Raw genomic sequence first — 56,711 nt, forward strand, 5'->3', positions numbered from 1 at the left:
ATCCCCGAGGACGACCCGCGCAACCCCGGCGTCATCGCCGACAACGTGGGCGACAACGTGGGTGACGTGGCCGGCAGGGCGCGGCCCTTCATCACGACGAGCTCGCCGTTCTCCGTGACGAGGGTGAAGGTGCGGGAGTTGAGCTGGCCCAGGAGGAAGACGACGCCGCCGCCCAGGCCGAGGATGACGAGGAAGACGAGCAGGCGGGTGAAGGTGCGACGCGCCCGGTAGCCGAAACCCTGGGGTGAATTCGTGGTCATGTCGCCTGCCCTCCGGTCGGACGGGCACTTCGCCCGTACTTGTAAGAGCCCTGAAATTGGGACCTCTCTTCCCCAGACGCTACAATTCCCGCCCCCCGGGAACACATTGCAATCTACCTTTCGTCGGATGGGGCCCAGCGAGCTGCTGCCCCGCTACATCTTCGCGGAGAGCCTGTTCGCGCGCCGTCGCGTGCTCGAGGTCGATGCCGTGGCCTCCACGGGGGGCGAGAGCGCGCGCTTTCTCGTGGAGCGGGGGGCGCGCACGGTGGTGGCGTGCGACGCGGACGTGGCGGCGGTGGAGGCGGCGCAGAAGGCCCATGCGCACCCGCAGCTGAGGTTCCGCGCCAACATCTACGACGACCTGGAGCCGGCGAGCTTCGACCTGGTGATGGTGACGGACCTGGCGCCGTACGTGCGCGCGCCGGAGCTGCTGGCGGAGCTGGCGCGGCTGGTGGCGCGGCAGGGCTTCCTGGTGGGCGGCCTGCGCAACCTCGCGGGCCTCGCGCTGCCGCAGTTGATGGACCCGGACGAGGACGTGCCGCCCATGTACGGGCAGCTGCTCGACGCGCTGTCGGCGCACTTCCCGCATGTGGAGGTGGCCACGCAGTCGCCGGTGCTGGGCTACCAGCTCGCGTTCGAGCGCGGGGACGGGTTGCAGGTGGACGGCTCGCTCGTGCGGCACAGCGAGGCAGCGTACTTCGTGGTGATGGCGGGGATGGATCCGGCGCGGGTGGTGGACCCCACATGGGTGCAGCTGCCGCCGGAGCCGCTGGCCTTCACGCGCGGGAAGCTGGATGAGGTCGCCGCCCGGGCGAAGACGTGGGAGGAGCGGGCGGGACGGCTGAAGGACGCGGTGTCCAAGCTGCGCGCGGAGGTGGGCGACCGGGAGGCGGAGGTCGTCGCGCTGAAGCCAGCGCTCGAGGGGGCGCGGCAGGACATCGCGCGGCTGACGGCACAGCTGGAGCAGGCGCGGGGCACGGTGGAGTCCGCGCGCGAGCGGGACGACCTGAGCAGCCGGCTGCGGCGGCGTGAACTGGAGTTGCAGGTCGCGACGGAGCGCATCGCGGACGCGGACCGGCGGCTGACGGCGCAGCGGTTGGAGGTGGAGGCCGCGCAGCGCGCGCAGGCGGACGCCGGGGTGCAGGCGCTGGCGGCGCAGGAGGCGCTGCGGCTGGAGCGGGCGCGGCGCGACGAGACGGCGACGTCGTTGGAGGAGTCTCGCGAGCGGCTGACGCAGGCCTACACCGAGCTGCGCACGCTCCAGGACGAGCTGGGGACGCTGCGCATCGACCGGGAGCGGGACCGGCTGGCGGCGGAGCGCGCGCTGGATGGGGCCGAGGACCGGCGCCGGCAGGCCGAGGCGGCGCGCGAGCGGGAGCTGCGGATCGCGGAGCAGTACTCGGGTGCCCTGGCGGCGGTGGAGCACCTGAAGGCGGAGCTGGCCCGGGCGCAGGACACGGCGCGCTCCGCGGGCGACGCGGTGCCGGTGAAGGAAGCGGAGCTGGCGCGCGCGCGCCGGGAACTCGCCGAGGCCCAGCAGCGGATGCACTCCGCCGAAGGGGCGCGCAAGGATGCGGAAGCGCGGCTCACGGAGCGCGAGGCCGGACTGCGGGGGCTGGAGACGGAGCTGGCCGCGGGGCGCGAGTCGGAAGCCCGGTTGCGGCAGGAACTGGAAGGACGGATCCAGGGCGAGGCGGCGGCCCGGGCGCTGGCGGCGCGGTTGGAGGAGGCGCTCCATTCCGCGGGGCAGCGGCTGGAGGTGCTGGAGGCGGAGCAGAAGCGGGTCGAGTCCGCGCAGCAGGCGGCGGGGCAGCGCCTGGCCGCGGCGGAGACAGAGCGCGTCCGGGTGGAGGCCGCGCTCGTGCAGGCCATCGACGCGGAGCGGGGTCAGGCGCAGGCCCGGTTGGAGGAGGCGCTGGCGGAGGCCCGTGCCGAGGCCAACGAGCGGGTGACGAACGCGCTGGCCGCGGCGCACTCCGACGCGGATTCACGGCAGGAGCGCGCGCTGGCGGAGGCGCGCGAGCAGGAGGAGGCGCGGCTCGCGCAGGCACTGGCGGACGCGGAGGCCGAGCGGACGCAATCCGTTGAGCGGATCCGCGCGGAGGAAGAAGCGCGGCTCGCGCAGGCACTGGCGGACGCGGAGGCCGAGCGGACGCAAGCCGTTGCGCGGATCCGGGCGGAGGAAGAAGCGCGGCTCGCGCGTGCCCTTGAGGATGCGGAGGCCGAGCGTCAGCGGGTGCTTGCTGAGGCGGAAGCGCGGCATGCGCTGGCGTTGGCGGAAGCCGAGGCGCAGCGCACGCGGGTTCGTAGCGAGACCGAGGCCGAACGGGATGAAGCGCTCGCGCGGGCACTGGCTGACGCGGAGGCTCGGCGGGCGCAGGCGCTCATGGAGGCTCGCGCGGAAGCCGACGCGGAAGTGGCCCGTGTCCGCGTGGAGACGGAGGCGTTGCTGGCCTCGCGGCTCGAGGACGCTGAATCGCGTGCGGCCCGTGCTCTTGAGGAAACGGAGGCTCGTGCAGCGCAGGCCCGTGCGGAGGCGGAGGCCCGTGCGGCCCAGTCGCTTGCGGACGTGGAGGCTCGTGCGGCTCAGGCCCTTGTGGATGCGGAGGCTCGTGCAGCGCAGGCCCGTGCGGAGGTGGAGGCGCGTGCGGCCCAGGAACTCGCGGACGCTCGTGCGGTGGCGGAGGCCCAGCGGGTCCGTGAGCTTGAGGACGCGGCGGCACTGGCGGCCCGTGCTCTCGTGGAGGCCGAAGTCCGTGCGGCTCAGGCTCTTGCGGACGTGCGCGCGGAGGCGGAGGCCCGGGTGGCCCAGGTCCTCGCGGATGCTCGGGCCGAGTCGAGTGGCCAGACGGAGCAGGTGCTCGCGAGCGTTCGTGCCGAGGCCGCGGCACGGCTTGCCCAGGGGCTCCAGGACGCTCGTGACGAAGCGGATGCGCGTCTTGCGCAGGCCCATGAGGAAGCGGAGACCCTTCGACAGTCCCTCTCCGAAGCCCGCGATGCGCTGGCCCGTGAGGTGTGGGAACACGGTGCCCGGCTCGCGGAGTCGAACCAGGCCCATGAAGAGGCCGTGCGTCAGAACGCACAGCTGGAGGCCTCCCTCCAGTCCCTGCGCCAGGAACTGACCGACGCGGAAGCCCTGACGACGCTCGTCCAGGACGACCTGACGCGGGAGCAGCAGGCGCGGGCCGCTGCCCAGGCCGGGCTCCAGGCCACGCAGGCGAAGCTGGACGCCGTCGAACAGTCGCTCGCCACCGAACTCGAAGCCCTCGCGGCGGAGCGCGGCCAGCGGCAGGCGGTGGAGACGGCGCTGGGCTCCGCGCAGGAAGAGCTGCGTTCAGCTCAGGAGGCCCTGGCGCGGATCCAGGAGTCGCTGCTCTCCGAACAGGAGCGCGGCGCACGGTGGGAAGCGGCGCTGGCCGACACGCAGGCCCAGTTGATCTCGGAGCGTGAGCAGCAGGCCCGCGCGCAGGCGGCCCTCGCGAACGTGCAGGAGTCGCTGGACGCCGAGCGTGCCCTGCGCACCCGGCTGGAGGGTTCGGCGTCCTCGTGGACCGAGGCGCAGAGCGCGCTGGAGGCGGACCGGCTCCGGTTGGATACCGCGCTGGGCGTCGCTCGCACGGTCCTGGAGGAGGAGCGCTCGCAACGCGTCCGCCTGGAAGAGTCGCTCGCGCGGCTCAAGGAAGACTCCGCGGCGGCGCTCGATGAAGAGCGGTCGCTGCGGACGAAGGCAGGGGAGGCGCTCGCCTCGGCCCAGGCCGCGCTCGACGAAGAGCGCGACCTGCGCGCCCGTGCCGAAACCACGCTCACCTCGACGAGCGACGCCCGGGCCCTGCTCGAAGCGGAGCTGACGACGGACCGCGCAGCGAGGCTGTCCACCGAGGCCGCGTTCGAGCACACGCGTCAGACCTTGATGGAGGTCCAGACCGCCTTCACCGAAGCGCAGCGCGCGAATGAAGCCGCGTCGCTGACGCACGCTGCGGCACTGGCGACCGCTGAGGAAGAAGCGCGGGTGCGCGCCCTGGAGGTGGTGGAACTCCGCGCCACGTTGACGGAAGCGAAGCAGGCGCAGGAGTCGCAGGACCTGGCGCTTCGGGAGCTGCGCGCGGAACTCACCGAGGCGCGAAGGTCCGAAGTGGAGGCCCTGTCCTCGTTGGACGAGGCCCGCACGCAGGCGGCACAGGAGCGCGTCGCTGCCCAGGCCCGTGACGAAGCCCTTCGCGCGAGCCTGGATCAACAGCAGGCACAGCTCGCTTCCGAAACCGCGCGTCGCGCCGAACTGGAAGCGACGCTCACGGACGCCGAGTCCCGTTACACGGCCGAGGCCGCACGCCTCTCCGTGATGCAGCAGGCCCTCGCGGACGCCGAAGCCCGACGTGCCTCCGAAATCGCGCGGCTGGCCTCACTGGAACAGGCGCTCGCGGAGGCCGAAGCCCGACAGGCCGCGGAGTCCCTGCGCCGCGCCGAACTGGAAGCGTCGTTGCAGGAGGCCGAAGGCCGCCGTGCCTCCGAGACCGCGCGCCTCGCCGCGTTGGAGCAATCGCTCGCGGAGGCCGAGGCCCGCCAGTCCGCCGAGACCGCGCGCCACGCCGAACTCGAAGCGTCGTTGAAGGACGCCGAAGCCCGGATGGCCTCCGAAGCCGCGCGCCTCTCCACGTTGGAGCAGGCGCTGTCGGCGGCGGAGAAGCGCTACGCCTCCGAGACCGCGCGCCGCGCCGAACTGGAAGCCTCGTTGACGGAGGTGGAGTTCCGACTCGCCGCCGAGACCGCGAACCTGGAGGCGCTGGAGGGCTCGCTCGCGCAGGCGGAGGCCCGGCTCGCGGAGGGCACCGGTTCCCTGGACGCCGCGCGCGAGGCCGAGGCACGGGCCGCACGTCTCACGGAGATCCTGGCCGCGCGCGAGCAGGAGTTGCGCGAGGCCGGTGCGCTGCGGGTCTCCATGGAAGCGCAGCGGGAGGGCGCGCTCTCCCGTGCCGAAGGTCAGCAGCAGGAGCTGGAAGAGATCCGCGAACAGCTCGCGCTGAAGGAGCAGGAGCTGACGACCCTCCGCGCGGACACGGTCCGACTGGGCGCCGCGCACCAGGAGATGATGCGCCTGGGCTCCGAGCTGCAACGCGCGCACGCCGCGCTGCATGAGCGGGGACAGCAGGTCGGCCGGCTGGAGGCGGAGCTGGTGGACGCCAGCGACCGGCTCGCCGCCACGCGCGAACATGCGGAGCTCCTCGTGGTGCAGTTGGAGACCGCGCGGCGCTTCGCGGGCAAGGCCACGAACCTGGAGTCCTCGCTCGAAGCCCTGCGCTCCGAACTGGACACCGCACGCGCCGACGCAGCCCGACTCACCGAGTCCGCCCGAGCCGAGAACGAGCGCGCAGCCGCACTGGAGCAGCAGCTCGCGCAATCCGCCGCCGAGCGCGAAGCCTCGCTCGCCGAGGTCACGGCCCAGGCCCGCGCGGCGCAGGAAGCCCTGGAGTCGCGGCTCGCGGAAACCCTCGCGCTCGCGAGCACCGAGAAGGCGGAGCTGGAGGTCCGCCTCGCGGAGGTCACCGCGCAGGCCGATACAGAGAAGGCGGAGCTCGAAGTCCGGCTCGCCGAGGCCCTCGCGAACGCCGGCACGGACAAGGCGGAGCTGGAAGTGCGCCTCTCCGAAATCACGGCGCAGGCCGACACGGAGAAGGCCGCCATCGAGGCCCGCCTCGAAGAGGTCACCACCCGCGCGGACAGGGAGCGGGCCGACCTGGAAGCCCGGCTCGCGGACCTCGCCGCACAGGCGGAGGCCGGAAGGTCCGCGAACGACGTCCGGCTCGCCGAAGCCCTGGCGCGCGCCGCGACGGAGCAGGCCGACCTGGAAGCCCGCCTGTCGCAGTCCACCGAACAGGCTCGCGAAGCCCTCGCGGCGCTGGAGGCCCGGCTCGCCGCCTCGCTCGCGGAGGCCCGGACCCAACAGGCCGCGCTGGAGTCCCGCGTGGCCTCCCTGTCCCAGACCGCCGCCGACGCCGAGGCCCACGCGCGCCGCGCGGACTCCGAACGCGAACGCCTCCAGTCCGACCTGACCGTCGCCCGCGCCGCCCGCGTCCGGTTGGAGGGCCGCGCCACCACGCTGGAGACCGCGGCCGCGGACGCCGCCCGCCTGCTGGACGCCGAGCGTGCCGAACGCGACCAGCTCGCCGCGCGCATCCGCGACCAGCAGGCCCGGCTCGAAACGCTGCAGACGGAGCGCGAGACGCTGGTCCAGGCCCTGGAGGAGGCGAAGGCGTCCACCGCCCAGCCCCCCGAGGACGTGCTGGAGATGGCCGCCGAGATGGAGGTCCTCCAGGCGCACGTCGAGACCATGCAGGACCAGCTCGCCGCCCAGGAGGCGGAGCTGGCCGAACTGCGCCGCGCCAGCACCCCCGCCGCCCCCAGCGCCTCGCGCCGGGTCATGCCCGCCCTGGACGTTCCGCCCCCGTCCAAGAAGGTCGGCGAGCGCGAATAAAAGGGGCCGTCTAGACTTATCCCCGTGGACGCAAGCGAGCGCATCTTCAAGTACCACGGTCTGGGCAACGACTTCGTCGTCCTGGACCGTCGCGGCACGGGCGTGGACATCGACGCGGAGCAGTCGCGCTGGCTGTGTGACAGGCGCCGGGGCATCGGTGGCGACGGGGTGCTGGCCCTCCTGCCTTCAACCCGCGGTGTCGCGCGCATGGTCGTCCACAACTCCGACGGCAGCGTCGCGGAGATGTGCGGCAACGGCCTGCGCTGTGCGGTGAAGTACCTGGTGGATCACTCCAGCGACCACCCCGCGACCATCGACGTGGAGACGGGCGCGGGCGTGCTCTCCTGCAAGCCCGGCTACGGCGACGGCGGTGTGGTGGGCGTGGACATCTCCATGGGCGCGGCGCGGCTGGTGGCGGCGAACCTGCCTTCGGGGACGACGGGGCAGCCCTTCGTGGATGCGCCAGTGCCCGGCCACGCGGACCTGCACGGCACCGCCGTCAACATGGGCAACCCGCACCTGGTCCTCCTGGACCAGCCCCTGGAGGCCGCCGAGCGCCTGGGCCCCGTCCTGGAGCGCCACCCGGCCTTCCCGGACCGCACCAACGTGGAATTCGTGCGCGTGGATGAGGACGGCCTCACCGTCGTCGTCTGGGAGCGGGGCTGTGGCCTCACCCAGGCGTGCGGCACGGGCGCGTGCGCCTCCGCGGTGGCGGCGGTGCTGGGCAAGCGGTTGCCAGCGAATGCCTGGCTGCGCGTCACGCTGCCGGGCGGCGACCTGCGCATCCGCGTTCCGGACGACCTGTCCGACATCCGACTCCGCGGTCCGGTGGCCTTCGTCTTCGAAGGCGTTGTAGCCCTTCCAAGGGCCCGATAACCTTCGGGATTCCTCCCTCCTTCCCCCGAGTGCCGTGGCTGGTTCCATCCTCGTCGTCGACGACGACCTGTTCTTCCGACAGCTCGCCATCGATCTGCTGTCGCGCCGTGGTCACCGGGTGGTGGCCGCGGAGAACGCCACTCGCGCCCTGGAAGAGGTGGCCCGGGCGACGTTCGACCTGGTCCTCACCGACGTGGTGATGCCCGGCGTGGACGGCTTCGCCCTCACGGCCCGCCTGCGCGAGCGGGACCCGGAGCAGGAGGTCATCCTCGTCAGCCAGCGCACCGACGTGCAGGGCTCGGAGGTCGCGCTGCGCCTGGGCGTGGCGGACTGCCTCACCAAGCCCATTGAAGAGGCGGACCTGCTGCTCGCGGTGGACCGCGCCATGGAGCGCGCCCAGCTGCGCCACGAGCGCTCACGGCTCCAGGACGAGAACCTGGAGTTCGCCCGCTTCCACAACCTCCAGCAGCGCTGCCTGGAGCTGTTGTCCCATCCCGATTTGGAGTGGCTCCAGGAGCGCGTCATCTCCGACCTGGGCGCGGTGTGCGACGCGCAGAGCGCCGCGCTGTGGGTGGTGGACGACCGGGGAGACCTGGGGCTGCGCTCGTACCGGGGCCTGCTCGACAAGCAGTTCCTGCCGGAGAAGATGAGCCCGGAGGGGCCGCTGTCGCTCCGCCTGCGTGAAGCCCTGCCGTGGCTCGCGCGCGACGAGCGCTCCACGGTGCTCTACGTGCCGCTGGTGGCTGCGGGCGAGGTGATGGGGCTCGCGCAGTTGTCGGATCCGCTCACCGGCGACTTCCGCTCGGAGCACACGCGCGACGCGAAGGTGCTGGCGGACTTCGCCGCGGTGGGCGTGAAGAACGGCCGCAAGCTGCTCGCGCTCCAGCGCCTGGGCCTGCGCGACCGCGACACCGCCGCGTACAACCTCAGCTACTTCACCGACTACGCCTCCAAGGAGATCTACAAGGCGCGGCGGTACGGGCGCACGTTCTCGCTGCTCACCTTCAGCATCGACAACCTGCCGCTCGTGCGCGTGCGGCTGGGCGCGTCCGAGGCGAAGAAGGCGGTGCGCGGCATCATCAAGGCGCTCAGCAAGATCATCCGCGACTCGGACGTCATCGCGAAGGCGAGCGACCAGGAGTTCTACCTCCTGTTGCCGGAGACGGACTTCTTCGGCGCGATGATGTTCGTGCGCCGCGCCGTGGCGGCGGTGCGTGACGAGCCGGAGGTGCAGGACGTGGAGCAGCGCCTGCCCCTGGCGCTCGTGGGCGGCGCCAGCACCTTCCCCAAGGACGGGGAGGACTTCGACGAGCTGGTACACCGCTGCCGCCGCCGCATGGACGAGCGCCGCGCGTCGCTCCAGCGCCGGCTGATGCTGGACGGGCTGCCGTTCTGGGACGAGGTGGACCTGCTGCTGGGCACGCCCAACAGCCCGCGCCTGCCCACGGACGACCGGGCCGAACCCAGCCGCCGGGGCAAGGTGGCGGACGTGCTCTTCGACGAGCTCCAGGTGGAGATCGCCCGGGAGCTGGTGCGCGACCCGGGCTCGCGCGGGCTGCTCTACGTGGGCGGGCCGGAGATCCGCGCGGACCTGCCGCTGGCCATTGGCCTGGAGCAGGCGCCGCCGGACCTGTCCTCGCGCATCTACCTGCTGGGCCGGCGCGTGGACCTGGAGTCGCACGCGGCGCTCACGCCGGTGTTCCTGGAAGGGGACGAACGGGTGGCGCGGCACGAGTTCATCCTCTGGCTGTCGGAGAGCGCGTCGTACGCGCTCATCCAGCGGCGCGGGCGTGGCGCGACGTGGGGGTTCCACACCTCGGACACCGCGGTGGTGGACGGGCTCATCTCCAAGCTGCAGGCCGAATACGACCTGCAGCCCTACTGACGAAGCGGAAGTGCGACCGTGGCCCAGGTGCGGAAGATCCTCATCGCCGACCCCGACCTCGACTCGGTGCGCGCCCTGTCGCGTGCCCTGCGCACGAAGGGCTACCAGGTGCACTACGCACCGGACGGCTCGCGCGCGCTGGAGGTCGCGGTGCTGCGGCACCCGGACCTGACCCTCTTCGACGAGGCGTGCCGGCTGCTGGACGCGCGCACCTTCGTGCAGATCCTGCGCACCAACCCGCGCACCGAGGACATCCCGGTGGTCCTCACCACGTCCAGCCTGGACACGGACCGGGCGCGGGGCCCCCGGGACGGCATGCTGCGCAAGCCCTTCAACCTGGATGAGGTGCTCAGCCGCATCGAGCACATCTTCCGGCGCAACGAAGCGGCCAAGGACCTCAAGAGCGAGCAGCAGGAGATTGAAGGGTCGCTCAGCCAGCTCAGCATCCCGGACCTGATGCAGATCCTCGGGATGAACAAGCGCAACGGCAAGCTGTCGCTGGAGCGCGGTGCCGAGCGCGGGGAGATCATCGTCTCCGACGGCCGCACGGTGAATGCGCGGTTGGGGCGGGTGGAAGGGGAGAAGGCGCTGTTCCGGCTGCTGTCATGGACGGAGGGCAACTTCACGTTCACGCCCGGCACCAACGCGGCGCGCCCGCGCATCAACCGCGCCATGGACGACGCGCTGCTGGAAGGCATGCGTCAGTCGGATGAAGTGAATCGGCTGCTCCCCGGCCTGCCGCCGCGCCACACGCGGCTGATGCTGGCGCCGGAGGTGGACCTGTCCGAAGCGCAGCACCCGGTGACGGCGCAGGTGATGGAATTGCTGCGCCAGCCGCGCGCCCTGGGCGAGGTGCTGGACCTGGCGCCCGCCACGGACATGGAGGTGCTGGGCGTGCTGTCCACGCTGCTCCAGAAGGGCATGGCGCGCCCGACGGAGAGCGAAGGCCAGAACCTGGGCGCGGGCGACCTGATTGGCGCGGCGGAGGTGCACGCGCTGCGCGGCCGCCTGTTGCGCACGCGGGCCACCACGAAGGTGGCCACCGCGAAGGTGTTCGTGTGCGGCAGCGGTTCCTCCGCGGCGCGGCGTGTGCTGGCGCGGGTGCCGGGGCTGGAGGCGCTGTCGGCGGATCCCACCGCGGTGAAGAGCGGCTTCGGCACGCTGGGGCGTCTGGAGTTGAGCGACGTGCTGAACGTGGACTTCTGCGTGCTGCCGCCCGCGGAGGCCGCGCGTCCGTTGTGGCGCCCGTTCAGCGCGGGCGCCATCGGCGCGCTGTTGATGGACTCGTCCGAGCCGGCGGTGAAGCTGGCGCACTACCTGGCCTGGGAGGTGCGCATCCCCATCGTGGTGGTGGGCACGGAGATCCCCGCGCCGTTGCAGGGCGCCCCGGCGGGCGTGAGCGCCCCGGGCGAGGACCTCACGGACGCCCTGCGCGCCATGCTCATCCAGGCGCTCAACCCCTCGCCCACGCTGCCCGGGGTGTCGCAGGTGCAGCGCGCATCCGTGACGCCCTCCTGAACCCGGCCGTCACTTCTCAGGAACGGGCCGCGGGGCTCCGACGCTCCAGGTACATGGGCAGTCCGCCCTTGGGCCTCAGTGACAGGTGCGACTCGGGTTGCAGTGAGAACCCGGGCGCTTCGCGCAGTTGGTAGCGCTGGGCGACCGTGGCCAGCACGAGCTGCGACTCCATCATCGCGAAGCCGTTGCCGATGCACTGGCGTGGCCCGCCGCTGAAGGGGAAGTACGCGAAGCGGTGGCGCTTCGCCGCGGCCTCGGGGGCGAAGCGCTCTGGACGGAAGGCGTCCGGCTCCTCCCAGAAGTCCGGGTGGCGGTGGGTGACGTAGGGGCTCACGTCCACCGCGCTGCCCTTCGGGATCCGGAAGCCGCCGATGACGTCGTCCTCCTGCACCGTGCGGCTGAAGATGACGCCCGGGGGATACAGCCGCATCGCCTCCTCCACGACCTGCCGCGTGTAGACGAGCTTCGGCACGTCCTCCGCCGTGGGCACGCGCCCGCCCAGCACCGTGTCCACCTCCGCGTGCAGCCGGGCCTCGGCCTCCGGATGCTTCGCCAGCAGCCCCCACGTCCAGCCCAGCGCGGTGGCCGTCGTCTCATGGCCCGCGAGCAGCATCGTCAGCACCTCGTCCCCGAGCTGCGTGTCCGTCATGCCCGTGCCCGTGTCCTCGTCGCGCGCGGCCATCAACATGGAGAGCAGGTCGCCGGTGTCCTCCTCGCGCTGGCGCCGCTGGGTGATGATGTCCTGCACCGTCGCTCGCAGCGTGGTGCGCGCGGCGCGGAAGGCCCGGTCTTCGCGCGTGGGCAGGATGGGGGGCAGCAGGCGCATCGAACGGAACCGCACGGCAATCTGCCGGCTGAGTTCGTTGAAGGCTTCGCCGACCTGCGCGGCCTTGTCGTCCACGGAGGTGCCGAAGAGCGCGTCGCCCACGATGCTCAGCGACAGCCGCATCATCTCCCCGGTGACGACCACGGGCGTCCCCTGCGCCGCGGCCGTGTCCCATCGCTCGAGCATCTCCCCGGTGGTCTGGACCATCCGCGTGGCCATGCCGGCGATGCGCTGCCGGTGGAACGCGGGCTGGGCCAGCCGCCGCTGCCGCAGCCAGAAGTCCCCCCGGCTCGTCAGCAGCCCGTTGCCGGCGAACCAGCTGGCCATCCGGTACGACAGGTGGTCCTTCGTGTAGTTCTTCACGTGGTCCTGCAGCACGTGGCGCACGCCGTCCGGGTGGGCGATGAGGTGCGACTTCACCGGGCCCAGGCGGTAGCTCGACACGTCCCCGTACTCGCGCACGGTGGCGTCCAGGAAGCCCAGCAGGTCGCGCTGCACCTGGGGCAGCACGCCCATCAACAGGTGGCCCCGGGGGCCAGGGGCAAGGCGGGTAACGGGGGCCGCGGTGGCGGTGGTCATCGGGTGACTCCTCCTGGCGGGAGATATCCCGCGCCCGAAGCCCTGGCGCATTTGCCCCGGGCGCCAACGCGTTGTCCGCTGGCGCCACCGCGCGTTGCGGCGGCCGGGCGTGCTGGGCCATGCTGCCCCGCGATGCGTCCCCAGACGCTCCATTCCTACCTCTTCCGCCCGCTGTTCCATGTCGGTGAGTCACTGGGAATCCCTCGCGCCCGCCTGGTGGAAACCGTGGGCGTGGACGAGGAACAGCTCGCGCGGCCGGACGTGCGGGTGCCGTACACCGCGCTGCAACGGCTGTGGACCTTGCTGGTGGAGGTGGGCGGCATGGAGCCGCTGGCCCTGCGGCTCGCGCAGGCGATGGAGCCCGCGCACGTGGGGCTCGTGGGCTACGTGGTCGTCAACAGCCCCGACCTGGGCACGTCCCTCCAGCGTTACTGCCGCATCAACGGGCTGTTGGATCCGCGCACGCAGTGGCGCGTCCTCCAGACGGCGGGCGGGATGCGCGTGGAGCTGCACCTGGATCCGCTGGACGCCTGGGCCTCGAAGCTCCGGCACCCCGCGGAGGGGCTGCTGGTCTCGCTGGTGTCCAGCGCCCGCATGCTCAGCGGCGAGGACTGGCCGCTCAAGCGCGTCTGCTTCGCGCACCCTCGCCACGCGGCCTCCGGCGCCGTGGAGGACTTCCTGGGCATCGCCGCCGAATACGACGCGAGCGCGTACTTCGTGGAAGGGGACGCCGCAGGCGCGAGGCTCCCCATCCGCCACGCGGACATCGAGCTGGGCAACCTGCTCCACGCCCGCGCGGAGGCGGAGCTCGCGGTGCTGCTGACGCAGGAGGCCCGCTCCTGGCGCGAGCGCGTGGAGGAGGTGCTCGCGGCCCAGCCCCGCACGGGGGACCTGGTGCCCGCGGACGTCGCGTCGCGGCTCGCGGTGAGTGAGCGCACGCTCCAGCGTCGGCTGCGCGAAGAGGGCGTCACGTTCGCGGGCCTGGAGGACGCCGTGCGCCGCGACCGCGCGTTCCAGTTCCTGCGCGACGGGCTGCTGCCTCACTTCGAGATCGCCTTCCTCCTGGGCTTCAGCGACCCCAGCGCCTTCGCCCGCGCCTTCCGCCGGTGGAGCGGCACGACGCCGGGCCACTGGCAGCAGGCCCAGGGCGCGAAGGACGGCGCCGTCTAGGAACGCGCCCCCCAGCGGGCAGGCATTGGAATCCGTGCCCGGCGCGGAATGTTTTCACCCTGGGCGCGGCACCCATTCGCGTCCCAGGAGAGGGGAGCACGGATGATCAAGACGCTGCGGGACGCGGAGGAGCTGGTGCGCACGCGCCACGTCATCACGGAGGTGCCCACGCACGGGCCCACGTCCCTCGTCGAACAGGTGATGGGCGGCCGGCCCACCGGGAGCTGGCGCGAACACGCGAAGGGGCGGCTCGCGTACCGGCTGGGCCGCCAGCTGCGCGCGTCACCGGACGTGCTCGCGGTGCGGCTGGTGGAGGGCAAGGTGGCCTTCGTGGACCCCACGCTGTGGGCGTCCGTGTACCGCGTCGCCATGGAGCCCGCGCGCCGCCGTCCTTCCCTCCAGGGGCTGTCCACCGAGGCCCGCTCGCTGCTCTCCACCGTGGAGCGCGACAAGCGCGTCCTCTTGGACAAGGAGGGCCCGTGGACCAAGGCGCGCGAAGCCCTGGAGGAGCGGCTGCTGGTCCACTTCTCCGAGGCGCAGCAGGAGGACGGGCGCCACGTCGCGGTGCTGCGCTCGTGGCGGGACTGGGCCTCTGCGGAGCTGAAGGTGGACGCGTCCCGGCTGTCCTACGAGGACGCGCAGGCGCGGCTGCGAGCGGCGTGTGACGGGGCACCCACGGGGCTCGGGCCCTGGGTGTTCTGAATTCCAAGCCGGAGCCGGGAGCCGCCTGACGTCAGGCGGCTTCCTCGCGGACCTCCAGCGCGTCACGGACCCCTGGGAGGCGGACGAGCAGCTCGTACTCCGCGGGCTGGATCATGGACACGCGGCGTCCCGCCACGCGCTCCATCCAGATTTCAATGCGGTGCTCCCCGGCCGGATTGACGTGGCGGGAGATGCGGGCACGGCGGCCCTCGTTCTGACAGGCGAGGATGTCCTGCTGGAGGCTGCGCAGACGGCGGAACACCTTCAGCGCCATCCGACCCTCGGGGGTGTCGAACGTGTGGAAGTGCCGGTTCCGCGACAGCGGTCGGCCGGGGTCATGAAGCCTCTCGACGAGGCGGCGCACGAAGGGGTCCATCGACGGGGAAGGATAACATCCGGTACCCTGTGCCTCATCGATGCCTCAGCGATTTTTGACCCGTTCCTGGACGCTCGTCCTGCTCCTGCCGCTCGCCTGCAAGGACCCGGAGACGGCAGCCGCCCAGACGCAAGCCACCCAGGTCCAGACCTCTCTTTCTGAAGGCCGTGAGGCCTTGACGAAGGGCAACTACGGCCGCGCCATCGCCGCGCTCCAGAAGGCGTCCAACGCCGCGCCGGAGAGCGTGGAGCCGCTGCTGCTCCTGGCGGAGGCCCACCGGTTGGGCGGCAATCCCGGCGCGTCCATCCTCACGCTCAAGCAGGCCGAAGGGTTGCTGCCGGGCAGCGACCCCGTCATCCAGAAGCAGCTCTCGGAGCTGTACCTGCGCGAAGGGCAGGGCGACCAGGCCATCTCCACGCTCGTGGCGCTGCGCAACGAGGGCAAGCTGTCCCACGCGGACATCCTCGCCCTGGCGCGCCTCCAGGCCCGGCAGGGGTTGGCCGAGGACGCCTTCACCACGCTGGAGCGCATCCTCCGGGAGAACCCGGACGACGCCGCGACGAAGACGGTGGAGGCCGAAATCCTCCTCATGAAGGGCGATGAGCTGCTCGCGGCCAACCTGATGGACCGCGTGCTCCAGGGCTCGCCGGAGTTCACCGCCGCGCGTCTCCTGCGGGCGCGCTACTTCCTGATGAGCGGCTTCTCCGACCTCGCGGAGGCGGACCTCCAGTCCGTGCCGGCGGTGGACGCGGGGACGACGGAGGTCGTGGCCATGAAGGCCCGCGTGCTGATGGCGCTCGGACGCCCCACGGAGGCCGAGAGCGCCCTCAAGGCCCTGCTCCAGGACGACGAGGACAACGCGGAGGCGCTCGCGTGGCTGGCGGACATCGTCCGGGCCCAGGGCCGCGCGTCGGAGGCGCAGCAGCTGGTGGACCGCGCGCTGCACCTGCAACCCCGGCTCGCCCGAGGCCTGTACGTGCGCGGCCGGGTGCTGGAGGACCAGGACGACGCGCGCGCCGCCGAGGACAGCTACCGCTTCGCCCTCAAGGCGGAGCCCGGCTTCAGCCCCGCGCTCTCACGCATGTGGCGGCTGCACCTGAAGGCGGGGCGCAAGCCGGAGGCGCAGGCGACGCTGGAGCGCCTGATGGGGCTGGGCGAGGCGGCGGTGGAGGACAAGGCCGCGCTCGCGAACCTCTACGCGCAGTTCGAGACGCAGCTGCCGCGCGGCAAGAAGCTGATTGAAGAGGCCCTGCAGCGCGAGCCGCAGAACCCCGAATACCTCCGCATCCAGAAGGCCCTCGACAAGGCCACGCCGAAGAAGAAGAAGGCCCCGACGGGCCCCCTCATCATCCGTGGCGGCCGGCGCTGACGGCGGACGGGGCGGAAGAGGGCAGCCCGGCTTCCGCCACCACCTTCTCCAGCGCCTTGAGCCCCTTCTTCTGGCCCACCGCGACGACGAGCAGGTTCTCGCGGGTGAAGTAGCGCCGGGCCGCGTCGCGCACCTGCGCGGCCGTCTGGCGGTCCACCAGGTCCGCGCGGTGGCTGAACGTCTCCGGCGTGCGGAACAGCTCCGTGCCGCCAAACCACCCGGCCAGCTCGCCCGGTGAGTCCTGGGAGAACTCCAGCAGCATGCGGTGGCGGCGCTTGGCGCGGTTCAGCTCCTCCGCGCCCACCTCTTCGTCGCACAGCGCGGCGAGCACCCGCAGCGACTCGGCCACCACCTGCGATGCCTTCTCCGGCGCGCTGGCGGCTTCAATCTCGAACAGGCCGGTGTCGTGGTACGTGTCCAGCCCCGCGTGGACGGAGTACGCAAGGCCGCGCTTCTCCACGATTTCAAACGGCAGCCGCGACGACAGGCCGTCGTCCAGCAGGCGCCGCAGAATCTGGAGCGCGGGGTAGTCCTCGTGCTGCTCCGGCACGGCGCGGAAGGTGAGCTTGAACTCCGTCTGCGACTCGTCGTGCAGGACGAAGTGGAAGTGCGGCCCGGGCCCGATGACAGGCGGCGGCGCTTCCGACGAGGCCACGCCGCGCGGCAGGTGGGCGAAGGCGCGCTCCGCCAGCGCCAGCACTTCGGAGTGACGCACGCGGCCCGCGGCGGTGACGACCATGTTGCCGGCGACGTAGTGCCGCGCGAAGTGCTCGCGCACCTGCTCGTGGGTGAGGGCCTGCACGGACTCGCGGGTGCCGGCGATCTTCAGGGCCAGCGGATGTTCGGGGAAGAGGATGCGCTTGGACAGGTTGTCCAGGTCGATGTCGCGCCCCTTGTCGTCCACCTCATCCAGCATCTCCTCCAGGATGATCTGCCGCTCCACCTCCATGTCGGTGAGGCGGGGGCGGGTGAGCATGTCGCCAATGACGTCCATGCCCACGCGCAGGTGCGAGGGGTGCAGCGGCGTGTAGTAGTAGCCGTGGTCGCGGGTGGTGGCGCCGTTGAGGTTGCCGCCCACCTCTTCCACGGCGGCGTTCATCTTCACCGTGTCCGGCCAGCCGTCGCTGCCCCGGAAGAAGAGGTGCTCGAGGAAGTGGCTGACGCCGTTGTTGGCCACCGTCTCGTGGCGGCTGCCGGTCCGCACGTACACGGCCAGCAGTGCGGTGTGCAGGTGGGGCGTCTCGACGGTGACGACGCGGAGCCCGGAGGGCAGCACGTCCCGGAACGGTTTAAAGCTCATGCGCAGGGAAGCCTTAACACGAAGGTCGTCCCCTGGCCGGGAATACTCTGGCAGGAGAGCGAGCCCCCGTGGGCCTGGAGGATTTGCTGGCTGACCGCGAGCCCCAGGCCCGTGCCGCCCTCCTTCGTGGTGAAGAACGGCTCGAAGAGGTGGCGGCGGGCCTCCTCCGTCATGCCGTTGCCGGTGTCGCGCACGGTGACCTCCACGTCGCCCTCGCGGGGCGCCGTGGCCACGGTGAGCCGGCCGCCTGAGGGCATGGCTTCGCGGCTGTTGCGCAGCAGGTTGAGGAACACCTGGCGCAGCTGGCCTTGATCCGCGAGCACCCGGGGCGTGCCGGGGGCGAAGTCGCGCACCACCTCCACGCCCGCGCGCACCAGCTCCTCGCGCGTGAAGTCGAGCACGCCGTCGAGCACCGCGGTGATGTCCTCGGGCTCCAGGTCCGGCCGGGCGGGGCGGGCCATGCGCAGGTACTGCTCGGTGACGTCGGTGAGGCGGTCCACCTCGTGGGTGACGGCTGAGAGCAGCTCGCGGGCCTCGGTGGCGGTGTCGCTGGAGTCGAACCGAGCGGTGGCCACCGCGTCCTGGAGCAGCTCTACGTTGAGGCCGATGGAGGACAGCGGGTTTCGCACCTCGTGGACGATCTGCGCGGAGATGCGGCCCACGGCGGCCAGCTGTTCGGCGCGCATCAGCGCCTCGGCCTGGGACTTGAGCTGCGCTTCGCGGGCCTGGAGCGAGCGGGCCATCTGGTCGAACTCGCGCGCGAGCAGCGCGACCTCGTCCTCGCCGCGCACGCCCAGCTGGGCGGAGTAGTCACCCCGGCCGATGCGCGACACGCCCTCGATGAGGGTGCGCACCGGGCGCAGCGTGCGCGCGGACCACGCGGTGACGCCCACGCCCACGCCAATGGCCATGATGGACAGCGCGATGATGGTGAGGCCCGTGCGGCGCTCGCGCTCCTCGGCGCCGTCCACGCGCTCGCGGATGCGGTTGCCCAGCGTGGCGCGCAGCACGCGCAGCTCGCGGCCGATGATGGCCTCCAGCTGGCGCAGCTCCGTGGTGGCGCGCGTCACCTCCGCGCCTTCGGGGGACTCGGCCGCGAGCGCGGCGAAGACGGCCTCCACCGCGCGGCCGTAGGCCTGGGAGTTCTTCGCCAGCTCCCCGAAGCGCGAGTCCAGCTCCATCACGAAGGGCACCTCCCCCTCGGGCGCGAAGGTGAGCACCTCGCGGGCCTTGGCGCGGGCGGCCTCCAGGCGCTGGGCCATCTGGGGCGTGTAGTAGAGGCTCGCGAGCCGGATGAGCGCGCGGCGCGTGTCCACGCTGTTCTGCTCCAGCACGCGCTCGGTGTCCTTCTCCTGGCTCGTCTGGAAGGTCTCCAGCGCGGCGGCGTCCTGGGAGAGCTGGAGGTAGCCCTGGCTGACCAGGCGGATCTCCAGCCGGTTGCGGTGCAGCTCCGCCACGCTGAAGAGGGACACCGCCCCGAACGTCAGCAGCACCAGCGCGTAGCCCAGGAAGATGCGGGTGGCGAGCGAGAGCTTCATGCGGGAGGGGACAGGACATACGTCCTGGGGCCCGCGCATTACAGCGCATTCCCGGGCGGGCCGCCTGCTTCCGCCCCTCCCGGCCGGCCAGACTCTGTCGATGCCGCCGCCGGGAGATTGGGCTAGCCTCCAGGTCCTATGGTGACCTGCCTACCTGCCCGGTTTGCCCTGGCCCTGCTCCTGGTGACGGCAGTGGCACAGGCGCGGGAGCCTGCGGTCCGCACGGTGCTCCTGTCGGAGCATCCCGAGGACTTCACTCCGAGCGTCTACGTGAAGGGGGCCGTGTCCACCGTCCTGCGTTTCGAAGCCCCCGTGGACGCGGCGAAGACGCGCCTGCCGGCCTGGGAGGGCCGGTTCGAACCGCTGCTGGTCGGCGGGCGCAGGGTCGTCGTGGAGCCGCTCCGGGATTTGGGCGAGGACGAGGGCGTGCCCCTGCTCGTGACGCTTACGAACGGACAGGAGCTGCCGTTCCTCCTGAGGGCTCCCGGTCCGGGGAAGCGGGCCGCGCTGGATCAGCAGGTGAACGTGTTCGACGATCCGCAGCGCTACGAAGCCATGCATTCGACCCTGAGGGATTCGCTCAAACGGCAGCGTGAGCTGGCGGAGGAGAACGAGCGCCTGCGCCAGGAGGAGCGCTCTCCGGACCACGCGCTTGCCACGCTCCTGGCCAACGGCGACCTCAAGCACACGCCCTTCCAGTACGGTCAGAGATGGCGGCTCAAGCAGGAAGGGGCTGACATCCTGATCGAGATCCTGAAGAGCCATGTGGTGCCCAAGGTGGCGGTGCTGTTCACCGTGACCAATCTCGATGCGAAGACACCGTGGGGCTTGATGGAGGCCCGGATGGCCACGGTTTCGGGAGGCAAACCGCGCCCGTTCGCCTTGCGCGTGCAACGCGATGAGATCGCGCCGGGAAGCACAGGCCGCATCGCGGTCATCGCGGATGACACCGTCTTCCAGTCGCCCCAGGGCCTGGAGCAACTGGCGCTTGAGTTGTTCCGGTCCGACGGTCTATCGCAGGCCTATCTGGTCCTGGAATGGCGTCAGTTCAGGGAGTAGAGCGACCCGCTATGAGCGCACCGCGCACGTTGTCTTCTGTTGCCTTCGTGCTGGCCCTGGCACTGGGCTGCACCACGACCCAAGGCGGTGTAGGGCTGCGCCCGGATGGCACTCCGAGGCCCGAGGCCTGCCCCGAGGATGCGCTGCAAGCGATGCGGATCCTCCGCCTGCGTGTCGTCGACGGCGCGAACGTCGAACTCGACATCAACCAGGACGATGTCAGTCCCATCACGCTCTACGATGGCCCCGTCGAGAGCATGCTGATCTCCAGCCTGGGCCCGCTTGAGTCGCCCACCCGGCTCTATGGGCGGGTGTGGACGGAAGGCCCGCAGGTGGTTGTCCGGTACTACGCGGCGCATCCGCCGGACGGCGACCGGATTCCCATTTGCGCGGTGGCCCGGCTTTCGAAGGGGCAGCTCCGGAAACGACCCGATTCCCTGCCGGGAACGGCCATCCTCGAGTTCTCGAAGGCAGGGGTCGACATCGTGGAGTCATTCCGCTGAAACACGAAGGCCCCGCGTCCCGGTGAAGGGAGGCGGGGCCTCGGTGCTTCAATCAGGCACTTCGCTCAGGCGTTGGTCGGCGGGGCCTCGGACGGCTTCGCCTCGCCCTCGGTGGAGGACGGCGCGGCGGGCGTCTCGGTGGGCGCGGCTTCGGTCGGCGTGGCCGGGGCGGCGGCGCGGGCCTCCGCTTCGGCACGGGCACGGGCGGCGTCGTCGCTGCGCTGGTCGCTGGCGGCGACCTCGTCCGGCGTCAGCTCCGTGCGGTCGGCGAGGATGCCCGTCTTCTTCTCCAGGTCCTTGATGGCCCGGCGAAGCAGGTCGCGCTCCAGCAGCGTCCGGTTCAGGCGCTTCTCCAGGGCCTTGTACTTGTCCTTGCCCAGATCGGCCTCGGACTTCGTCACGGCCAGGATGCGGGCCTGGGTGTCGGCGCGGCCCTTGATGCGGCGCAGCTCCTTCTCCAGCTCCACGGCGCGCGCGCGGTCCTTGTTCGCCGCGGTCTCCAGCCGGTCCATCTTCTCGCGGTCCGCGTCGTTCAGCTCGCGGTAGCGGCGCACGGGCTCGGCCGGGGTCGCCGGCGGCACGGACACCGCCGCGCTCACCACGGGCTCGCTCGCGGGCGAGGCGATGAGCTCCGTCACCGCGGGGGCGGCAGTCGTGGCAGCGGCCGCGGGCGTCGCGGTCTGCACGGGCGCGGCAGGCGCCTCGCGACGGCGGTTGCCACCGCGCTGATCGGCCTCCGCGCGCAGCTTGGCGTTCTCCGTCAGGGCGTGCGACAGCTCCTCACGCGTCTGCGCGAGCTGGATGCTCGCGTTGCGCTCCACCTCGGCGCGGGCCTTCACCAGGTCCTGCGTGCCCTTGTCGCCTTCCTTCTGGTCGAAGAGCTTGCGCTTGGTCTGCTTCAGCTGCTCCTTCAGCTCCTGGAGCTGCGCGCGCTGCTCGTCCAGCTCCTTCTGCTTGCGCTGGACCTCCGATTCCGCCTTCGCGCGCGCCTTGGTCTCCGACTCCAACTCGCCCCGGGAGGAGGGCGAAGAGACGGAGGCATGGCCCACGCTGGCGCCGCCCTTGTCTCTGAAGAGCAGCAGGCCGAGCGTCACGGCGAACCCGACCGATACGAGGATGAGTGCAAACAGCAAGGGAACAACCTCCACAGAAGGATGCAAAAAGCGGGGCAGCCTACCGCCCGGACATGGCGCGTCAAGGCTTCACTGGTAGACAACCCGTGGGCCCGGCTGCTGCTCCGGCCGGGGCCTCGGAGCCCCGCCTGCCCTGAGGAGCCCCCTGGAGGGCAATCCTGCTATGGGAGCCCCAGGCCATGGCGCACCTGCAACTGAAGCCGAAGCGGGACGTGTCGAGCTTCCGCAAGCTCGCCATCGGGAGCTGGGCGAACGCGTACGACCCCACCGTCTACGGCACCCTGACGGTGCGCATGGACGCGGCGCTTGAGTACCTGGAGGCCTTCCACCAGCGCACCGGCGTGCGCCTGACGACGACGCACCTGGTCCTCAAGGCCCTCGGAGAAGGGCTGCGCCGCTGCCCGGACGCCAACGCGCTCCTGCGCTTCCAGCGCATCTACCTGCGCCAGAAGGTGACCCTGTGCGCGCTGGTCCCCGGCGCGGATCCGGACCGCACGGGCCTCACGCCCGTGCGCCTGGAGGACGTGGACACCCGGAGCGTGCGCGACCTCGCCGTGGAGATGGAGGCCCGGGTGGCGCGGGCGCGTGAAGGCCGCGACGACGCGCTGGAGAAGGGACGCGGGCTCCTACGGCGCATCCCGCACCTGCTGCTCCACCGATTCACCGCGTGGGCGTCGTTCCTGATGTACACGCTGAACCTCGATCCTTCGTGGCTGGGCCTGCCCAGAGACCCCTTCGGATCCGCCGTCGTCGTGGACGTGGGGACCCTGGGCCTGGACACGGCCTACCTGCCGCTCGCGCCCTTCACCCGCGTGCCCATCTTCCTCGCGCCCGGCGCGGTGCGGCAGACCGCGGTCGTGGAGGAGGGCAGGGTGGTGCCCGGCCGCGTGATGAGCGTCAACGCGTCCTTCGACCACCGCTTCATCGACGGCTACCACGCGGGCGTCATCGCCAACACGCTGCGCGAGATGCTGGAGCACCCGTTCGAATCGTTCGACCCGCTACCGGACGCCCCCCTGTCGGAGTAGGACCGCGCCCAACCCGAACGTCGCAGGAGTCCCCGTGTCCCAGTCCGAATCGCTGCTGGAGTTCACGAAGCGCTACTTCCAGGCCATCGAAGCCGGGGCGTCCAGCGAAGCGTTGGCGGAGTTCTTCCACCCGGAAATCAGCCAGCGCGAGTTCCCGAACCGCCTCACCCCGAAGGGCGCGTCGCGCGACCTCCAGTCGCTGCTGGCCGCGTCGGAGAAGGGCAAGAAGGTGGTGACCTCCCAGCGCTACGACGTGCGCTCCGTCCTCGAGGACGGCGACCGGCTGGCGCTGGAGGTGGAGTGGAGCGCGACGCTGGCGGTGCCCGTGGGCTCCCTGCCAGCGGGTGGGACGATGCGGGCGTCGTTGGGCGTGTTCCTCACGTTCCGCGACGGCCGCATCGTCACCCAGCACAACTACGACTGCTTCGAGCCGTTCTAGAGACGGTCAGTACGCGTACTCCCAACCGCCGCGCGCCCGCGACCTGCCGCCCATGCGCGCGCTCATCTCGCGCAGCCGGCGCACGCGCTCCGGAATGGGCGGGTGCGTGGAGAACAGCGCCATCACCCCGCCATGGTGCAGCGGGTTGACGATGAACAGGTGCGAGGTGGCGGGCGCCCGGTCATAGGGCATCGCCTCCGCGCCGCGCTCCATCTTCAAGAGGGCGCTCGCCAGCGCGTCCGGGTCTCCGCACAGCTCCGCGCCCGTGGCGTCCGCGCCGTACTCGCGCGAGCGGCTCACCGCCAGTTGCAGCAGCGTGGCCGCGATGGGCGCCACCAGCAGCAGGCCCAGGTTGGACATCGCCCCCGCGATGCCGCCGCCCTCCTCGTCGTCGCCGCGGCTGAGCATGCTGCCGCCGAACCAGAAGAGCATCTGCGCCGCGTAGCTGATGATGCCCGCGAGCGTCGCCGCCACCGTGCCGATGAGCGTGTCCCGGTTGCGCACGTGGCCAATCTCATGCGCCAGCACGCCCTCCAGCTCGCGCTCGTCCAGCAGCTCCAGGATGCCCGCCGTCACGGCGACGGCCGCGTGGCTCGGGTTGCGGCCCGTGGCGAACGCGTTGGGCTGTGGGGTGGGCAGCAGGTAGACCTTCGGCTTGGGCATGCCCGCGCGGGCGGACAGCCGCTCCACCATCGCGTGCAGCCACGGCGCCTGCTCATAGGGCAGGGGCTGGGCGCCGTGGATGGCCAGCGCGATGCGGTCGCTGAACCAGTACGAGCCGAAGTTCATGATGACCGCGAAGAAGCCCGCCATCGCGAGCCCCTGCGCGCCGCCCAGCCGCTGGCCGATGAGGAGCACCAGCGCCGTCAGCCCCGCCAGCAACACCGTCGTCTTCAACGCGTTGCCCAGCCGGTGCCACCCGCCGCCCTTCAGCGCCGGTGCGGTCGCTCCCCGGGATGTCCTGTGGTGGTCACGCTGCAACATGGTCCTCGTTCCGTGCCTTTCGCCCCGTCCGGGGCCACACGAAACGTAAGCAGGCGTGAGGGGCCGTCAACGAAAGCGGGTCCGGGCCGCCCCGGTGCTTGAGGGGCTTGCGCGGACGGTTTTCGTCAAAGGTAGAAACGATCCGTTACGCCCGCCGTACGCTGGAGGATGGCGCTCCAGCCGAGCCAGAGATCAATGCCACTGTCCCCGGCCTTCGGCTCGCCCCCCAGGGCGCCGAGCGAGCCCGTACACCCCGCCAGCGTGCCCAGCCCCGTCTCCCGCACGTGCTCCAGGAGCGCGCGGATTGTCGGCATGCGGCGCGACTCGAAGCGGTCGCAGATGTCCTCGCGGCCGGTGAAGTCCGGCTCGTCCAGGCGATCCATCAGGAAACGTTCCAGGGCCCACCAGAACAGGTACACCTCCGCGCGCCGCCCGGCCGCCACCGCCGCCGCGGCGATGGACAGGCCCTGGTGCACCCGGTCGTATTCGCCACTGTGCAGGAAGACGACGACCCTGTTGTCCGGCGCGCTCACGCACCGGCTCATACCGTCCAGAAGTCGCTTCGTCCATTCATGCCCGGAGCGCGACCGCTGGGGTCCTTTGTCTTGCACCTGGGCCCCGCCGCTTGCTAGGAAACCACGGTCCTTCAAGGACTTACACGCTTTTTGCAACGACAGAGCGGGCGGCTTTCAGGGACATGGGCGACGAGACGACAGCCAGGCGCAAGGATGCCCACCTCGACCTGTGCGCGACCGGCGACGTGGAGCCCGCGCAGAACTCCACCCTGCTGGAGCACGTGCACCTCATCCACTGCGCCATGCCGGAGCTGGCGGCGGACGAGGTGGACCTCACCACGCCCTTCCTGGGCAAGTCGCTGCGGGCGCCGCTGCTCGTCACCGGCATGACGGGCGGCACGGAGCGCGCGGGGGTCGTCAACCGCGACCTGGCGCTGCTCGCGGAGCGGCACGGCCTGGCCTTCGGTGTCGGCAGCCAGCGCGCGATGGCGGAGGACGCCGCGCGCACGGCGTCGTACGCGGTGCGCGACGTGGCGCCCACGGTGGCGCTCCTGGGCAACATCGGGCTGTACCAGGCCATTGGCCTGGGCGTGGACGGCGTGCGCCGGCTGTCGGACGCGATTGGCGCGGACGGCATGGCGCTGCACCTGAACGCCGGCCAGGAGCTCACGCAGCCCGAGGGCGACCGCGACTTCCGCGGCGGCTACCGCGTGGTGGAGGCGCTGGCGCGGGCCTTCGGCGAGCGGCTGCTGGTGAAGGAGACCGGGTGCGGCATCGGCCCGGACGTGGCGCGGCGGCTGGTGGAGCTGGGCGTGCGCAACCTGGATGTCTCCGGGCTGGGCGGCACGTCGTGGGTGCGCGTGGAGCAGCTTCGCGCCGTGGGGCCGCAGGCCCAGGTGGGCGCGGAGTTCAGCGGCTGGGGCATCCCCACCGCGGCGGCCATCGCCAGCGTGCGCGCGGCGGTGGCCCCCGAGGTCCGGCTCGTCGCCAGCGGCGGCATCCGGGGCGGGCTGGAGTGCGCGAAGGTGCTCGCGCTGGGCGCGGATCTGGCGGGCATGGCGCTGCCGTTGTTCCGGGCCCAACAGCAGGGGGGCCTCGCGGGTGCGGAAGAGGCACTGAAGGTCATCCTGACGGCCCTGCGCCAGGCGCTGGTGCTGACGGGAAGCCGGAGCGTCGCGGAGCTGCGGCGTCGGCCGCGCGTGGTGTCCGGAGCGTTGAAGGATTGGTTGGCGGCCCTGTGACGCAGGGTGACTCCCAGGTTGGGAAGGAAGAACATGTCTGACACCGTGACGTCCCGGCTCGCCGGATTCCACAAGCTGCCGATGGAGGAGCGACTCGCTCAGATTGGCCGCATGTTCCGGCTGTCTGAAGAAGAGCTGGAGCAGCTTCGCGGCGTGGGCACGCTGGATCCGGTGCTCGCCAACCAGATGATTGAAAACGCGGTGGGCACCTTCTCCCTGCCGCTGGGGCTGGGCCTCAACCTCAACGTCAACGGGCGCGACTACATCGTGCCCATGGCGGTGGAGGAGCCCTCCGTCGTCGCGGCGGTGTCGTTCGCGTCGAAGATCGTCCGCGAGTCCGGAGGCTTCGTCGCGGAGGCCGACGAGTCGATGATGATCGGCCAGGTGCAGGTGTCCAACTACGGCGACCCCGTGAAGGCCACTGAGCACATCCTGGACGCGAAGGAGCAGATCCTCGCCCTGGCGAACAGCTTCCACCCGGCCATGGTCGCCCGGGGCGGCGGTGCGCGGGACGTGGAGGTGCGCATCCTGCCCGCGCCGGAGGGCCCGCGCGGCGAGCCGCTGCTCATCGTCCACATCCTCATCGACACGCAGGAGGCGATGGGGGCGAACCTCATCAACACCGTCGCCGAGGGCGTGGCGCCGCTGATTGAGCAGGTGACGGGCGGCAAGGTGTACCTGCGCATCCTGTCCAACCTGGCGGACCGCCGGCTCGCGCGCGCCACGTGCCGCATCCCGCTGCCGATGCTGGCGGACTTCGACCTGCCGGGCGAGGAGATCGCCGAAGGCATCGCGCAGGCCAGCCGCTTCGCGGAAGCGGATCCGTACCGCGCCGCCACGCACAACAAGGGCGTGATGAACGGCATCGACGCGGTGGCCATCGCCACCGGTCAGGACTGGCGCTCCATTGAAGCGGGCGCGCACGCGTTCGCCTGCCGGGGCGGGCAGTACCGGCCGCTGTCCACCTGGTACCTGGAGGAAGGGCACCTCGTGGGCCGCATCGAGCTGCCGCTGGCGCTGGGCACGGTGGGCGGCCCCATCAAAGTGCACCCGGGCGTGCAGGTGGCGCTCAAGCTGATGCGCGTGTCGGGCGTGCGCGAGCTGTCCATGGTGTTCGCGGCGGTGGGGCTCGCGCAGAACTTCGCGGCGCTCCGGGCCCTGGGTTCGGTGGGCATCCAGAAGGGCCACATGGCCATGCACGCCCGCTGCGTCGCGGTGACGGCGGGCGCGCGCGGTGGCGACGTGGAGAAGGTCGCCAACCTGCTGGTGAAGGCCGGGCACGTGAAGGTGGAGAAGGCGCGGGAGATCCTCGCAAGCCTCCTCCCCGACACCCCCGCCGTCGCCGTCACCGTCACCAACGGCTGACCCCATCACCCCCGCGCGCATGTCGCGGGGCTCCTCGCAGGTCCAGGGCGGCGCGCTCCTTTTCGAGTGCCCGCCCCTTTTCCTACCGGTGCCATGACTCCCGCAACGAAACCCCTCGTCGCCTTCGGTGCCGGCAAGGTCATCCTGCTGGGTGAGCACAGCGTGGTGTACGGCTACCCCGCGCTCGCGGGCCCCTTGAGCTTCGGTGTGACGGCGCGCGGCGTGCCCGCGCGCTCGTGCCAGCTGGACGTGCCGGTGACGGCGGACGCGGCGCAGAAGCGCCTCATGCGCAAGGCGTTCGCGCGGGCGGCGCGGATGGTGGGCGAGCCCAAGGTGAAGGTGACGCTGGAGGCCCGGCTGCCGCTGTCCGCGGGGCTGGGCAGCTCCGCGGCGCTGGCGGTGGCCACGTCGCGCGTGCTGCTCCAGGCGGCGGGCCAGGAGCCCACGGCGAAGGCCACGGCGCGCCTGGCGTGGGAGATGGAGCAGGAGTTCCACGGCACGCCCTCCGGCGTGGACCACACCACCAGCGCGGAGGAGAAGCTCATCCTCTACCGGCGGGTGCAGGGACCGTCGGGCGTCACCGGCCGGGCGCGCGAGGTGAAGAGTCCGCGCGCCGTGTCGGTGGTGGTGGCGCTGGCGGGTGCGCGCAGTCCCACGAAGGTGACGGTGGGCGCGCTGCGCGAGCGGCAGGCGCGGTGGCCGGAGCGCTACCGCCGGCTGTTCGCGCAGGTGGGAAGGCTCGTCACCGAGGCGTCGAAGGCGGTGGAGGCGGGTGACCTGGAGGGGCTGGGGGACGCGATGAACGTCAACCAGGGCCTGCTGGGTGCGCTGGGCCTGTCGTCACCGGCGCTGGAAGACATGGTGTACCGGCTGCGCGGCTTGGGGGCGCTGGGCGCCAAACTCACCGGGGCAGGTGGCGACGGTGGCGCCGTCATCGGCCTCTTCCTCGAACCGGAGCCCGTGGTCGCGAAGCTGACGCGCGACGGCGTGCGCTGCTTCGCCAGCCAACTGGCGGGACCGCGGGCCCAGGGAGTCCATTCATGAAAGCAACCGTCCGGGCGCATCCGAACATCGCCCTCGTGAAGTACTGGGGGAAGCGGGATGACGCGCTCATCCTCCCGCACCAGTCCAGCCTGTCGCTCACGCTGTCGCCCATCCACGTGACGACGACGGTGGAGTTCGGCGCGGCGGCCGACCACGTGGAGCTGCACGGCCACGTCGCCAAGGGCAGCGAGCGCGACCGCGTGCTGCGCCTGCTGGACGCCGTGCGCGTGCAGGCGGGCCGCGACCTGGGCCCCGCGAAGGTGGTGTCGCGCGGCGACTTCCCGATGGCGGCGGGGCTCGCCAGCAGCGCGGCGGGCTTCGCGGCGCTGGCCGTCGCGGGGCGTCAGGCGGCGGGGCTGCCCGCGGACACGCGCGCCTCCAGCATCCTCGCCCGAAGGGGCAGCGGCTCCGCGTGCCGCAGCGTGCAGGGCGGCTTCTGCGAGTGGCTGCGCGGCGAGCGCGAGGACGGCGAGGACAGCTACGCGGTGCAGCGCTTCGACGCCGGACACTGGCCGGAGCTGCGCATGGTGGTGGCCATCGTCGACCGCGGCGAGAAGGAAGTGAAGTCGCGAGACGGCATGAAGTCCGCGGTGGAGACGAGCCCCTACTACCCGGCGTGGGTGAAGGACGCGGAAGCGGAGGTGCCCCGCGCCCGCGACCTCATCGCGAAGAAGGACCTGGAGGGGCTGGGGGAGCTGTGCGAGCGCAACGCATGGCGGATGCACAGCACCTCGCTCGCGGCCGACCCACCGCTCTGCTACCTGAGCCCGGCGACGCTGGGGCTCATCCAGCACCTGCGCGAGCAGCGCAAGAAGGGCGTGCCGGTGTGGTTCACGCTCGACGCGGGGCCCAACCCGGTGCTGCTGACGGACGCGGCGCACGAAGTGGCGGCGGAGGCCCTGGCCCGCGCGTGCGGCGCGGTGGACGTGGTGCGCTGCGTGCCCGGCGGGGACGCGGTCCTCCTGTCGGAGCACCTGTTCTGATGGAGCGCGCGCTCTCCGCACCCGGCAAGCTGTTCGTCTCCGGCGAGTACGCCGTGCTGTGGGGAGGCGTCTCGCGCGTGGCCGCGGTGGCGCCTCGCACGGCCGCCTACGTGCGCAGGCGGCAGGACTCGCGCGTGCACATCTGCCTGGAGGAGGGGACGTTCCAGGGGCTCACCACGCCCCGGGGCGTGAAGTGGGAGCGCGACGTTCCGGCGGGGTTCTCCTTCGTCGCGCGCACGCTGGATGAAGCCCTGCGCGCGCACGGCCGGCCCAGCGTGGGCTTCGACCTCGCGGTGGCGCCGGGCGCGATGGGGCCCGGAGGCCACAAGCTGGGGCTGGGCGGCAGCGCCTCCGCGTCGGTGCTCGCGGCGGAGGGCGCCCGCTTCGTGCTGGAGGAGAAGTTCGACGTGCTGAAGCTCGCGCTCGTCTCGCACGCGCTGGGACAGGGCGGAAAGGGGAGCGGCGGCGACGTGGCGGCGAGCTTCGCGGGCGGGCTGTCGCGCTACCGGCGCTACGACGTGGCCGCGCTGACGGAGGCCGCCAACACCGGCCGCTTCCACGCGGCGCTCGCCGAGTCGCCGCCGGTGGACCTGTGGCGCATGCCCGCGCCCCGCGTCGCCATGCTCTACGCCTTCACCGGGGAGAGCGCGTCCACGAAGCTGCTCATCGCCCAGGTGGAGGAGCGGCTCGCGGAGGCTGGCCGGCAGGCCTTCGTGGTGCGCTCGGACGCGCTGGGCCACGCGATTGAAGACGGCCTGGGCGGCGGCGACTTCCGCGCCTTCAGCGACGCGGTGAAGGCCCAGCACGCGCTGCTCCTGGAGCTGGGGCCGTTGGAGACCGAAGGCATGCGCCGCGTGCTGGCGATTGCTGCCTCGTACGGCTGCGCGGGCAAGCTGTCCGGCGCGGGCGGCGGCGATGGGTGCATCCTCTTCGCCCCAGATGCTCAGGCGCGCGAGGAGCTGCGCCAGGGCCTGGAGTCGCGCGGCTTCCTCACGCTGCTCTTGGACGTGGAGCCCGGTGTGCGCGGCGAGGCCCAGGCGGATGCGCGGCTTCGCGGCTGGGTGGACGCGCTCGTCTGAAGAGGCAGCGCGCGTCCAGGCGGGCCGTTAGAACATGTGGCCGAAGGTGACGTAGAAGCGCTGGCGGCCCGTCTCGGTGGAGCGCGCGTAGTCCATGCGCACCACGGCCGCGCGGCGTGAGAAGCGCAGGCCGCCGCCGATGCCCGGGTGCCAGTCATGCCACTTGCCGTCCGACACGCCCGGATGCCACACGCGGCCCAGGTCGAAGAACACCACCGCGCCCAGCGCGACGGGCTGGCCGAAGATGGACATGCGGGCGGCCTGGAAGCGCAGCTCGGAGTTGCTGAAGGCCTTCACGTTGCCGGCGAAGCGGTTGCGCTCGATGCCGCGCACGCTGCTCATGCCGCCAATGCCCTCGGAGATGTTGACGCCGCCCGTCGTCATCCACTCGAAGAAGGGCACCTCGCCAAACAGCATGTCCAGCGTCAGCCGCTGCGCGAAGACGAGGCGCTCCGACAGCTTGAAGTAGCGCCGCTCGCTCAGCGTCACGCCCGCGTACTGGTAGCGGCTGAAGGTGGCCAGGCCCGACACGCGCAGCGCCACCTCCTCCACGCCGCCCGTCGTCGGGTCGCCCTCCTGGTCGCGCGTGTCCCAGAGCGCGCCCGCGAGGATCTGCCCGCTGGGCCCACCCTCGATGCCAATGGGCTTCTCCTGCGCGAGGATGGACGTCTCGTAGGGGGCCACGCTGGTGTTGCGCCACCCGTAGCCCACGTAGGACTGGAACGGGTGCGTCTCACCGAAGGGCCGGCCGCGCAGGCGGACCCAGAAGCCCGGCGAGCCCTTGTCGAAGTTGTAGCGCTCGTCCTCCACGTTGCCGCGGAAGTTCGGGGCGGACAGGTTGCCCGCGCCGAAGAACGGGCTGCTCTTCTCCTGCCGGTACTCCAGCCGGCCCTCCAGCCGCAGGGGCCCCAGCAACTGCGGGCCGTCGTAGCGGAGGTAATGATTCTGGGCACCGCGTGAGCTGAAGAAGATCTGCGCGGCCAGGGCGTGCGCGTACGGCGTCTTGCCCGGCGCGTACAGGTACATGCCGCCCACCGCGCCGTAGCCGAAGCCCTGATCCGAGCTGAAGCTCACCAGCGGCAGCGCGATGCCGTCCATCGACGGCGCCTTCTTCACGGGCTGGAGCCCGGGCGCGGGGGCACGGCCGGCCGCGGCGGCGCTGAGCGTCAGCAGGAGAAAGAAGAGGCAGATGACAGGAGCCAGCATCGAAACCCCGTGAAGCCCCGAGGGGGCGCATCGATTCCAGCCCGGGACTAGGACGCGCTCTGCCCGCCTGCTCTCCAAGAGAGCATCGCGGCCCCAGAAGCTCCTGTCCCCCTGAATGCCCATTTTGCATCGCGGGATGGGGGAGCCGTCAACGTGCCCGAAAGTTTGAGCGAACTCGTCAGCGAGAATTCACGGAATTGGGCGAATGGCCTTGTTCGGCGCATTGGGTCCAAAGTGCCTCCGGTGGCGTCCCGGCGCGCCCGGAATGTCCTGCTGGTGCACCTGGACGGTGTGCCCAAGGCCCTGCTGGACGAGGCGATTGTCGCGGGGCGGATGCCCTTCGTCGCGCACCTCGTCCGCTCGGGCGCGTATCACCTGGAGAACGCCTTCTGGGGCGCGCCTACCTCCACGCCCTTCTTCCAGGCGGGGTTGCTCTACGGGCTCCAGCATCCGAACCTGCCGGGTTACAGCTGGTACGACCGCTCGCTCGGCCGCAAGGTCCAGATGAACACCCCTGGCGACGCGATGGCCATCGACGCGCGCTTGAGGGGCCACGGCCGCACGAGCCTGTTGGATCACGGCGGGCACACCTACTTCTCGCTCTTCCACGCGGGCGCCACCAACCGCATGTGCATGAGCACGCTGTCGAGCTTCAAGCTGATGGCGCGCTCGTTCGCCTACGAGATGCAGGGCCTGTCGTCGGCGCGCACGCGCGGCGCGTGGGATTTCCTGCGCTCGTTCGGGATGGAGTCCTGGCAGGCGGTGCGCGAGGTGCGCCAGTGGGCGCGCTCCGTCAACGACTGGCGCCACGAGCAGGGCTTCCTCCTGAGCCGCATCCTCCTGCAGCGGCTGGGTTGGAGCTTCGCGTACACCAAGTCCCTGGTGGACATGGTGCGAGGTGTGCCGCTCATCTACCTGGTCTACGGCAACTACGACGAGGTGGCCCACCGCCGCGGCCCGCGCTCGGAGCTGGCGATGCAGGAGCTGCACCGCGTGGACGCGTCCCTGGCGGAGCTGTTCGCCGTGGCCCGTGCCGCGCCGGAGCCCTACGACGTCATCCTGCTGTCCGACCACGGCCACGTGGACAGCCTGCCCATGGAGCAGCGGCAGGGCCGGCGCCTGGAGGCCGTGCTCTTCGAAGGAGCCACGCCGCCCCTGCGTGAGGGGGTGCTCAGCGGTCTCCTGGACGGACGCGAGGCCCCGACGCCGGACACGTCCGCGTGCGAGCCCTTCACGCCGGTGGTGGTGGAAGCCGGCAACTTCGCGCACATCTACCTGAGCTGCCGTGCCACGCCGCTGGAGGCGCGCGAGCTGCTGGCGCGGCATCCGGACGTGCTGGCGCGCGCCACGGGCAACGCGGACATCGGCATGGTGGCGATGCGCCGGGGCTCGGAAGCCGTGGTGGTGATGGGCGGCGGCGTCTACGGCCTTGCCGACCTGGACCGCGCGCCGCTGTCCTCCGAGTACAGCCGCAGCGCCATGGCGGACTTCCTCCAGGGGCTGCCGCACATGGAGACGGCGGGCGACCTGGTGCTCTTCGGTGAGGCCGTGCAGAAGGGCGGCACGGTGGGCTTCGCGTGGGAGTTCGGCTCGCACGGCGGCCTGACGCGCGTGGAGTCCGACAGCCTGGTGATGTGGCCCGCGAACGGGCCCGTGGACCTGTCTGGCCTCAGCCACTGCGCGCGGCTGCACGAGCGGCTGGCGGAGGCCTACCTGGACACGGGCTCACCGCGAATACTGCATTGAAACCGAAAGGGAGGACCATGCGGCTTCCCAACGCCGGTGGACGCACGTGGCTGAAGGTGCTGGGCGCCGTGGTGGGGCTCGTGCTGTCCGTGCTCCTGCTGTCCACGGCCTTCTTCAAGTGGAACCTGCATGGGGCAGGGGACCTGCTCATCCCCCGCTTCCCGCTGCGCAAGTTCTTGCAGGACCTGCCGGGACACCTGGTGTGGCTGGTGCCCTTCCTGCTGCTCCAGGCGTCGCTCGTGCCGCTGCGCGCGGTGCAGTGGCAGGCCACGCTGCGCAAGCCCATCCCGTTCCGCGACCGCTACCACCTGGTGGGCATTGGCGTCTTCGTGCACAACGCGCTGCCGGGGAAGCTGGGCGAAGTCACGCGGGCCTTCCTGCTGTCGCGCACGCAGAACGTGCCCTTCGTTCGAGGCCTGGGCTCCGTGGGCGTGTGCAAGCTGATGGAGTTCGCGTGCCTGATGCTGCTGGTGGCCCTGTCGTTCCTGGGCCCCTTCGGCACGACGATGGCCCACTTCCGGGGGGAGATGAAGGTGGCCGTGTCGCTGTGCATCGGCCTGGTCGCGCTGGTGGTGCTGCTGGCCCACTGGGCCGCGCCCCTGGGGCGCTGGCTGCACAAACGCCACAGCCTGCCGCGCGTGGAGAGCTTCCTCAGCCACGTGGGCGAGGGCCTGGGCACCGCGCGCTCCTTCAAGGGCATGGCGAAGGTGTTCTTCTTCTCCATCTTCCCGGTGTCCGCGTCCGCGCTGGCCTATGGGCTCGCGCTCCACGGCATTGGCATCCCCGGGGGGCTCTTCGCGGGCGCCGTGGTGCTGGGGGCCATCTCCCTGGGGCAGGCGCTGCCGGGCGTCCCGGCGGGCATGGGCATCTACTACTTCGTGACGAGCTGGGCGGCCCGCTCGCTGGGGGCCAGCGCGGAGGACGCGGCAGCCTTCGCCACGCTCACCCACCTTGGCACCGTGCTCAGCCAGGTGTCCGTGGGCGCCCTGTCCGTGCACCACAGCAAGCTGCGGATCCGCGACCTGCGCAAGGGAGGCCGGCTGGCCGCCGACGCCGCGCACCACGTGGCGCACGAAGCCGTGGAGCCCGCGCCGCCCTGATCCGCGGAAAGGGCCTGTGCCGGAAAACAAAAAGGGCCCCGACTTGTGGTCGGGGCCCTTCTTTTTACTTCATGCCCGGGAGAGGACTCGAACCTCCATGCCCTTGCAGGCGCTAGACCCTGAATCTAGTGTGTCTACCAATTCCACCACCCGGGCGGATGGGGGTGCTGCCGGTGCGACGGGCGAGACGTATAAAGAACCTCTTCCGCCCGGTCAAGCACAACGTTTCAGGCCCCTTCACCGGCTACTTCTTGAGGGGCCATCTGCCCTCGGACTCGAGCTGCCGGCGGATGGCCGGGTTCTCGTCCATGAAGGCCACCAGGGACTCCTCGGTGATCTCCACCGTGACGTCCTCGCCGCCCACCTCCGTCTGACAGCTCAGGCGGGAGTACGGGCGGACGTCGAAGCCCATGTCCAGCCGGTCCATCTCGTCGTCCCGCTGCTCGCTCAGGGAGTCCAGCCCCTTGCGGATCCACACGTGGCAGGTGGAGCACCCGCACACGCCGCCGCAGCTGTGACCCACCTGGGCCTCGCCCTTCTCCGCGGCGTCCAGCAGGGTGGTGCCCGGGGGCACGTCCACGGCGACTTCCGCCAGGGGGCTCTTGAAGGTGACCTTGGGCACGGTCAGTACTCCTCCACGGAATGGCCGGACACCACCTGGGTGATGGCGCGGTTCATGACCCGTTCGATGAAGCCTCGGGAGGCCTCGTCCAGCGCGTGCAGGGCTTCCTTCACCGCCAGGTAGTTCTTGCCCTGGGCGGACTCGCGCACGCGGGCCATGGCGGCCTGGATGGCCTCCGTCTCACCGGCCTCCAGCAGGGCGGCGTTCTCGCGCAGCTGGCGGTCGGCCTCGGCCAGGACGCGCTCGGCCTCCACCTGCTGCTCGCGCACCTGGCGGGCCTGGATGTCGTCCTCGGCGTAGTCGATGGAGTCGAGCAGCATCTTCTCGATCTCATCGTCCGTCAGGCCGTGGCTGGGCTTCACGGTGATGGTCTGCGCGGCGCCGGTGCTCTGCTCCTTCGCGGTGACGGACAGGATGCCATCCGCGTCCACCTGGAAGCGCACCTCCACCCGGGCCATGCCCGCCGCCATGGGCGGGATGCCGGAGAGCGTGAAGCGCGCGAGGCTCCGGTTGTCCTCCACCAGCTCCCGCTCGCCCTGCACCACGTGCACGTCCAGGCCCGTCTGATGGTCCTTGAACGTGGTGAACACCTGCGCCGCCGCCGTGGGGATGGTGGAGTTGCGCGGGATGAGCTTCTCCGCGATGCCGCCCATCGTCTCCAGGCCCAGCGACAGGGGCAGCACGTCCAGCAGCAGCACCTCGTCCTGACGGTTGCTGTCCGTCAGCAGGCTGGCCTGCACCGCCGCGCCCAGCGCCACGACCTGATCCGGATCGATGTCGCCCAGGGGCTCGCGGCCGAACAGCTCCGCCACGAAGTGGCGCACCGCCGGCACGCGCGTGGAGCCGCCCACCAGGATGACGCCGTCCAACTCACCCACCACGACGCCCGCGTCCTTCAGGGCCCGCCGGCACACCGCGCCCGTCTTCTGCACGAGCGGCTGGATCCACGCCTCGAAGTCCGCGCGCGTGACGGGCTGCGAGTGCCCGCCCACGGTGAGTGTCACCTCGCTTGCGTCCGTCAGCGCCTCCTTCGCCTTGCGCGAGGCGGCCATGGCCTCCGCCACCTGCGAAGGGGAGGGCGCCTGTGCGCCCATCGCCTGGAGCACGCGCGTAGCGATGGCGCGGTCGAAGTCGTCCCCGCCCAGCGCGGAATCACCGCCGGTGGACTTCACCTCGAAGACGCCGTCCTCCAGCTTGAGGATGGAGATGTCGAAGGTGCCGCCGCCCAGGTCATAGACGGCGAAGGTGCCCTGGCTGCCCTTGTCCAGGCCGTAGGCCAGGGCCGCGGCGGTGGGCTCGTTGAGCAGCCGCAGCACCTCCAGGCCCGCGAGCTTCCCCGCGTCCCGGGTGGCCTGGCGCTGGGCGTCGTCGAAGTAGGCGGGCACGGTGATGACGGCCTGCTCCACCTTGCCGGAGAAGTGCGCCTCCGCGCGGCGCTTGAGGGCGCGCAGGATTTCGCCCGACACCTCGATGGGCGTCACTGGCTGGCCGCCGGCGACATCGAAGCGCACCACCTGCGAGCCGGGGACGAAGCGGTAGGCGCCCAGCTTGCGCGTCTCCGGATCATCCGGACCGCGGCCCATGAAGCGCTTCACCGACACGATGGTGTCCGTGGGAGCATCGGCCGCGAGCTTCCGCGCGCGGGCGCCCACCACCACGCCGCCGTCCTTGCCGTAGTGCACGACGGAGGGCAGCAGCAGCGAGTCGTCCTCATCCACCGGGACGCAGCGGGGCTTGCCCTGGGACACGGACGCCACCAGCGAGTGCGTGGTGCCCAGGTCGATGCCCACGGCGTGCCCCTTGGGCTTGAGCGGGTCGTGGATCTGCAGAAGTCCGTTGTTGCTCACGCGAGCACCTCCTCCTCGAACGCGTCCACCTGCTCGAGGAAGCGCGTGAAGTAGCGCACCCGCCCCAGCGCGTGCGATGCCTTTCTCACCCCGTCCGGAGAATCCCCTGCGGCCTCCACTGACTTGAGCGCGGACACGGCCTCCGAAAGCGCCGCCTGCTTGCGGCTGGAGACCTCCTTCGCCATGGCCTGGGCCCGGGACAGGTCCTTCGCCGCGATGGCGTCGTCCAGCTCCTCGCGCAGGGTCATGACCTCCTCCAGGAACTCCAGGGGCATGTCCTTCTGGGCGCCCGCGTCCTCGCGGTCCAGGTCGATGCCGTGGAGCTTCAGCAGGTAGAAGGCGCGGCGGACTGGGTCCTTGAGCGTCTTGTAGGCCTCGTTGAGGGCGGTGGTGCCCTCCAGGGCCTGGAGCCGCTCGCGGGCGTTGCCCTGCGCGACGCGGTCCGGGTGGAGCTGCAGCGACAGCTCCCGGTACTGCTTCTCCAGGGCCGGTACGTCCACAACGTGCGAGCGGGGCAGCCCGAACACGTCGAAGTGGGTCCTCACGGTGGGGGCATCCTCATGGGGGCGAAAACGAAAAAGGGGCCCGGCACCGGGCCGGACCCCTGTGCCCGCGCCCTGACCGAGGGGCGGGCGGGCAAGGCCGCGAGCTCAGACGGAGAAGCTCTCTCCGCAGCCGCAGGCGGCCTTGATGTTGGGGTTGTTCAGCTTGAAGCCGGAGGCCATCAGCGTCTGCTCGAACACGAGCTCCGTGCCGATGAGGTAGAGGTAGCTCTTCGGATCCACGAAGACGCGCACGCCATCCCGCTCGAACACCTTGTCGCGCTCGCGGGACTTCTCCGACCACTCCATGGAGTACTGGAGGCCGGAGCAGCCGCCGCCCTTCACGGCGATCCGCAGCCCTGCTTCGGGCGTCTGGCGCTCGGCGAGCAGCACCTTGAGGCGCTCCACCGCGCTGTCCGCCAGGCCAATGCCCTTGGGCGCCGGCTTGGGGGGCGTCTGAGGGGCCTGGGTCGTCTGGGCCTGCTCGTTCATGGGGTCGTCCTCGCTTCCTGGATACGGCGATACGGCGTGCGCTGCGAGCCGCGGGGAACTACGCCTGCCGCGACGCGCGCTTCTTCTTGAAGTCCTCGATGGCCGCCTTGATGGCGTCCTCGGCCAGCACGGAGCAGTGGATCTTCACGGGGGGCAGCGACAGCTCCCGCGCCACGTCCTTGTTGGAGATGGTCATCGCCTGATCCACCGTCTTGCCCTTCACCCACTCGGTGACGAGCGAGCTGGACGCGATGGCGGAGCCACAGCCGAAGGTCTTGAAGCGCGCGTCCTCGATGACGCCCGCGTCGCTGATCTTCAACTGGAGGCGCATCACGTCGCCGCAGGCGGGGGCGCCCACGAGGCCGGTGCCGACGTTCGGGTCGTTCTTGTCGAGCGTCCCCACGTTGCGGGGGTTCTCGTAGTGCTCGATGACCTTGTCGCTGTAAGCCATGCGTCTAACGCTCCTTCACACAACGCTTGAACTGATGCGCCTTGCGGGCAACCGATGCGCGGCCGGGCGGACGGGGGCTTCCGTGCCCGGCTGGAAACCGTGTCGGGGGAGGGCGCCTAGTGCGCCGTCCACTCGATGCTCTTGAGGTCGATGCCTTCCTTGGCCATCTCGTACAGGGGGCTCATGTCTCGCAACTTGCGGACTTTGTCCACCACGAGGCGGATGACGAAGTCCACCTCCTCCTCCGTGTTGAAGCGGCCCAGGCCGAAGCGGATGGAGCTGTGGGCCATGTCCTCCTCCACGCCCAGGGCGCGCAGCACGTAGGAGGGCTCCAGGGACGACGAGGTGCACGCGGACCCGGACGACACCGCGACGTCCTTGATGGACATCATCATCGCCTCGCCCTCCACGTAGGAGAACGACAGGTTGAGGCTGCCCGGCATGCGGTGCTCCAGGCTGCCGTTCACAATCACCAGGTCCAGCTGCTCCATGATGCCCGTGCGCAGCCGCTCGCGCAGCCGGAACAGGCGCGCGGCCTCCGCGGGCAGGTCCTGCTTCGCGACCTCCGCCGCCGCGCCGAAGCCGACGATGGACGCCACGTTGAGCGTGCCGCTGCGCATGCCGCGCTCATGGCCGCCGCCGTCCACCATGGGGGCGATTCTCACGCGCGGCTTGCGGCGCACGTACAGCGCGCCCACGCCCTTGGGGCCGTACATCTTGTGGGCGCTGATGGACGCCAGGTCCACCTGCATCGCCTCCACGTCGAAGGGCACCTTGCCCACGCCCTGCACCGCGTCGCAGTGGAAGAGGATGCCCTTCTGCCGGCACAGCTTTCCAATCTCCGCCACCGGTTGCAGCACGCCGATCTCGTTGTTGGCGAACATGATGGAGACGAGCACCGTCTTCGGCGTCATCGCGGCGGCCAGCTTCTCCAGGCTGACGCGGCCGTCCTTCTCCACGTCCAGGTAGGTGACGCGCGCGCCGCCCGTGGGCAGCTCCGCCCACTTCCGGTACGTCTCATCCGCCTCGATGTTGAACTTCGCGGACAGCTCCGCCAGGTCCTCGGGCTGCACGTCGCGCTCGGCCAGCTGGCCCAGGCGCAGCAGCTTCAGTTCGTCCAGCCGCTCCTGGCGCACGCGCTCCAGGCGCTTGCAGGTGTCCAGGACGGCCTTGTGCTCCGTCTTCAGGGTGATGATGTGGTCGCCCTTGGACTTGTAGAACTCGATGACGCCCTTGATGGCCAGGTTGTCGGACTCGGTGGCGCCGGAGGTAAAGACGATCTCCTTCTCCGACGCGCCAATCAGCTCGGCCACCTGCCGGCGGGCCTTCTCCACCGCGGCCTCGGCCTTCCAGCCGAACGCATGGTTGCGGCTGGCGGCGTTGCCGAAGTCCTCGCGGAGGTAGGGCAACATCGCTTCCAGCACCCGCGGGTCGAGCGGGGTGGTGGCGTGGTTGTCCATGTAGATGGGCAGGTTCAGCATGGCTTCCTCGGAAGAAAAGATGCGGGAGGGTGGGACTTCCCTCCGCTCCCCGGCGACGCGGTGGGTCCGCGCGCAGCGGCAGGGTCTACATGGGCCCACACGAATGTGGACCGGACTGGTCAAATATAAAATCGACCCCCCTCGGGTCAAGCGAACATAAGGCGAGGTGCCTCCTTCACTCGGGAGGGCCCGGGCTCGGAGGTGCTGGGAGGTGGGCCGTGGCGGTGCAACGGCTGGCCGGAGTGGATCACTCCGGGTGCTCCGTCCTGGCACGTTCCGCTCCGAAATGGAGCACCGGCCGGTCGCAAGTGCCCGTTTCCAGGCATCGCGGGGCATGGCCGGGGGGCTGCACTGGAGGGGACGCGGAGGGTGCACGTATGAGCGCCAACGCGAAGTCGCAGGCCCGGAGCCAAGGTTCGGACGCAGGGAGTGAGGGGACGGGACGGCCGGCCCTGGTCCGCCTGGAGGGGGGCCTGGATCGCTCCCGCTACACGGACGGGTGGCGGGCGGGGAAGCCCGCGGAGGACCCGGACAAGGTGAAGGGCTGGGGGCTGATCACCGCGCGGCCCAGCGAGTTCCTCATCCACATGCGCCGGGGGCGCTTGCGCGAGGTGAGCGGCCAGGGGGCGAGCTGCTTCAAGCTGCCCGGGGACTCGGTGGCCATCGTGCCCACCAGCATCCAGCGGCTGCAGTTCACCGCGGATCAGGTGACGAGCGAGAAGGTGGGCGTGGCGGTGACGGGGCTCGCGGTGTACCGCATCGCGGATCCGCTGGTGGCCTTCCGGATGCTCAACTTCAGCTACCCGGAGCGGGCGCAGGAGAAGCTGGCGGAGCTGCTGCGGGAGATGTTCGTCGGCGCGGCGCGCAGGCTCGTGGCCAACCTCTCCGTGGAGGAGTGCCTCACGCGGCGCAAGGAGGGCATCGCCGAGGAGCTGATGCGGGAGATCGCCCCGGTGCTCGCCGGGCAGGGCCAGCTGGCGGACCGCACCGACAAGGGCTGGGGCGTGCTCCTGGACACGATTGAGATTCAAGACGTGCGCGTGCTGTCCGCGACCGTCTTCGAGCACATGCAGGCCCGCTTCCGCCGTGAACAGGAGCGGCAGGCGCGCGAGGCGGAGCTCGCGAAGGAGCGCTTCGTGCGGCGCGAGGAGACGGAGGGCGAGCGCGTGCTCAACCTCCAGAGGCTCGCGGCGCAGGAGGAGGTGCGCCAGCGCTCGCAGGCCACCGAGGAGCAGGCGCGGCTGGAGCAACTGGCGGTGGAGGCGCGCCTCGCGGCCACGAAGCTCGAGCAGGAGCGGCAGGCCCAGCAGGAGAAGACGGCGGTGGCGCGCGAGGTGGCGCTCGCGAAGCTGGCCGCGCAGGAGGAGGTGAGCATCCAGACGCAGGCCCTGGAGGAGAAGGCCCGCCTGGAGGCGCTGGCCGCGAAGGGCCGGCTCGAGGAGGCGCAGCTCGCCGCGGAGCGACAGCTCGCGCTCAACCGCGCCCAAGGCGAGCTGGAGCGCTTGCGGCTGGAGCACCAGGCGGAGTCCGCGAAGGCGCAGGTGGGGCTGGAGCGGCTGCGCCGTCAGCAGCAGGCGGAGGCCGCGCGGCACGAGCTGCAGCTCGCGGAGTCCCGGCAGGAGGCCGAGCAGCTGGCCGCCCGGCTCCAGGTGCTGCTGGCGAAGCAGTCCATCGCGGAGGCCGAGGCCTCCATCACGGAGCTGGAGCTGCGCCGCACCCGTTCCCAGCAGGCGCTGGAGATGGAGCGGGCCCGCGAGCTGCGTGAGATTGAGAACACGGTGAGCCCGGAGGTCATCCAATTGACCCTGGCGCGGCAGCTCCCCCAGGTGGCGGCGGCCTTCCAGCAGAAGATGGGCGAGGTGCACGTGACGGCGGTGGATGGAGCGAACCCCTTTGGCTACATCGCCGCCGCGGTGGAGGGCGTCATGGGCCTGGCGCGCTCGGCGGGGCTGAAGGTCCCCGGCAACCCCCAGGTGATGCCGGTGGAGTAGCCGCACCGCCGGCCTCCGCATATAGAAGGGGCCCTCGCGCGGGAGCCAGGCACGCATGAATGGATTGAAGCTGACGGCGGCGGCGGTCGCGGTGGTGGCCGGACTGGCGGTGGCCGTGGTGCCGTGGGTGCTGCCCACGGGCCCCAGCGCCGGGCTGGACGCGGCTCAGTTCCTGGAGTCCGGCAGCCTCTTCTGGGGCGCCGGGGTGGTGTTCGCGGGCGGCCTGCTCACCGCGCTGACGCCGTGCGTGTATCCGCTCATCCCCATCACCGTGTCGGTGTTCGGCGCGCGCAAGGCGGAGGGGCGCGGCCGCTCACTGGCGCTGACGTCGTCGTACATCGTGGGCATGGGCGTGGTGTTCAGCGCGCTGGGCATCCTGGCGGCGAAGACGGGACAGGCCTTCGGCTCCATGCTGGGCAGCCCCGTGGTGGTGACGGTGCTGGCGCTGTTCCTGCTGCTGCTGGCGTCGTCCATGTTCGGCGCGTTCGAGCTGGCGCTGCCGTCGTCGCTGCAGACGAAGCTGACGGGCGTGGGCGGCTCCGGCGTCGCGGGCGCGTTCCTGATGGGCAGCGTGTCCGGGTTCCTCGCGGCGCCGTGCACCGGGCCGGTGCTCACGGGGCTGCTGGCCTTCGTGGCGAAGTCCGCCGACGTGACGCTGGGCGCGACGCTGCTGTTCATCTACGCGCTGGGCATCGGCGTGCCGTTCTTCCTCATCGGCGTCTTCACGGTGCGGCTGCCGCGCGGCGGCGTGTGGATGGAGTGGGTGAAGAGCGTGCTGGGCATCATGCTGGTGGCGCTCGCGTTCTCGTACCTGAAGGACGCCTTCCCCTGGGCGCGCGACACGGTGAAGGTGCTGGGCAACGAGGTGGGGCAGGTGCCCGGGGCGCTCATCGCCGCGGTGCTGACGGCCGCGGGCGTGCTCGCGGGCGCGGTGCACCGCTCGTTCAAGGAAGGCGCGCGAGACTTCGGCTTCAAGGCGCTGGGCGTGGTGCTGGTGGTGGGCGCGCTGGTGGTGCGCGGCGGCGCGCTGGACGCGAAGCCCACGGGCGCGCTGTGGGTGCGCCTGGGCCTCGCACAGCCCCCGCGCGCGCCGGCCTGGCAGTGGCACCACGTGATGCCGCCGAAGACGGCCACGTTCGATGCCCGGCAGTTCGACCAGGTGCTCGCGAGCGCGAAGGCCGAAGGGCGCCCGGTGCTCATCGACTTCTTCGCGGACTGGTGCGCGGCCTGCAAGGAGTTGGACCGGGAGACCTACCCGTCCCAGGAGGTCATCACCCAGGCGGAGTCCGGGCGCTTCCTCACCATCAAGATCGACGCGACCCACAGCGAGGACAATCTCGACGCGCTGATGGAGAAGCTGGGCGTGGAGGGGCTGCCCACCGTGGCCTTCGTGAACCCGGACGGCACGGTGCTGACGAAGCCGCGCGTGACGGGCTTCCTGGAGCCCGTGCCCTTCGCGGCGGAGATGCGCAAGGTCGTGCAGTAGGCCTGTGCTAGGGAGGACGAATGCTCGAACGGATCTACATCGACAACTTCCGGTGCTTCGTCAACTTCGAGTGGAAGCCTGCGCGATTGGCTCTGCTGCTCGGTGAGAACGGGTCGGGCAAGACGTCGAGCATCGAGGTGCTCTGGGGGATCCGCTCGTTGATTGTCGGGGAGCTGGAGGCGCGCCGGGTCTTCCCCAGCAGTTCCCGGACCCGGTGGACCTCCAGGGCATTGCAGCGCGTGGAGCTGGATGTTCGGCTTCCCGAGGGGCTCTATTCCTATGCGCTGCTCGTAGAGCACGACGAGGATGATCCTGCCCAGAGCCGCATCAAGCACGAAGAACTCCAGTTGGATCAGGAGCTCCTCGTGGGATTTACCAATGGCGAACTGCACCTGTTCTTCGACGACGGGATGCCCGGGCCATCCATCGCGACGCGCGCCAGTCGTTCCGGATTGGGCGCGGTCGCTCCAGGACACAACTTCCGGAAGATTGGTGCGTTCAAGAAATGGCTTGAGGAAGAGGTCTGGTACTTCAAGCCAGACCCGCGAGCCATGTCGGGACGCACCGATGATCCAAGCGATGTCCTCGACGTCAACCTCCGCAATTTCGCGTCGTGGTACCCGACGGTGATTACTCGGGACCTTGATGCCGCCATCCAGACCCAGCGTTCGCTTCGAGAGGTTTTCCGCGGCTTCGACTCACTTGCCGTCGATAAGTCGCGTCCCCAGCTCCAGGCCCGGTTCTCTTCAGGACGGAAGGGTGCGCCCTATTCAGTGGACTTCTTGGAGTTGTCGGACGGTCAGCGGGCCTTGATTGCGCTCTATCTGATTCGTCACGCCGTCCTCAAACCGGGGCGGCTGATTATCTTCGACGAGCCCGATAACTACGTCGCCTTGAAGGAGATCCAGCCCTGGCTCCTGGAGGTGAGTGAGACCGCCCTGGACCGCGATGGTCCCCAGGTGTGGTTCGTGAGCCATCACCCCGAGATCCTGAACCAGCTCGCGCCGTCCCATGGAACGCGGTTCTTCCGCGAAGAAGAGGGCCCCTCTCGCATCGAGCGCTTCAAGGGGATGCCGGAGTTGAGCGCGGCCGAGGTTGTGGCCCGCGGACTGGAGGGCGTGGTTGGTGAGTAACGGCTCCCGGTATGTCGTCCTCTGCGAGGACCTTCAGTCGAGCGTCTTCATCTCCCGGGCACTGAAGCAACTGGGCGTCAAGCAGCACCAGATTCGGATCGAGCCGTTGCCGTCCTCCACCGAAGGAGGGGCCGGAGAGCAGTACGTGCGCAAGCACACGCCCGCGCAGGTCAAAGCGCATCGGAGCCTTCAAGCCCGTGTACGCACGGCGTTGATCATCCACATTGATGCGGATCCCGCCAACTCCGTTCAGGATCGGCGACAGCAACTCGACGCGGCGCTCAAGGAGCAGGGGCAATCACCTGTGACCGCTTCGGAGCGCATCGCCCGCCTTGTCCCCAAGCGGAACATCGAGACGTGGATCCATTTCTATCTGGACGGACCGCCGGTGGATGAAGCCCAGGCGTACGCGAAGTACACGGGGAACGAGCGAGCCTGTGCCCCTGCGGCGGAGTCTTTCGCGCAGGATGCCGCAGGAAACGTCCAGCCCCCGCAGGCGCCAGGTTCCCTCCTGTTGGGGCTCGATGAGTTCCGGCGCGTTCTGTAGCGCTCCGGTCACCGCTCCCTAGAGGTAGTCCACCCAGCCCAGCCGTCCGCGGCTGCCCAGCACGCGTTCAATCATCACCTCGTGCAGCGCGAGCAGCGGCTCCGCCACCGCTTCGCCCTCCAGCCTCGCGAGCGCGCCGGCCATCGCCTCCAGCGTGGACATCCCCTCCGGGTGCGGCGGCTTGCGCAGCCGTCGCGTGTCCGGCGCGGGGGGCGGCAGCCTCATGCCCGGCAGCCGCCGCAGGCCAGGGACGCGCTGCACCATGCGCCGCGCCTGCGCCCAGCTCCCGTCAATGACGACGAGCCGCTGGGGCAGCGGGCCCTCCGCCTCCGGCGCATCGGGGAAGAGCAGCCACGTGTCCAACCCGTCCTCCAGCACCGACGCGTCGAAGGGCTCACCGGGCGCGCCGTAGGACACGATGCGGCAGCGGGGCAGGGCCAGCGCCGCGATGCGCGCGGTGTTGGTGCTCTTCTGCGCCTCCTTGTTGTGCCGGATGATGAGCAGCTCCGTGCGCGTGGGCACGACGGGCACCTGGGCGCACAGACACCACGCGGTGGGCAGGTAGCACCGCTCACAGCGACCCGCGAGGTCGTCCGGGGTGCGCGACCTCATTTCGCCGTGCGGTAGCGCTCCATCAGGGCCCGCGCCTCCCGCAGCTTCTCCTCGACGAAGCGGTCATCCGCGTCCGGTTCGTACTCCGCGTCCGGCGGATCCAACTGGAAGAGGGCGGACAGGCTCGCGGGCGCGACCTCCAGCCACTCCGAGGTGCGGTGCAGGGCGGCCTGCCGGCGTCCGGCGAAGGTCTCCGGCCCGTCCTCCGGGCCACAGCGACAGATGCGCGCCGAGTCCCCCGACACGTCCACGTAGAGGCCCAGCACCTCCGCGTCCACCTCCGCGGCCAGCGCGCACGTGGCCTCGCTGATGTAGGCGGCCATGGCCTGCGCCGCGGACCGCTCCGTCAGCGAACGCACCAGGTACACCTGCCACCCGGCCTCCGTGAGCGCCCCGGCCTCCGTCAGCGGGGCCAGCTCCGCCGGAGGCGCCTGGATGCGCGACAGCAGCCGGCGCACGGGGACCTCCAGCCGCTCGAGCCGGGCGTTCGACGCGGGGCAGAAGAAGACCACGCGGTACTCTCGGCTGTCGGCGGCGGTTTCCATGGGCATACGGCGGTGCCCAAGAGGACCAAAGGACTCCCCAGGCACGCAAGCGGAGTTTCAGCCCCGGACGCTTCCGGGGACGGGGAATCCTGGATCCGGGAATCCCGGCGCGGCGCGATACGCGCGAAAAACCCCGGGGCCCCCAGTGCCTTGGGGCATGCTGGACGGTGTGTTCACGCGCCGAGCGGGGCGCGAAACACCCGGAGGCCCCCCACACCCCTGGACAGGCATTGAACCCGGAAACTCCCGGATGTCTGTCTATTCGCTGCAATGAATTGGCGTCTGCTTGAAGTGTTCCAACGGCACTGCCAGACGTGGGGCCCGGTGAAGCGTCCTGGCGCTTGTCGCATCCGTGAGCAAAAAAGAATCCGACCCTTGGCGTTCTCTGAGGGAAGGGAGGCGGTCGCATGGTGCCAGGGAGGGAGGAGTCCCCTGTCCGGGAAGGCTCCGGAGGGGAATTCGCCGCGTTCGCGATCCGCCATCAGCCGGTGCTGGTCGCCATCGCGCGCAACGTCTGTGGCCGGGGTGCCAGTGATTGCGACGACCTGGTGCAGGACGTGCTGCTCCGGGCGTTGTTGCAATGGGAGCGGCTCAAACGATGGCCGGAGCCGGCGCGCCGCGCGTGGCTGGTGCGCGTGCTGCACAACCGCTTCCTGGACCAGTGCCGTCGCCAGGGCGCGGAGACGGACCGGAGGGTGGATCTACACAACGTGCACATGCTCTTCGAGGATCCGGAGGACTCGCCGGAGCCCGAGCAGTGGGAGTGCGTCACGGAGGACGAGTTGCGCCAGGCGGTGGCCCGGCTCAACGAGAAGCTGCGCCAGGCGTTCGAGCTGCATGCGCGAGGCCTGCGCCATGCGGAGATCGCCCGGCGGATGAACACCCCCAGCGCGGGAACGGTGGGCACGTGGCTCTTCCACGCCCGCCGCCGCTTGAAGGCCATGCTCCACGACACCGCGGAACGCCGCCGCCAGGAGAGGGAACGATGAGCCCCGCGTGTGAAGACCTGCGGCCCTTGCTGGACGGGGAGCTGCCCGACGAGGACCAGCGCCGGATCCGCGCCCACCTGGCCGGCTGCGAGGCGTGCGCCACGCGCTTCCATGACCTGCTGCAACTGGAGGTGCTCGCGCGGCTGGCGCTGGAGGACGCGGAGGAGAGCGCGCGCTGGGTGTCCGCGCGTCAGGCCCGCGAGCGACTGCCGGGGGCCTGGAACGAGGACGTGCCGGCGAACTGGCCCGCGGAGGCCCCCATCGTCGCCGCGCCACCTCCACCGCCCGAACACCAGGAGGGGCGCTCCTGGCACCACGGCGCGCGCCGCTACCGTCGCCGCTGCCCGGGCTGCGCGTCCTGTTGCCCCTGGTACGCGGAGGGTGAAGCGGTGGAGGCCGTCCGAGCACCCCGCTGGCCCTGCCCGCGCGCCGGACGCTCCGGTGCGGCCGTGCTGCGCCCCCGTCCGCGCCGCTGACCCGGGCCGGAAGTAACCCCGCCTGCCGCGCTCCCGACATCGAGCAGGACCCAGGGAGCAGGCGGGCGGGCAAGGCCCGCATGTCCCTGGCGCGACCCGGCCAAGGATTCATCCCGTTCGCGTTCGAGAGGGACGGGAGGCGGGAGCCCGACCACGGGCTGGGACACGCGATGGATCTCTGGTGCAAGAAGCTCTACCGGTTCGTGGATGGCGAGCTGGAGTCGGGTGACGAGGAGCGCTTCCGGCTCCACCTGGCCCTCTGCCGCGCCTGCTCCAGCGGACTGCATGACGCCATGCAACTGGAGATGCTCAGCGTCCAGGCCCTCTATGGGGCGGTGCCGCACAACGATGCCCCCGCCCCACCGAGCGAGTCCCGGAGCGGGGCGCGCTTCGCGTGGCTCCGCGGCTGGCGGGGCCAGGCGCTGGGGGCCGTGCTGGCCATGGGGTTGGGGGCGCTCGTGGCGTCCCTGCCCACGGTGAGCTTCCAGTCGGTGGACGCGTGGCGGGCTGGCGCGGCGGTGCGGGGCCTGGAGGCCCGGATCGCCTATCCCGCAGCGGACCGGTACCACCCCTATGTCCCCGCCAGGACGGGGACCCCGGACGAGGGGGCCGAGGGGGCCCTCCAGGCCGGGACCCGGGTGCCGCTGCGGACGTTGGCGGAGCTGGAGGAGCGCGGGGACCTGCACGGCATCGCGGCCGCCTACCTCGTGCATGGCGAGCTGCGTCAGGCCGCGGACTTCCTGTCACGCAGTGCGCCGTCCGTGGATCGCGACAGCGACCGGGCGGTGGTGGCGATGGCGGAGGGGGACCTGCCCGGTGCGCTGATCCTGGTGGACAGCGTGCTGCGTCAAGCACCGGACCATCCCCAGGCCCTGTGGAACCGGGCGCTGGTGCTCCGGGCGCTGGGCCTCCCACGCGAGGCGGCGGAGGCCTTTGAAGCGGTGGCCCGGCGGGGGGAGCCGGGGTGGAGCGAAGAGGCCGGAATTCGGGCCCGCGCGCTGCGGATGAGCGGAATCCGCTGAATTGCGACAAGGAGGATCCAAGGATTCTTCCGGTCCGCGTCTATTTATCGAAGCGCGCAGGAAACACCGCACCCCGGGGGGACGCGATGTACCGCATGGATGCGTGGAGCCAGGGGCATGGCGCGATGTGGGCGCCCGGCACCAGTGGGGGCGCGGAGGTGCGCACGGGGCCCGAGGTCCGGGATTTGAAGGGTTCCTGGGGCGCCGATGAGGGGGATGCGGAAGGGGCCTCCCGGCTGAGCGGCGAGGGGTTCGACTTCGACTTCGAGGAAAGCGACCTGGATGGGGTCGCCAGCTACTGACGTCAAGGCGCGCGCGGCGGGATGTCCGCGCTCCACGGCAGCCTTCGGGGGAAGGCCGCCCACTTCCAAGGGATCCACCAGCCAGTATGTCCTGGGTGGATCCGGGTGTTCCGGACCGGGGGGGACGGGACCCGGGAAGTGCGTGGGAGCGAGGACATCCAGGCAGGTGAGCAGGCGGGATGCGCCCCAGGTTCTCCGCTCCCGGAGCCTCCACGGTTCCGGGAGCGGGGGACTTCGGATGGGCGTTAGGCTGCCGGCCTCCCTCGCGACCTGGAGTTCCCGACATGAAGTGCTGGAGTGTGGCGACCCTGCCCATCCTGGGGTGTCTGGTGGCCTGCGCCACCGCCCCTGTCCGTGACACCCCGCAGCAAGCCTCCACCGCCGCACTCGTGCAGCCGCCCTCGCGGGAAGTGGCCCTGCGCGGGGGCTGGCTGAAGGACCGACACGCGCTGCTGCTCGACATGATGCGCCGTCACGGCGTGGGCATGTGGGTCGTCATCAACGAGGAGTTCCACGATGATCCGCTGACGGGGTGGATTGCCCCGCCGCTGCCCTATGTGGGCAACCGCGACGTGTTCGTCTTCGTGGACGCGGGGGACGAGGGCCTGAAGAAGGTCGCGCTGACGGGCTACGCCACGGAGGCGGTGACGCGGTTCTTCGAAGCCCCCGCGGAGGGACGCAAGCCGGAGGAGGTGCTCGCGGAGCTGGAGGCGCGCTACCACCCGCGCGCCATCGCGCTGGGTATCGGCGGCAAGCGCGGGGTGACGCGCAGCCTGACGCATGACAGCTACCGGTGGCTGGTGGAGGCGCTGGGTCCCCAGGCCGAAGCGCGCTTCGTGAGCGCGGCGCCGCTCATCGAGGAGTACCTGGACACGCGGCTGCCCGGAGAGTTCGCGCCGTACCGGGACCTCGTGGTGCTGACGGAGTCGCTGGTGAAGCGCGCGCTCTCCAACGAGGTGGTGGTGCCCGGGAAGACGACGGTGGGCGACGTGCGCCGCTGGCTGTACGACGCGCTGTGGGAGGCGCGCGTGACGACGTGGTTCCAGCCCGACATGCGCGTGCAGCGTCAGGGCATGAAGGACGGCTTCTCTCGCGGGTTCCTGGCGGTGGCGGACGAGGCCATCGTCATCCAGCGCGGCGACCTGCTGCACGTGGACTTCGGCGTCACGTCCCTGGGGCTGAGCACGGACTGGCAGAAGATGGCCTACGTGCTGCGGGACGGGGAGAAGGACGTTCCGGAGGGACTGAAGCGCGCGCTGGCGAACACGCAGGCGCTGCAGGACGCGATGATGCTGCGCGCGTCGCGGCCCGGTCGCTCCTCCGCGGACGTCTACGACGCGACGATGGCGGAGATGAAGGAGAAGGGCATCGAGGCCAAGGTGTACAGCCACCCGCTGGGCGCGCAGGGCCATGGGCTGGGGGCCTCCATCGACTTCCGCGCGGCCTCGCGCAAGGACGCGCCGCGGCTCTTGCGCAAGGGCTCCTACCTCGCCGTCGAACTCAACACCGTCACCCCCGTGCCAGAGTGGGATGGGCAGCGGGTGGCGGTGATGCAGGAAGATCCGGCGTACCTGACGGACGAAGGCTGGAAGTTCTTCGTGCCCCGGCAGGACGCCTTCTATCTGATCCACTGAAGCCACGAAGGGAGCGGACGTGATGCGCGTGACAACCAGGTGGAGGGGCCGGGCGCGACTCGCGCTGGCACTCCTCGGCGGTGTGGCGGGGGGCTCGGGTTGCTCCGCCCCTGTCGGGGATGAAGGCTCACGCGAGGCGCCCGCGGTCCAGGCGCGTCCCCTCGTCGCGGAGGCCACGCTCCGGCCGCCGCGCGCGGTGGACGGGCTGTTGAGCCTGCTCGACCAGACGGCCTCGGTGGTGGAGGGGGACGTCATCGACCTGCGCTCCGAGTCCTCACCGCGCACGGGCCCCTGGACGGTGGTGACGCTGGGGAACGTGCGGGCGCACCTGGGCGAGGCGCCCCGGGAGCTGCGGCTCAAGCAGGCCGGGGGGCTGCTGCCGGATGGACGGCAGCTCGTCGTCAGCCACGTGCCCCGCTTCGTCCTGGGCGCGCGCTATGTGGTGTTCCTGCGCAATACCGCATGGAGCCTGTCGCCGGTGCTCGACGGGCACGCCTTCCGCGTGGAGTCGGTGGGAGGCCGGGAGGTGCTCGTGGGGCCCGAGGGTGGGCTCGTGGCCGGTCTGGGTTCAGCGGGCGTGCGGTGGACGGCGCCGGTGTTCGAGACCGTGGCGTTGCAGGGAGGCCGTCCGGCCCTGCGCGCGGGCGTGGAGGGGGCAAGGCTTCCGGACGCGCTGGGACGTGAGGCGTTCGTGGCGCTGCTCCAGAACCACCTGCGCGCGCGCGGGCTCAGCGTGACGGGAGCGTTCCGCGAGGAGCCGGTCGCCACCGCGTCCTCGCTGTCCGTGCCGGTGACGCCCGCGTCGCTCCAGGCACCCACGACGGGCGTTGTTCCCTCCCAGCCCGAGCGGGACCTCCCGCCCGGCCAGCCGTGATGAGGTTCGCCATGAGGACAACGAGGATCGCGGGCTTCGTCGCGGTGCTGGCGCTGGGCAGCGTGGAGGCGGGGGCCGCCGCATGGGACACGTGCAACGGCTCGCCGGTGAAGTGGTACAGCGGGCCGGCCGTGTATCGAAACCGGTGCAGCATCCCGGACTCCGGCAACGTCAACACGGCGTACTGGAACGGGCTGCGGCAGTGGGACGACCTGTCGCGCATCGTGAGCGCCTACAACGTGAACCCGGTGACGGACTGCGCGTTGGACCACAGCGACGGCCAGAATGAGCTTGGCCTGTGCGACCGGGCGGCGCTCGATGGGAACAATGGCGTGACGTACTCCACGGTGGGCGTGTGCTTCATCGGGAGCAACGGCATCGACGAGGCGGACGTCTGCATCGCCAGCGACCTGGACTTCACGCCGCGCAACGGGAACGCGTTCGGCACGTCGGGCCGGAGCACGTTCGTGCACGAGGTGGGGCACTTCTTCGGCTTCAAGCACGAGGGCGGACACAGCATCCTGCGCACGTCGCCGCCGCACCTGGTGACGGGAGGCTATGAGGCGTCCACGCTGTGGCCCACGAACGCGCAGGGCATGCGCGACCTGTATGGCTACACCCAGACGAAGCCCAACCTGGTGCCGGCCGCGATGGGCGTGGTGGGGGACGTGGCGCAGACGTTGGACGCGGCGGGCTCGCGGGCCGTGTGTCGAGGCACGTCCACGAGCGTGAAGTTCTACGTGGGCAACCTGGGCAACGCCGCGGTCGCGTCGTACTCGATGCGCGTGCGGCTGAGCCCGACGGCGCCACCGCAGGGCTACAGCGAGTCGACGAACGTCGTGGCGACCTTCGGCCACTCGCTCGGGGCCTTCTCGGAGGGCATGTATTCGCTGCCCTTCGTGGTGCCCCCAGGCCTGCCCTTCAACACGTACTACGTCTACCTGGACCTGGATCCCCAGGGCGTGGTGGGCGAATTGCGCGAGAACGACAACACCACCGTCAGCGCGATGCTCCTGCGGGTGGAGTGCTGAGCGTGCGGTCGGTGGCCCTGATGGCGCTGCTGTTCGTCGGGGCCTGCGCCAAGCCGAAGGAGGAACGGGCGCGCCCGCCGGACGTGCCCGTGTCTCCTTTGACGTCCGCGGCCTTGAAGGCGCCTGAACGTCCGCAGCCCCCGGGGGCGGTGGTGGTGCGGACGGACGCGGGCACCTTCGAGGCTCCCTCCGTGCGGCTCATGGCCACCTTCACCGAAGGGGAGGGGCCTCCCACGCTGGAGGTCGCCTTGAGCGCGCAGTCACAAGGCGGAGCTCAGTGGGCGGTCCTCGCTCCGGTGGAGCCCGCGTTCCCGAAGACGAAGCATGCGACGGCGCGGCTCACCCGGATGCCACTTCGGGTCGGGCTGGCGTCGGCGGAGCTGCGCGGGCCGTCGGGTCCTCCGACGCTCGCGAACGAGGGGACATTGGAGTTGAGCGTCACCGGACGCGAGGTGCACGGCACGGTGCGAACGCAGGACGCGAGCTTGTCCGCCACGTTCCAGGGCCCCCTGTCCGTGGAGTGCATGGTCCCCGCTGCCTGGCTGAGCGGGCCGGACCGCCCGGCGTCACCGGGGACGCCCGTGCCGGTGGCTCCGTCATCCGAACTCGGCTCGACCGTGGTGCTCGACGAGGCCTGGACGACAGCGCAGTGCCGTGCCCTGAAGGAGCAGTTCCGGTAAGCGCGCTTCACTCAGCATCCGCGACAGCGCGCCTTTTCACTCCGCCCCGCTGAGCACGCGTCACTCCGCGTCCGCCATCCCGCGCCCGTTCACGTCCGCCCATCCGAGCCCGAAGCGCGCCAGGTACTTCCGCAGTCGGTCCGCATCGTTGACGCTCTTCTTCTGCGCTCGCGACTGGGCGAACAGGGTCCGCCCCGCGTCCGACAGCGAGCGAGCGGAGCGACACACGCCCACGACATCCGCGAGCTGCACGCGGTCGAACCTGTCCAGCTCCGCCGCGCGAGCCGGCCCCAGCACCTGCGCCAGCACGTCGTCATGAGCTGACGCCGCCGCGCCCGCGGGGCGCCACTGGGTACGCAGCCGCTCCAGCTCTTCGTCCACCACCTCGCGCGTCATCCGTCCTCCGGCCGCCAGCGTGGACATGCGCAGCACGGCCGCGTTGAGGTCGCGGAAGTTGCCGTTCCACCGGGCCTCGGGAGACGTGGCGAAGCGCAGGAAGTGCTCCTGCGCCTCCTTGCTCATCGTCACCCGGGTGCCCAACGCCTGCGACGCTTGATCCAACTCGAACTGCAGGTTGGGCGCGATGTCCTCCGGGCGCTCGCGCAGCGCGGGCAGCCGGAAGGTCCACAGGTTGATGCGCGCGAGCAGGTCCTCACGGAAGCGCCCCCGCTCCACGTCGAGCTGGAGGTCGCGGTTGGTGCCGGCGATGAGCTGGAAGTCGCTCTCCGCCTCCTTGTCCGCGCCCACTGGCAGGAACCGCTTGTCCTCCAGCGCGCGCAGCAGCATGGCCTGCTCGTCCGCGCCCAGCTCCCCAATCTCATCCAGGAACAGCACGCCCCCGTTCGCCTGCCGCATCAGTCCGGGCCGGTCACCCACCGCTCCGGTGAAGGACCCCTTCACGTGGCCGAAGAGGGTGGACATGGCGCCGTCGCCGCGCAGCGTGGCGCAGTTGAGGTCCACGAACGGGCCCACCACCTGGTTGCGCGACTTCTTCAGCGCATAGATGCGCTTTGCGAGCTGCGACTTGCCCGCGCCCGTGGGCCCCGTGAGCAGGAGCGGCGCGCGGGACTGCACGGCCACCTGCTCGATGCGCTCGATGAGCCGGTTGAAGGCCGCGTTGTGCGTGTCGATGCCGGACTTGAGGAAGGACAGGCCCTCGCGCTGCTGTTGTCGGAAGCGCGCCGCCAGCGTGTCGTAGTTCGACAGGTCCAGGTCGATGAGGGTGTGCGTCCCCGAAGCCGACCGCGAGCCTGCGTTTCCCGGCGACGTCTGCACCAGCCGGCCCGGAATCAACCGGCTCTCCACCAGCAGGAACATGCAGATCTGCGCGATGTGCGTGCCCGTGGTGATGTGCACCAGGTAGTCCTCTTCCTCCGGATGGAAGGGGTGGGCGCGCACGTGGTCCAACAGCGCGCCATACGTCTCCTCCAGATTCCAGGGGTCGCGGATGTCCAGGGACGTCAGGCGCACCTGCGTCTCCGGTGACACCTGCGCGATGTCCTCCTGGATGACCTTGGCCAGCGAGGTGACGCGGGGCGGATGCAGCAGCTCCAGCCGGTGCACCACCAGGTCCTCCTGCTGGCACAGCGCCACCGTGGGGCGCCACCGCGTCCAGCGCTGCGTCCCGGTGCCCGTGTCGAGCGTCGTTCCCAGCATCCCGATGACGACCGTCCGCCGCGCCTTGGTCTTTTGAGCCATCAGGATAGGTATTTATCCCATGGGATAGGGAATTCCAGCCCCGCGCGGGGGCTCCCTCGGAAGCGGCGTTGGCACGGCGGCTGCTCTAGCTCCCCCACGTGACCGGGACACAGCGCCCGGGTCGAACGACCGAAGAAGGGTGAAGGCCATGGACCGCGAGAAGACGAACTACGAAGTGCTGTCGGACGATGCGGGTCGCCCCATCAAGGCGTGGACGGTGGGGGTGCCGTTCGAGGACGAGGCGAAGGAGCAGCTGCGCAACCTCCGAGGCCTGCCGTTCATCCACAAGTGGGTCGCGGTGATGCCGGACGTGCACCGCGGTTACGGCGCGACGGTGGGGAGCGTGGTGCCCACGGTGGGCGCGGTGGTGCCGGCGGCGGTGGGCGTGGACATCGGATGCGGGATGATCGCCGTGCGCACGACGCTGCGCGCGGATCAGCTGCCGGACTCGCTGCGCGGGGTTCGCTCGGCCATCGAGGCGGCGGTGCCCCACGGCCGTACGGACAACGGTGGCCGTAACGACCGCGGCGCCTGGAAGCACTCGCCCGAGACGCATACGGCCGCGTGGGCGTCGCTCGTGAGCGGGTACGAGCAGATCGTCGCGAAGCACAAGCACATCGGCCGTGGGCCGCAGCTGGGCCACCTGGGAACGCTGGGGACCGGGAACCACTTCATCGAGATGTGCGTCGATGAGGCGGATGGCGTGTGGCTGATGCTGCACTCCGGGTCTCGCGGGGTGGGGAACCGCATCGGGAGCTACTTCATCGAGCTGGCGAAGGAGGACATGAGCCGCTTCCACATCCACCTGCCGGACGCGGACCTGGCGTACCTGCCGGAGGGGACGGAGCACTTCGATGACTACGTGTTCGCGGTGAGCTGGGCGCAGGACTTCGCGGCGATGAACCGCGAGCTCATGCTGCGCTCCACGGTGGAGGCCCTGAAGGCGAGCGGAGAGCTGCCTCCGTTCGAACTGGCCGAGTCGGCGGTGAACTGCCACCACAACTACATCTCGCGTGAGCACCACTTCGGGAAGAACTGCTTCGTGACCCGCAAGGGCGCGGTGCGGGCGCGCGAAGGGGACATGGGAATCATCCCCGGCAGCATGGGTGCGCGTTCGTACATCGTCCGTGGGAAGGGGAACGCGGACGCCTTCCATTCGTGCAGCCACGGCGCGGGCCGCGTGATGTCGCGCGCCGCGGCGAAGAAGCGCTTCACGTTGGAGGACCACGCGCTGGCGACGGCGGGGGTGGAGTGCCGCAAGGACGCGGACGTCATCGACGAGACGCCGGCCGCGTACAAGCCCATCGATGCCGTGATGGCGGCGCAGGCGGACCTGGTGGAGGTCGTCCACACGCTCAAGCAGGTGGTGTGCGTGAAGGGATAGCCGGAGCAGAGGCCGTTCCCACCCGCCGTCCAGCCGAGGTGCACATGCCGGGATGAAGCCACCGAGGCGCCCGTTCCCCCCAGGAGGTCCGCAAGGGCCGTTAAGGGTGGGGGAACGGGCGCCGCTATTTTTATCAGGGATGGGATGCTGCATCCGTCCGCGAGCGCCGAAGGAGCACGACACATGGTCCGCATCGATGGTTCACAGGGGGAGGGGGGCGGTCAGGTGCTGCGCACCGCGCTGGCGCTGTCGCTGGTGACAGGGACGCCCTTCGAGATGGTCAACGTGCGCGCCGGTCGCGCCAAGCCGGGCCTGCTGCGCCAGCACCTCACCGCGCTCAAGGCCGCGGAGACCGTGGGCGCCGCGGACGTGACGGGCGCGGAGCTGGGCTCCAAGCAGCTCTCCTTCCACCCGCGCGCGCTGTCGGCGGGCAACTACCACTTCGCGGTGGGCACGGCGGGCAGCGCGACGCTGGTGCTCCAGACGGTGCTGCCCGCGCTGCTGCACGCGGAAGGGCCCTCCACGCTGATGTTGGAAGGCGGGACGCACAACCCGGCGGCGCCGCCGTTCGACTTCCTG

The 56,711-nt window shown here is 70.9% G+C and carries 50 protein-coding genes and 1 tRNA gene (1 of these 51 running past the window's edge); 33 read left to right on the plus strand and 18 right to left on the minus strand.

Annotation, left to right across the window (positions count from 1 at the left end; translation table 11 throughout):
- Window positions 1-33 precede the first annotated feature (33 nt).
- The 5 genes from D7X12_RS45350 (at window position 34) to D7X12_RS03250 (ending at window position 11,008) form a co-directional block, all read left to right on the plus strand.
- Entirely contained in the window at window positions 34-231 is a 198-nt protein-coding gene (locus D7X12_RS45350; RefSeq protein ID WP_369333651.1) for a hypothetical protein, read from the plus strand.
- 156 nt (window positions 232-387) lie between these two features.
- Window positions 388-6,729, plus strand: a complete 6,342-nt coding sequence (locus tag D7X12_RS03235; protein WP_120623794.1) for a methyltransferase domain-containing protein — start codon at window positions 388-390, stop codon at window positions 6,727-6,729.
- A gap of 24 nt (window positions 6,730-6,753) precedes the next feature.
- Window positions 6,754-7,605, plus strand: a complete 852-nt coding sequence (gene dapF / locus D7X12_RS03240) for a diaminopimelate epimerase (RefSeq protein WP_120623795.1) — start codon at window positions 6,754-6,756, stop codon at window positions 7,603-7,605.
- A 34-nt stretch (window positions 7,606-7,639) separates the two neighbouring features.
- Window positions 7,640-9,490, plus strand: a complete 1,851-nt coding sequence (locus D7X12_RS03245; protein WP_120623796.1) for a GGDEF domain-containing response regulator — start codon at window positions 7,640-7,642, stop codon at window positions 9,488-9,490.
- 18 nt (window positions 9,491-9,508) lie between these two features.
- Window positions 9,509-11,008: a DUF4388 domain-containing protein gene (locus tag D7X12_RS03250; RefSeq protein ID WP_120623797.1), complete on the plus strand. Its 1,500-nt coding sequence runs from the start codon at window positions 9,509-9,511 to the stop codon at window positions 11,006-11,008.
- Between the two features lie 16 nt (window positions 11,009-11,024).
- Here the strand turns inward: D7X12_RS03250 and D7X12_RS03255 are convergent, their stop codons facing one another.
- Entirely contained in the window at window positions 11,025-12,413 is a 1,389-nt protein-coding gene (locus D7X12_RS03255) for a cytochrome P450 (RefSeq protein ID WP_120623798.1), read from the minus strand.
- A gap of 132 nt (window positions 12,414-12,545) precedes the next feature.
- Here D7X12_RS03255 and D7X12_RS03260 point away from each other — a divergent pair, with 132 nt between their 5' ends.
- On the plus strand, window positions 12,546-13,583 hold the full coding sequence (locus tag D7X12_RS03260) for an AraC family transcriptional regulator (RefSeq protein ID WP_120623799.1): 1,038 nt from the start codon (window positions 12,546-12,548) through the stop codon (window positions 13,581-13,583).
- A gap of 102 nt (window positions 13,584-13,685) precedes the next feature.
- Complete coding sequence (locus tag D7X12_RS03265; protein WP_120623800.1) at window positions 13,686-14,285, plus strand: RNA methyltransferase; 600 nt, start codon at window positions 13,686-13,688, stop codon at window positions 14,283-14,285.
- 31 nt (window positions 14,286-14,316) lie between these two features.
- Here the strand turns inward: D7X12_RS03265 and D7X12_RS03270 are convergent, their stop codons facing one another.
- Window positions 14,317-14,661, minus strand: a complete 345-nt coding sequence (locus tag D7X12_RS03270; RefSeq protein WP_120610905.1) for a hypothetical protein — start codon at window positions 14,659-14,661, stop codon at window positions 14,317-14,319.
- Window positions 14,662-14,701: 40 nt separating this feature from the next.
- Here D7X12_RS03270 and D7X12_RS03275 point away from each other — a divergent pair, with 40 nt between their 5' ends.
- Window positions 14,702-16,030, plus strand: coding sequence for a tetratricopeptide repeat protein (locus D7X12_RS03275; protein ID WP_120623801.1), 1,329 nt, complete (start codon window positions 14,702-14,704; stop codon window positions 16,028-16,030).
- Here the strand turns inward: D7X12_RS03275 and D7X12_RS03280 are convergent.
- Together D7X12_RS03280 and D7X12_RS03285 are read right to left on the minus strand one after the other, a co-directional pair.
- Window positions 16,008-17,330, minus strand: a complete 1,323-nt coding sequence (locus D7X12_RS03280) for a M16 family metallopeptidase (RefSeq protein WP_120623802.1) — start codon at window positions 17,328-17,330, stop codon at window positions 16,008-16,010. The genes D7X12_RS03275 and D7X12_RS03280 overlap by 23 nt on opposite strands.
- Window positions 17,327-18,868: a sensor histidine kinase gene (locus tag D7X12_RS03285; protein ID WP_120623803.1), complete on the minus strand. Its 1,542-nt coding sequence runs from the start codon at window positions 18,866-18,868 to the stop codon at window positions 17,327-17,329. Before D7X12_RS03285 ends, D7X12_RS03280 begins: the two co-directional genes overlap by 4 nt.
- Window positions 18,869-19,006: 138 nt before the next feature.
- On the opposite strand from D7X12_RS03285, the gene D7X12_RS03290 reads away from it, so the two are divergent.
- The gene (locus D7X12_RS03290) at window positions 19,007-19,927 is read left to right on the plus strand and encodes a DUF2381 family protein (protein WP_120623804.1); all 921 of its coding nucleotides are present in this window, start codon (window positions 19,007-19,009) and stop codon (window positions 19,925-19,927) included.
- 11 nt (window positions 19,928-19,938) lie between these two features.
- Window positions 19,939-20,430, plus strand: coding sequence for a serine/threonine protein kinase (locus D7X12_RS03295; protein WP_120623805.1), 492 nt, complete (start codon window positions 19,939-19,941; stop codon window positions 20,428-20,430).
- 65 nt (window positions 20,431-20,495) lie between these two features.
- Here D7X12_RS03295 and D7X12_RS03300 read toward each other — a convergent pair whose 3' ends face one another.
- Window positions 20,496-21,563 (minus strand): coiled-coil domain-containing protein, encoded by a 1,068-nt coding sequence (locus D7X12_RS03300; protein ID WP_120623806.1) that lies wholly within the window; start codon window positions 21,561-21,563, stop codon window positions 20,496-20,498.
- Between the two features lie 179 nt (window positions 21,564-21,742).
- Between D7X12_RS03300 and D7X12_RS03305 the strand changes: the two genes are divergently transcribed.
- Both D7X12_RS03305 and D7X12_RS03310 read left to right on the plus strand, forming a co-directional pair.
- Window positions 21,743-22,591: a 2-oxo acid dehydrogenase subunit E2 gene (locus tag D7X12_RS03305; protein WP_120623807.1), complete on the plus strand. Its 849-nt coding sequence runs from the start codon at window positions 21,743-21,745 to the stop codon at window positions 22,589-22,591.
- Window positions 22,592-22,625: 34 nt separating this feature from the next.
- Window positions 22,626-23,030 carry a nuclear transport factor 2 family protein gene (locus tag D7X12_RS03310; RefSeq protein ID WP_120623808.1) on the plus strand — a complete coding sequence of 135 codons (405 nt, stop codon included), beginning with the start codon at window positions 22,626-22,628 and terminating at the stop codon, window positions 23,028-23,030.
- A gap of 6 nt (window positions 23,031-23,036) precedes the next feature.
- Here D7X12_RS03310 and D7X12_RS03315 read toward each other — a convergent pair whose 3' ends face one another.
- Both D7X12_RS03315 and D7X12_RS03320 read right to left on the minus strand, forming a co-directional pair.
- Window positions 23,037-24,014: a zinc metalloprotease HtpX gene (locus D7X12_RS03315; RefSeq protein ID WP_120623809.1), complete on the minus strand. Its 978-nt coding sequence runs from the start codon at window positions 24,012-24,014 to the stop codon at window positions 23,037-23,039.
- Window positions 24,015-24,139: 125 nt separating this feature from the next.
- Window positions 24,140-24,559 (minus strand): hypothetical protein, encoded by a 420-nt coding sequence (locus D7X12_RS03320; protein ID WP_120623810.1) that lies wholly within the window; start codon window positions 24,557-24,559, stop codon window positions 24,140-24,142.
- A gap of 152 nt (window positions 24,560-24,711) precedes the next feature.
- Here D7X12_RS03320 and fni point away from each other — a divergent pair, with 152 nt between their 5' ends.
- The 5 genes from fni (at window position 24,712) to D7X12_RS03345 (ending at window position 30,241) form a co-directional block, all read left to right on the plus strand.
- Window positions 24,712-25,770: a type 2 isopentenyl-diphosphate Delta-isomerase gene (gene fni, locus D7X12_RS03325; protein WP_120623811.1), complete on the plus strand. Its 1,059-nt coding sequence runs from the start codon at window positions 24,712-24,714 to the stop codon at window positions 25,768-25,770.
- Between the two features lie 33 nt (window positions 25,771-25,803).
- Entirely contained in the window at window positions 25,804-27,135 is a 1,332-nt protein-coding gene (locus tag D7X12_RS03330) for a hydroxymethylglutaryl-CoA reductase, degradative (RefSeq protein WP_120623812.1), read from the plus strand.
- 93 nt (window positions 27,136-27,228) lie between these two features.
- A complete protein-coding gene (gene mvk, locus D7X12_RS03335) occupies window positions 27,229-28,179 on the plus strand; it encodes a mevalonate kinase (RefSeq protein ID WP_120623813.1) in 951 nt (316 codons plus the stop codon).
- Window positions 28,176-29,162, plus strand: coding sequence for a diphosphomevalonate decarboxylase (gene mvaD, locus D7X12_RS03340; protein ID WP_120623814.1), 987 nt, complete (start codon window positions 28,176-28,178; stop codon window positions 29,160-29,162). The genes mvk and mvaD overlap by 4 nt, the downstream gene beginning before the upstream one ends.
- Window positions 29,162-30,241 carry a mevalonate kinase family protein gene (locus tag D7X12_RS03345; RefSeq protein WP_120623815.1) on the plus strand — a complete coding sequence of 360 codons (1,080 nt, stop codon included), beginning with the start codon at window positions 29,162-29,164 and terminating at the stop codon, window positions 30,239-30,241. Before mvaD ends, D7X12_RS03345 begins: the two co-directional genes overlap by 1 nt.
- Before the next feature lie 27 nt (window positions 30,242-30,268).
- On the opposite strand, the gene omp85 is transcribed toward D7X12_RS03345, so the two are convergent.
- A complete protein-coding gene (gene omp85 / locus D7X12_RS03350; protein ID WP_120623816.1) occupies window positions 30,269-31,447 on the minus strand; it encodes an Omp85 family outer membrane protein in 1,179 nt (392 codons plus the stop codon).
- A gap of 153 nt (window positions 31,448-31,600) precedes the next feature.
- Between omp85 and D7X12_RS03355 the strand changes: the two genes are divergently transcribed.
- Entirely contained in the window at window positions 31,601-33,193 is a 1,593-nt protein-coding gene (locus D7X12_RS03355; protein ID WP_120623817.1) for an alkaline phosphatase family protein, read from the plus strand.
- A gap of 17 nt (window positions 33,194-33,210) precedes the next feature.
- On the plus strand, window positions 33,211-34,293 hold the full coding sequence (locus D7X12_RS03360) for a lysylphosphatidylglycerol synthase transmembrane domain-containing protein (protein ID WP_120623818.1): 1,083 nt from the start codon (window positions 33,211-33,213) through the stop codon (window positions 34,291-34,293).
- Between the two features lie 72 nt (window positions 34,294-34,365).
- Here the strand turns inward: D7X12_RS03360 and D7X12_RS03365 are convergent.
- From D7X12_RS03365 to D7X12_RS03395, 7 genes are all read right to left on the minus strand, one after another.
- Window positions 34,366-34,449, minus strand: a tRNA-Leu gene (locus D7X12_RS03365).
- A gap of 88 nt (window positions 34,450-34,537) precedes the next feature.
- Window positions 34,538-34,915: a 2Fe-2S iron-sulfur cluster-binding protein gene (locus tag D7X12_RS03370; RefSeq protein WP_120623819.1), complete on the minus strand. Its 378-nt coding sequence runs from the start codon at window positions 34,913-34,915 to the stop codon at window positions 34,538-34,540.
- Window positions 34,916-34,917: 2 nt separating this feature from the next.
- Window positions 34,918-36,762 (minus strand): Fe-S protein assembly chaperone HscA, encoded by a 1,845-nt coding sequence (gene hscA / locus D7X12_RS03375; RefSeq protein WP_120623820.1) that lies wholly within the window; start codon window positions 36,760-36,762, stop codon window positions 34,918-34,920.
- Window positions 36,759-37,307, minus strand: a complete 549-nt coding sequence (hscB, locus tag D7X12_RS03380) for a Fe-S protein assembly co-chaperone HscB (RefSeq protein ID WP_120623821.1) — start codon at window positions 37,305-37,307, stop codon at window positions 36,759-36,761. The genes hscA and hscB overlap by 4 nt, the downstream gene beginning before the upstream one ends.
- 105 nt (window positions 37,308-37,412) lie before the next feature.
- Window positions 37,413-37,796 (minus strand): HesB/IscA family protein, encoded by a 384-nt coding sequence (locus D7X12_RS03385; RefSeq protein WP_120623822.1) that lies wholly within the window; start codon window positions 37,794-37,796, stop codon window positions 37,413-37,415.
- 58 nt (window positions 37,797-37,854) lie between these two features.
- Window positions 37,855-38,247, minus strand: a complete 393-nt coding sequence (gene iscU, locus D7X12_RS03390; protein ID WP_120614576.1) for a Fe-S cluster assembly scaffold IscU — start codon at window positions 38,245-38,247, stop codon at window positions 37,855-37,857.
- Window positions 38,248-38,363: 116 nt separating this feature from the next.
- Window positions 38,364-39,725 (minus strand): IscS subfamily cysteine desulfurase, encoded by a 1,362-nt coding sequence (locus tag D7X12_RS03395; protein WP_244224326.1) that lies wholly within the window; start codon window positions 39,723-39,725, stop codon window positions 38,364-38,366.
- A 380-nt stretch (window positions 39,726-40,105) separates the two neighbouring features.
- Here D7X12_RS03395 and D7X12_RS03400 point away from each other — a divergent pair, with 380 nt between their 5' ends.
- Genes D7X12_RS03400 through D7X12_RS03415 form a run of 4 tightly spaced genes read left to right on the plus strand, consistent with a single transcriptional unit; the run spans window position 40,106 to window position 44,885 of the window.
- Window positions 40,106-41,719 (plus strand): SPFH domain-containing protein, encoded by a 1,614-nt coding sequence (locus tag D7X12_RS03400; RefSeq protein WP_208718795.1) that lies wholly within the window; start codon window positions 40,106-40,108, stop codon window positions 41,717-41,719.
- A 55-nt stretch (window positions 41,720-41,774) separates the two neighbouring features.
- Window positions 41,775-43,205, plus strand: a complete 1,431-nt coding sequence (locus tag D7X12_RS03405) for a protein-disulfide reductase DsbD family protein (RefSeq protein WP_120623824.1) — start codon at window positions 41,775-41,777, stop codon at window positions 43,203-43,205.
- Window positions 43,206-43,225: 20 nt separating this feature from the next.
- Window positions 43,226-44,338, plus strand: coding sequence for an AAA family ATPase (locus tag D7X12_RS03410; RefSeq protein WP_120623825.1), 1,113 nt, complete (start codon window positions 43,226-43,228; stop codon window positions 44,336-44,338).
- Window positions 44,331-44,885, plus strand: a complete 555-nt coding sequence (locus tag D7X12_RS03415) for a hypothetical protein (protein WP_120623826.1) — start codon at window positions 44,331-44,333, stop codon at window positions 44,883-44,885. The genes D7X12_RS03410 and D7X12_RS03415 overlap by 8 nt, the downstream gene beginning before the upstream one ends.
- A gap of 18 nt (window positions 44,886-44,903) precedes the next feature.
- Here D7X12_RS03415 and D7X12_RS03420 read toward each other — a convergent pair whose 3' ends face one another.
- Window positions 44,904-45,497 carry a tRNA-uridine aminocarboxypropyltransferase gene (locus tag D7X12_RS03420; RefSeq protein WP_120623827.1) on the minus strand — a complete coding sequence of 198 codons (594 nt, stop codon included), beginning with the start codon at window positions 45,495-45,497 and terminating at the stop codon, window positions 44,904-44,906.
- Window positions 45,494-46,042 carry a hypothetical protein gene (locus D7X12_RS03425; protein ID WP_120615612.1) on the minus strand — a complete coding sequence of 183 codons (549 nt, stop codon included), beginning with the start codon at window positions 46,040-46,042 and terminating at the stop codon, window positions 45,494-45,496. Before D7X12_RS03425 ends, D7X12_RS03420 begins: the two co-directional genes overlap by 4 nt.
- A gap of 407 nt (window positions 46,043-46,449) precedes the next feature.
- Between D7X12_RS03425 and D7X12_RS03430 the strand changes: the two genes are divergently transcribed.
- The 8 genes from D7X12_RS03430 (at window position 46,450) to D7X12_RS03465 (ending at window position 53,050) form a co-directional block, all read left to right on the plus strand.
- A complete protein-coding gene (locus D7X12_RS03430) occupies window positions 46,450-47,031 on the plus strand; it encodes an RNA polymerase sigma factor (RefSeq protein WP_120623828.1) in 582 nt (193 codons plus the stop codon).
- Window positions 47,028-47,507, plus strand: coding sequence for an anti-sigma factor family protein (locus tag D7X12_RS03435; RefSeq protein WP_120623829.1), 480 nt, complete (start codon window positions 47,028-47,030; stop codon window positions 47,505-47,507). The genes D7X12_RS03430 and D7X12_RS03435 overlap by 4 nt, the downstream gene beginning before the upstream one ends.
- A gap of 170 nt (window positions 47,508-47,677) precedes the next feature.
- Window positions 47,678-48,529, plus strand: coding sequence for a zf-HC2 domain-containing protein (locus D7X12_RS03440; protein ID WP_158619947.1), 852 nt, complete (start codon window positions 47,678-47,680; stop codon window positions 48,527-48,529).
- Between the two features lie 86 nt (window positions 48,530-48,615).
- A complete protein-coding gene (locus D7X12_RS03445) occupies window positions 48,616-48,831 on the plus strand; it encodes a hypothetical protein (RefSeq protein ID WP_120623831.1) in 216 nt (71 codons plus the stop codon).
- Window positions 48,832-49,115: 284 nt separating this feature from the next.
- Entirely contained in the window at window positions 49,116-50,465 is a 1,350-nt protein-coding gene (locus D7X12_RS03450) for a M24 family metallopeptidase (RefSeq protein ID WP_120623832.1), read from the plus strand.
- Window positions 50,466-50,487: 22 nt separating this feature from the next.
- Window positions 50,488-51,339, plus strand: coding sequence for a hypothetical protein (locus tag D7X12_RS03455; protein WP_147443509.1), 852 nt, complete (start codon window positions 50,488-50,490; stop codon window positions 51,337-51,339).
- An 11-nt stretch (window positions 51,340-51,350) separates the two neighbouring features.
- Window positions 51,351-52,370, plus strand: coding sequence for a hypothetical protein (locus tag D7X12_RS03460; protein WP_120623834.1), 1,020 nt, complete (start codon window positions 51,351-51,353; stop codon window positions 52,368-52,370).
- Window positions 52,371-52,372: 2 nt separating this feature from the next.
- Window positions 52,373-53,050, plus strand: coding sequence for a hypothetical protein (locus D7X12_RS03465; RefSeq protein WP_120623835.1), 678 nt, complete (start codon window positions 52,373-52,375; stop codon window positions 53,048-53,050).
- 60 nt (window positions 53,051-53,110) lie between these two features.
- Here D7X12_RS03465 and rtcR read toward each other — a convergent pair whose 3' ends face one another.
- Window positions 53,111-54,748: an RNA repair transcriptional activator RtcR gene (rtcR, locus tag D7X12_RS03470; protein ID WP_120623836.1), complete on the minus strand. Its 1,638-nt coding sequence runs from the start codon at window positions 54,746-54,748 to the stop codon at window positions 53,111-53,113.
- 148 nt (window positions 54,749-54,896) lie between these two features.
- Here rtcR and D7X12_RS03475 point away from each other — a divergent pair, with 148 nt between their 5' ends.
- Both D7X12_RS03475 and rtcA read left to right on the plus strand, forming a co-directional pair.
- Window positions 54,897-56,132 (plus strand): RtcB family protein, encoded by a 1,236-nt coding sequence (locus D7X12_RS03475; RefSeq protein WP_120623837.1) that lies wholly within the window; start codon window positions 54,897-54,899, stop codon window positions 56,130-56,132.
- 183 nt (window positions 56,133-56,315) lie between these two features.
- A protein-coding gene (gene rtcA / locus D7X12_RS03480; protein WP_120623838.1) for an RNA 3'-terminal phosphate cyclase crosses the window boundary here: on the plus strand, window positions 56,316-56,711 show its 5' portion. It continues 621 nt past the right edge of the window; only the first 396 of its 1,017 coding nucleotides appear in the window; its start codon is at window positions 56,316-56,318; its stop codon lies beyond the right edge, outside the window.

Source organism: Corallococcus sicarius, from assembly GCF_003611735.1.
In the GTDB taxonomy this organism is placed as follows: Bacteria; Myxococcota; Myxococcia; order Myxococcales; family Myxococcaceae; genus Corallococcus; species Corallococcus sicarius.

Coding starts and splice junctions, on each gene's coding strand:
- D7X12_RS03235 (WP_120623794.1), top strand. CDS start 388: ATGGGGCCCAGCGAGCTGCTGCCCCGCTACATCTTCGCGGAGAGCCTG.
- D7X12_RS03255 (WP_120623798.1), bottom strand. CDS start 12,413: ATGACCACCGCCACCGCGGCCCCCGTTACCCGCCTTGCCCCTGGCCCC.
- D7X12_RS03260 (WP_120623799.1), top strand. CDS start 12,546: ATGCGTCCCCAGACGCTCCATTCCTACCTCTTCCGCCCGCTGTTCCAT.
- D7X12_RS03265 (WP_120623800.1), top strand. CDS start 13,686: ATGATCAAGACGCTGCGGGACGCGGAGGAGCTGGTGCGCACGCGCCAC.
- D7X12_RS03270 (WP_120610905.1), bottom strand. CDS start 14,661: ATGGACCCCTTCGTGCGCCGCCTCGTCGAGAGGCTTCATGACCCCGGC.
- D7X12_RS03275 (WP_120623801.1), top strand. CDS start 14,702: ATGCCTCAGCGATTTTTGACCCGTTCCTGGACGCTCGTCCTGCTCCTG.
- D7X12_RS03280 (WP_120623802.1), bottom strand. CDS start 17,330: ATGAGCTTTAAACCGTTCCGGGACGTGCTGCCCTCCGGGCTCCGCGTC.
- D7X12_RS03285 (WP_120623803.1), bottom strand. CDS start 18,868: ATGAAGCTCTCGCTCGCCACCCGCATCTTCCTGGGCTACGCGCTGGTG.
- D7X12_RS03290 (WP_120623804.1), top strand. CDS start 19,007: ATGGTGACCTGCCTACCTGCCCGGTTTGCCCTGGCCCTGCTCCTGGTG.
- D7X12_RS03295 (WP_120623805.1), top strand. CDS start 19,939: ATGAGCGCACCGCGCACGTTGTCTTCTGTTGCCTTCGTGCTGGCCCTG.
- D7X12_RS03305 (WP_120623807.1), top strand. CDS start 21,743: ATGGCGCACCTGCAACTGAAGCCGAAGCGGGACGTGTCGAGCTTCCGC.
- D7X12_RS03315 (WP_120623809.1), bottom strand. CDS start 24,014: ATGTTGCAGCGTGACCACCACAGGACATCCCGGGGAGCGACCGCACCG.
- D7X12_RS03320 (WP_120623810.1), bottom strand. CDS start 24,559: ATGAGCCGGTGCGTGAGCGCGCCGGACAACAGGGTCGTCGTCTTCCTG.
- fni (WP_120623811.1), top strand. CDS start 24,712: ATGGGCGACGAGACGACAGCCAGGCGCAAGGATGCCCACCTCGACCTG.
- D7X12_RS03330 (WP_120623812.1), top strand. CDS start 25,804: ATGTCTGACACCGTGACGTCCCGGCTCGCCGGATTCCACAAGCTGCCG.
- mvk (WP_120623813.1), top strand. CDS start 27,229: ATGACTCCCGCAACGAAACCCCTCGTCGCCTTCGGTGCCGGCAAGGTC.
- mvaD (WP_120623814.1), top strand. CDS start 28,176: ATGAAAGCAACCGTCCGGGCGCATCCGAACATCGCCCTCGTGAAGTAC.
- D7X12_RS03345 (WP_120623815.1), top strand. CDS start 29,162: ATGGAGCGCGCGCTCTCCGCACCCGGCAAGCTGTTCGTCTCCGGCGAG.
- omp85 (WP_120623816.1), bottom strand. CDS start 31,447: ATGCTGGCTCCTGTCATCTGCCTCTTCTTTCTCCTGCTGACGCTCAGC.
- D7X12_RS03360 (WP_120623818.1), top strand. CDS start 33,211: ATGCGGCTTCCCAACGCCGGTGGACGCACGTGGCTGAAGGTGCTGGGC.
- D7X12_RS03385 (WP_120623822.1), bottom strand. CDS start 37,796: ATGAACGAGCAGGCCCAGACGACCCAGGCCCCTCAGACGCCCCCCAAG.
- iscU (WP_120614576.1), bottom strand. CDS start 38,247: ATGGCTTACAGCGACAAGGTCATCGAGCACTACGAGAACCCCCGCAAC.
- D7X12_RS03400 (WP_208718795.1), top strand. CDS start 40,106: ATGAGCGCCAACGCGAAGTCGCAGGCCCGGAGCCAAGGTTCGGACGCA.
- D7X12_RS03405 (WP_120623824.1), top strand. CDS start 41,775: ATGAATGGATTGAAGCTGACGGCGGCGGCGGTCGCGGTGGTGGCCGGA.
- D7X12_RS03410 (WP_120623825.1), top strand. CDS start 43,226: ATGCTCGAACGGATCTACATCGACAACTTCCGGTGCTTCGTCAACTTC.
- D7X12_RS03420 (WP_120623827.1), bottom strand. CDS start 45,497: ATGAGGTCGCGCACCCCGGACGACCTCGCGGGTCGCTGTGAGCGGTGC.
- D7X12_RS03425 (WP_120615612.1), bottom strand. CDS start 46,042: ATGGAAACCGCCGCCGACAGCCGAGAGTACCGCGTGGTCTTCTTCTGC.
- D7X12_RS03430 (WP_120623828.1), top strand. CDS start 46,450: ATGGTGCCAGGGAGGGAGGAGTCCCCTGTCCGGGAAGGCTCCGGAGGG.
- D7X12_RS03435 (WP_120623829.1), top strand. CDS start 47,028: ATGAGCCCCGCGTGTGAAGACCTGCGGCCCTTGCTGGACGGGGAGCTG.
- D7X12_RS03440 (WP_158619947.1), top strand. CDS start 47,678: ATGGATCTCTGGTGCAAGAAGCTCTACCGGTTCGTGGATGGCGAGCTG.
- D7X12_RS03445 (WP_120623831.1), top strand. CDS start 48,616: ATGTACCGCATGGATGCGTGGAGCCAGGGGCATGGCGCGATGTGGGCG.
- D7X12_RS03450 (WP_120623832.1), top strand. CDS start 49,116: ATGAAGTGCTGGAGTGTGGCGACCCTGCCCATCCTGGGGTGTCTGGTG.
- D7X12_RS03455 (WP_147443509.1), top strand. CDS start 50,488: ATGCGCGTGACAACCAGGTGGAGGGGCCGGGCGCGACTCGCGCTGGCA.
- D7X12_RS03460 (WP_120623834.1), top strand. CDS start 51,351: ATGAGGACAACGAGGATCGCGGGCTTCGTCGCGGTGCTGGCGCTGGGC.
- rtcR (WP_120623836.1), bottom strand. CDS start 54,748: ATGGCTCAAAAGACCAAGGCGCGGCGGACGGTCGTCATCGGGATGCTG.
- D7X12_RS03475 (WP_120623837.1), top strand. CDS start 54,897: ATGGACCGCGAGAAGACGAACTACGAAGTGCTGTCGGACGATGCGGGT.